Raw genomic sequence first — 50,996 nt, forward strand, 5'->3', positions numbered from 1 at the left:
GATTTCGGTCAATCCAAAGCATACACGATAAAGCAGTAAGTAGAACTCGTGAGGGTCTACATTATCTCGGTGTGAGTCTATTTAATCACATTTTGAGTGGCAGGAAAAGATGAGCGATACAGTCATTGTTTTGCAGGACGAATGTATCCTTACTGCGAGCGGAAAAGCGGGGAAGCTGCCGAAAATCGACAGGGTGAGCCGTATCCCGATCGAGCCGTTTGGCGATACATTTGAACAGTGGAAAGCTGCATTAAAAGAATATAATGAGGAATACCTGCCTAAATCTTTAAAGATTGTGTTGCCGGCATCTTATTCTTCCGCACGTATCACTCAGGTGCCTTATGCGGTGGGACGTCAGCTTTCGAAGATGGCGAAAAATGTCGTGGATGAGCACAAAGGCGAGGATATTGCGGACTACAGCGTGGTTCAGAGCGACAAAAAGCAGGGGGTCTGCCTGTGCTGCGGAAGTGCACAGAATGATGTCATTAAGCAGATTCTGGATTTCTGTACAGAGTTGAAGATCACGGTAAAAGAAATATCGATTCCGATGGAGGGCTATTTAAAGCTTCTGTCGCAGAGCAGGGTTTATAAGAATAAAACAGCGATTTTTCTACTGTTTGAGGAGAACAGTGTTATCAGTGTTCTTTATAAAGAAGGTATGTGTCTTTACACGACAAGGAGCCGTATCTTCAGCGAACCGGGAACCTTAAATTTCGGTACTGAGATCGTGAGAAGCATTTCCGGTATGATGCAGTTCTATGCGACCACGAAATCAGAGACTCCGATCACCGATGTCTATTATACCGGCTGTCTGGAGGACGATTTCGAAGTCAGCATTGAGGGTATCAAAAATATGAACCTGAATGTCCGGAAAATGAAGATCGACATTCCATTTCAGGCAAAAGGCGATCCGCAGTTCTGGCTGTCCTGCATCGGCGGTATGATCGTCGATAAAAAGAAAAAAGAGATCAACCTGCTTCCGGCATGGAAAGAGGCCAATAAAGAAGAAGTCATAAAGAATGTGGATATTTTAAGTCATATCCTGGTTCCGCTGGCAACGCTCGGTGTCTGTATGGTGCTGTTTGCGGCGGTAACCGTCTGGAATCTGCATACGCAAGGGCAGATCAACGATGTTAATGACTGGATCAACGATGAGCAGGTGCAGGCGGCTTATCAGGAGGCGAATGCTATTCAGCAGAAGAGCGACAAGCTGGCGGAGGCACAGGATCAGGTGAGGCAGATGACGGCAAACCTCGATACTTACCCAGATCTGACAAAAAAAATGATCTCGACGATCGAGAATGCCAGTGGTCGTGATATGGAAGTGCATATCAAGACGATGGATGCCGATACCGGAAAGCTGACGTTTGATGCGGTCAGTCAGAAAGTTATTGATATACCGACTTATGTGCAGAAACTTCAGAAAACAGGATTATTTGCATCGTTGGATTACAACGGTTACACCTACCAGAGTCAAGAAAAAACATATTCTCTGGCACTGTCCTGCATTTTGAAATCCGATGAGGCAGAGACAGAAATCGAGACGGGAGGTGCGGAAAATTGAAATTAGAGCTGGAGTTAAAGCCGGGCGACATCGTTCTTTTAAAGGTGCTGGCGTGCGTTCTGATCATTTTCTTCACATTTCGTTTTCTGATCCTTCCGGGGGTCGGGAAACACCAGGATCTCGATCTGGAGAAAACACAGGTGGAAGAGCAGCAGATGGAGATGCAGCAGATGATCGATTCCAGACCATTTATCGAGGAAAAGATCGTCAAACAGCAGTCGGAGCTGAAAGAGCTTTCCAAAGGCTATTACGACCTGATGGAAAATCAGCAGGTGGATGAGCTGGTCACAGGGATTATTTTAAAGCATAATCTGTTTCCGGTGAATTTAAGCATTTCCGAGACAACACCGGGCATCCCGATGTCTTATATTCTGGCTTCCGCCAAGGCATCTGAGACGCATGTGCTCACCGCCGAAGAGGAATTAAACGGTGAGACTGAGGTAGAAACGGACGGGGACGGCACCGATTCAGGTTTTTACGCTGCACCACAGTTTGACTATACAAACACTACCATGGTTTCGGTCACGGTCCAGGGAAGTGAGAGCGAGATCAAATCCTTTCTCGATGATCTGGCGAGAAATTATCCGGGGATTCAGGCACGTTCCTTTGAACTGAGCAATACGATCTATGTGAGTGAGAATTTAAAAAGCGTGCAGAGCATGAACTGCCGGTGTGATCTTGCCGTATATACCTGCGGAGAAATCGGAGGTGAATCGCTGATTGAAGACGAATCTTAGAATCGGTGAAATTCTTACTGAGAAGGGCTATGTCACAGAAAAGCAGATCAGTCAGGCATTAGCATATCAGAAAGAACATAGAGACAAACGAGTGGGACAGATCCTGATGGAGCTTGGATTTGTCACCGAGACGCAGGTACTGGAGGCACTGGCGAGCAGACTTCAGCTGCGGATCGTAGATGTGGCACAGCTGGTCATAAACATAGAAGCCGTTGCCATGATCGATAAAGGACTGGCAGAAAAGAACCTGATCCTGCCGGTCCATGTCAAAGACCACAATATGCAGATCGTGACGAACGACCCGCTGAATTATTTCGCACTGGAGGAAGTAAGACAGCAGAGTGGATGTCAGTTGGAAATCCTGCTGAGTGAGGAAGCACCGCTGAAACAGGCGATTTCCTATTATTTTGCCGAGGTCAGTGCCCGAAGAGCTGCCAAACAGGCAAACGTTGGATTCTCCACATCGAGTGCGATGGCTGAACTGGAGATCGAAAATCTGGACAACAGTGACGATGAGGCACCGATCATCAGGCTGTTGAACAGTCTGATCGAGCGTGCCATCAAGACGGGGGCGAGCGACGTTCATATTGAGCCGTTTGAAAAAGAGACCCGTGTGCGTATGCGTATCGACGGCGTGATCATGGAGTATGTAAATATCCAGCGAAACATCCATGCACCGCTGATCGCACGTATCAAGATCCTGTCAAACCTGGATATCGCCGAGAGGAGACTGCCGCAGGACGGACATTTCCGAGTGTCGCTGGACGATGGCCAGGTCAACATTCGAGTTTCTGTTCTGCCGACTGTGTTCGGTGAAAAAGCCGTTATGCGAATCATGGCTTTCAACGGCAAACTGGAGCATGCGGACCATTTCGGTATGGATGAATACAGCTATAAACAGTTTGCACCGCTTCTGAATTATCCGAACGGGATCATTTATATCACAGGGCCGACCGGAAGCGGAAAATCTACGACACTGTACATGATCCTGGAATACCTGACCGGAAGAAACATTAATATTTCCACAATCGAAGACCCGGTGGAGAAGAACCTTCCGGGTATCAACCAGACACAGGTAAACCCGGTCGCAGGTCTGACGTTTGATGTGGGACTGAGGGCACTGATGCGACAGGACCCGGACGTTATCATGGTAGGTGAGACGCGAGACGGTGAGACAGCCGGAACTTCAGTCCGTGCGGCGATCACCGGTCATGTGGTATTAAGTACCTTACATACAAACGATGCCGTATCCAGTATCGTGCGACTCGAAGATATGGGTGTGGAGACCTATCTGGTGGCGAACTCCCTCGTCGGTCTGGTGGCACAGCGACTGCTGCGAAAAGTCTGCCCGAACTGTGCAAAAGAAGTGGAAACAACCGAGCAGGAGCGGCTTTTTCTGGGTGAAGACGTCAAGATCGTGCGAAAAGGCATGGGATGCTCCCACTGCAACAACACCGGCTACAAAGGCCGTATTGCCGTGCATGAGATCCTGGCGATCGACAACACCGTCCGCCGCATGATCGTCAATCACAATTCCGTGGAAGAGATCTCAGCCTATGCAAGAGAACATCAGCATATGCGAACCCTGAAAGAGAGCGGACTGATCCTGGTAAAAGAAGGAACGACAACACCGGAAGAACTGATGAAGATCAGTTATGAATAAAGACAAAAAGGAAGATACGATATGGCAGCAATAGAATTTAACAATCAGAAAATGGATGCGATCATCCGGGAAGCGAGAGCCTGCGGAGCGTCCGACATCCACATTTCCGAAGGGATGCAAACCAGATATCGCGTGCATGGCAGACTGGTGCAGGCACAGACACAGTACAGTGCAGACGAAACCGCAGAACTTCTGCAATCCATGATGAACGAAAAACAGAAAAAACATTTCGCAAACGGAAACGATGCCGACTTTGCGATCCGCACATCGGACGGATGCCGCCAGCGTGTCAATGTATTTCGCCAGCAGAAAAAAACAGCAGCCACGATCCGACTCCTAAATTCCACGATCCCGACGCTAGAAGAACTGAAAATGCCGACCATTTTATATAAAATGGCAATGGAGCCGCGTGGACTGATCCTCGTTACCGGACCGACCGGAAGCGGAAAATCAACCACCCTTGCAGCTATGATCGAGCATATGAACCAGAACAGCGACCGCCATATCATCACCATCGAAGATCCGATCGAGTACGTGTATGAGAGTAAACAGTCCCTGATCCATCAAAGAGAAGTTGGCGAAGATATTACCGATTTTGCGTCTGCGATCCGCAGTGCCCTGCGAGAAGACCCGGATGTCATATTAGTAGGAGAGATGCGAGATTACGAGACAATTTCCACAGCACTGCTCGCTGCCGAGACCGGACATCTCGTACTTTCCACACTGCATACGACCGGAGCGGCACAGACCGTAGAGCGTATCGTAGATGCCTGCCCGACCGGGGGACAGAACCAGGTGCGTGCCCAGCTCGCCGGAACATTAAAAGGAATCGTCAGCCAGTGCCTGATCCCATGCGGCGGTGGAACAGCCCGCGTGGCAGCGACCGAACTTCTTGTCGGTACGGATGCCATCCTCAACCTCGTCTGCGAAGGAAAGGCACACCAGATCCCGGCAATGATGCAGACTGGAAGCAGCAGCGATATGCATACCCTGAATATGGATCTGTCCAGACTCGTGCGGCAGGGATTTATCACAAGAGACGATGCGATCGCTTATACCAACAATAAAGCGGAAGTGGGGCAGTATTTATAAAAAGATGACAACGAACCTCGCAGCAAGAATGCCGGAGGCATTCTTGAATATATTGATTTACTCACGTAACTCTTTGCGTATGCTTATTATCATAACGAGAAAGCACAGGCTGCCTCCGATAATATTTGAGATTGGTTCTGCAAGGAATACGCCGTCTGTTCCCATATGAAATGCATACGGGAGCAGATAAGTTATAGGAATAACGATGATTACTTTACGGAGTAGGGAGAAGAAGATCGCCTGTTTCTTTTTGTTTAAGGATTTAAATATAGTCTGTCCGATGTATTGCAGAAGCATGAAAATAAACGCTCCGAAATACAGTTTCATGGCAGGGACGGCATCTGCCAGCAGACTCTTATCAGAACTGAAAATGCTGATCAGAAATTCCGGTGCAAGAATGATCGCAAGCCATGCCAGCAGTGTATAAATGAGTGCCATGATTCCCATGGTAACAGCTGCCTGTTTTACACGTTTGTAACGATGAGCACCATAATTGTAGCTGATAATAGGAGAAGAACCTTCCGTGATTGCATAGATTGGTGTCTCAACCACCTGACGCACGCTGGAGATGATTGTCATGACAGAAATATAGAGCGTTCCGCCGGTGACAGAAAGTACGTGATTGCAGCAGATTGTTACCAGGCTGTTTGTCAGCTGCATGATAAATCCGGCAGTTCCGAGGCTGATGATATTTTTCGCATATTTTGAAGAGGCACGGATTTCTTCTCTGTGCAGCAGACGAACCTTGTATTCTGCCTTGCAAAGCAGAAAATGAAGTACGAAAGCAGCCGACAAAATCTGTGAGATGACGGTTGCGATTGCAGCACCCCGGATTCCCATGCCGAACGCAAAAATAAAGATCGGATCAAGGATCAGGTTGGCAACAGCACCGATCACCACCGAGATCATACCGGTGGTCGCATATCCCTGGGCGTTGATAAAAGGATTCATGCCGGTCGCGACCATGGACGGAAACGTTCCAAGCAGATAGATCATCAGATAAGGACAGGCATAGTCAAAATTCTCACGGCCGGCACCAAACAGCGTGAGAATGGGTTTTGCAAAGATCAAACCGGTCAGCATCAGAAGGATTGAGCAGAGCGTCAGCATGGAAAATGAAGTATGCATGATCTGACAGGCATTTTCGTGATCACCCTTTCCACGCTCGATCGAAAAGAGCGGTGCACCGCCGCTTCCGAACAGGTTGCTGAAAGCAGTGATGATCACAATGATCGGAAAACAGAGTCCGACCGCTCCAAGAGCCGTTGTGCCGATATCCGGGATACGTGCAATATAGATGCGATCCACGATATTATAAAGCAGACTCAGAATCTGAGCGACCAGCATGGGCAGAGCCGCTTTTAAGATATTGTCGGTGATTTTTCCATTTTCAAAATCAATTTGTTTCAAAGTAAACCGTCCTTTCTTCGTTGGTGTTTCTGGTAGTTAAGTATAACATGAATCAGGCGAAATGGAAATGCCAGGTGTTTTGCTAAAATGATTTCTGACAAAGAATATTAGTACATGTGCAAATAAACGAATTTCCCGAAAGGCACTTAAGCGAAAGTTTTTTCTTTCCAGTGGGGAAAACATAAATAGTTTCTTATTATTTGTGTTGACTTTAATTATGCTTTTGAAATGTATTGAAATAATGAGAGTTGTATGTTAATATAATTTCAAAGCATATTTCTTAACATTCTTGGCATCCTGCCATCTATATTTTCTAAATTCACATTTCAGAAATTCATGCTTTTCAATCAAACAAATCAATTTAAAAAGCAGGAATTTCAAACTGTGAAAAAGAAAGAACAAACAGACAGTATGGTTATCACACTTTTGTACACTCCTGCATAAGGAGGTACAGCCTATGGCTCAAAAAGAACGAGCAACTGTAAATCGTAATTATAAAGATACGGTATTTCGCATGTTGTTTTCTGACCGGAGAAATTTATTGTCACTTTATAATGCAATCAGTGGTGCTCATTACGATGATCCGGAAAAACTGGAGATTGTCACACTGGAAAATGCTATTTATATGGGAATGAAAAATGATCTTGCTTTTATCATTGACACAGAGTTATTTCTATATGAACACCAGTCAACTTACAATCCTAATATGCCATTGCGTGATTTATTCTATATTTCGAGTGAATATCAGAAACTGGTGGATAAGAAATCCCTTTATTCTTCCGTATTACAGAAAATACCTGCACCACAATTTATCGTATTTTACAATGGAACAGAAAAGAAAAAAGACAGCTGGGTAAACCATTTGTCGGAGGCTTTCGAAAATCTGTCAGGCAATCCAAAACTGGAACTGGAAGTGCTGACCATAAACATTAATGAGGGACATAATCCCGAACTCATGGAACAATGCCAGATCTTGAGAGAATATGCACAGTATGTAGATTGTGTTCGAAGATATGCAAAGGAATTTGAATTAATAGACGCCATAGAGCAAGCTGTGGATGAATGTATTCAGAGGAATATCCTTTCGGAATTTCTTCGAAAAAATAAAGCGGAGGTAATTGCGATGAGTATTTTTGAATATGACAAAGAAGAGGAAGAACGGAAACTGCGAAAAGCTGAGTACGAGGCCGGTGTTGAATCTGGCATTGCGGAAGGCAAACGACTTGCACAAAAAGAGGGTACGATTGCCCTTAGCAGACTTGGATTGCCTGTTGAACAAATTGCAATGGCACTGCAAGTAGATGTAGAACTTGCAAAACAATGGATTGGTGATAAATAGCAAATAAAAAGTGACCGAGCTCTTTAGAGCGAGAGATGCTTCTTGTCCGAGGATTAATCTGACGAGAACAGTAGCGACCACCGTTCCGATACCTACGGAATCGAGCTGACCGGAGAAACGCCGAGGTTCAATTTTACGGACATCGAAACACCAAGTGTCATAATAAAAAGCCCGGCGATGGCATGGCTGTCAACAAACGAAAAGTCAATGAGAAAATTTCTTGTTAAGCACATTTGCACTTGATGAAAATGAGAAAATATGTTACTTTATTCAAACGTAAGTTTAAGTAAACTAACAAAAGATAGCCATGGAGGAAAAAAGAGGATGAAGCGATGGAAAAAGAATTTGCTGGTATTGGCTCTGCTGAGTTTTGCGGTAATTTTTGCTAACGTTACACCAAAGTATCATACCGTTTCAGCAGCGTCCAAAACCACGCTCAATTACAAAAAGAAAACACTGAGCAAAGGCCAGACCTTAAAGCTTAAGGTAAAAGGCACAAAGAAAAAAGTGAAATGGAGCAGCTCGAAAAAGAAAGTTGCATCCGTTACTTCAAAAGGAAAGGTTACAGCAAAGAAAAAAGGAAATGCTGTGATCACTGCAAAAGTTGGCAGCAAAAAATATCGCTGCAAGATTAAAGTAGTTCTGCCAAAGAAGCCGGCAGTCGATAATAATAAAACACCGGAAACACCGGCAACATCAATTACACCGGAAACACCGGCAACGCCAAGTACACCGGAAACGGAAACAGAAGCTCCGAAAACAGTTCTGGTAAAGGAAGCTCAGACAAAAGTTCTTGATCTTGGATATGCACAGTATCTGGTGGTAGCTTTTGAAGAAGGTTACGATGTGGAAAACTGCAGCGTTGCGGTAGATGGTGTGGATATCACAGGGGCTATGACCAAAGTTACCGATGACGGAAGCATTGTGAAATGGGAGCTGACAGGTTTAAATCCTGCAAAACTGGTTGTTACCAAAAAAGATGACCAGAAAACACAGGATGTTGTGCTCAGTGACAATGAAAATCCGAACAAACCGGTTGTAAAAGCACAGGAACCGATGTATTTCCTGACACATGCAGCCATCCCGACCTGGGATTATCATCTGACCAACTACGATGAAGAAGGAAATGCAAGGGTTACTCCGAAAAAGACAACCTTTGACCTGAAGGAAACTGCAAAAGAAGATGTGAAATATTATGCACCGGATGCAGAATTGAGCAAAAACGAAGATGCTGACAATCTGTACGGTGTGAGCGGAAACGTAGAAATCCTGTTCAACTACACAACACAGGAAGAAAAAGACTGGTTTGATACGATCGCAGACGAAGGTGCACTGGCACTGCTGTCAAACGATGAGAGCCTGAGCACGCTGAACGACCAGCTCGCTTATGCAAAAGATACCACCGAACATGGTGGGAATGTAGTCGGAAGGATTACCATTCCGCTGGGACAGAGCAATTTCTATTCCAATGGACGTTACAAAGTACGCATCCGTTCCAATGGAAACAGAACCCTGATCGCATCCATCCATGTGGTAAATGCACAGACTCCGTCCATGAAGATTTCTGAGACAGGTGCGATCAAATCCGGACAGAATGTTCATTTCCAGGTAGAAAACATGGTATACGGCATCACCGTTCCGGTTGAGATGGTAACACTGAAAACTCCGTCAGGAGAAGTAAAAACACTGGAAAAAATCACAGACTGGTATCTGATCGGAAATACCTTTGTACTGTATAACGATGTAAATGCAGAAGGTGGAAGAAACAACATCGAACAGCCGGGTGTGTATACACTGACGGTATACTCAAATGGCTTTAAGACCATGAGAAAATCTTTCACTGTTGCAGGCAAAACAACAAAAGCTGCAAAAACAGCAAAGACTTATGATGTTGTGACAAGAGCGACTTCAGGCGGAAACTCCGGAAGCAGCAGCGACGGTGAAAGCGGAAACTCTGTTATGCCGGCAAATCTGGCATTTTCTGAGGATCTGATCTCCAATGCAAAGATCCTGACGGCACTGGATGTGAAGAATGCTTCGGCAGAAGCAGTTGCAGAGCGCTGGGATAATCAGATCACAGCATGCGATGCCGTTTATGGCGAAGACGGAGTTGTATTCTACGATTATACAAGCTACTATGATGCTGTTCAGGAAGCAAAATTAAAAGGACAGTATCTCTCTTTTGAAGATTATGTTGCAGATGAAAATGCAGTTACTACAGAAAACCGTCCATACGCAGTTAAGGTGGTTCTGGAAGATGGTCTGCTTGGAGAAACACAGTACAACGGATCTTACAAAGGAAAAGAAGCACCGGTCCTGACACTGGATGCGGATGCAGAATTTGTTGCAGAAGGCAAAGATCTTGTACTGACAGGCCAGGATGCAAGAACAGCAGAATACTTTGAGAAAATTACCGGAATTTATGTGAATCAGAGCCGGAAAGAACTGACAGAAGATCAGTACAGCGTAGAGGACGGCAAACTGGTGATCAAAGATTCTGTTCTGACACTGGGAACAAATACCGTAGAGATCAAAGCAGAAGGATTCAAAAACAATACACTTTCGGTTGAGTATAAAAAAGTTCTGGAAGAGAATTTAAGTCTTGTTTCTGACAAAGAACAGTACAACAGAGGCGAGAATGTGGTTCTGACCGTAAATGGTTCCGAAGGCGATTTCCTGAAGAACTTAAATGCAGTCAAAGTAGATGGAAAAAACATTTATGCAAAAGGTGTTGCAGGATCTGATTATTACTATGAAGCAGCAGAAGATCTGAAATCCATCACCATTTACGATAACGGAAACCTGTTCAACCAGAACAAAGCATATACCCTGACTCTGGAAGCAGAATATTATGAAGCTCTGGAAACAGAGATCACCGTACAGGGTGAAGAAAAAGATGTTCCGGTATCAGAGCCTATGATCAGCAAAGACGAAGACGGACAGACTTATCTGGTATCCTTTGGAACACCGACAAACTTTGTAGGCTGGAAAAATAAAGTAACCTCGATCACTGTAAATGGAACAGCCTATACAGAAGCAGGCTGGTTTGGCATGTCAGAGAATCAGTTTAAATGGGAAACAGACGGATACGGAAATCAGGTCCTGAAACTGAAAGTGGACAGCGAATTTGATGAAAATGCCGACAATACCTTTACGATCAAAGCAGAAGGCTATAAAGATCTGGCACTGCCGCTGGTTGTAAATGTGATCAAAAAACTTACACCGCCACAGGCGGTTTCCTGCCAGAAAACTATCTTCTCAGATTACTATATCGTTTCCTTTGGTTATGGTTCTGAAATCGAACAGTGGCAGAATCAGATCACAGGCATAAAAGTAAACGGAACAGAGTATAGCCTGGTAACTTCTTCCTTCAGCGTAGGTGATACGACAACCTACTGTCTGCTGAAAAACGATGGTCAGATTTATGTTGGAACAAATGCAGTTGCAGATGGAGAAAATACCATTGAGATTTCCGCAGAAGGATATGAAGACTGTACCGTCACCTTTACTAAATAAGAAGTTGTCGGTGACTTCCTGGCAGGTGTAAGAAATTGAAATACTGAGCATTTTATCAGGAGGCTGTCAGCGAAAAAACAGCAGAGCATGTGCAAATGAACGAATTCCCAAATTGTCACTGGACAGTTTGGGAATTTTGTGGTTAAAAAAATCCTTCCTGATATAATAAAAGCAACTCAGAAAATGGGAAGAAAAATCAGGAAAACAGAAAATATGTCAGGAGGGATTTGTTATGAAAAAACAAAAAGGCGGTTTTCAAAAAATAATCGGTGTTTCAATGGTATGCTGTATGTTGACCAATCTGGCAGTGCCGGTTTCTTTTGCGGAAGAAACAAAAAAAGAACCAACGTATGTGCGGATGGATCATCCACTGAAGGAAGAAAATAACTGGGATATTTCAGATGAGCTGATCATGCCGGGCGAAGCATTTTACACCGTTCCGAAATTTGAAGTAACGTATGACCATGGTTATTACGGACAGACAGTCACGAACCTGTGCCTGAAACATGTTTCCCTGATACTTGGGGAAGAACCAAGATTTTATGACGGTAAACTGGTACGGAGCAAAGTGGATCTTGCCGGACTGACGGCGGATCGGACAAACACGTATAATGTCTGGACAACACAGACGGAGCTCTGGAAGAAGAGTCTGGAAAGTGCAGAGATGGGTGAAGATACACAGAAGCAGCTTAAAGCGTTTCAGGAAGGCGAGAGCACAGAGAATGCGGGTTACACAAACAATACAAACACCCCAATTGTTTTGGAACAAGTGCGTACAGGAGCTACCGAACATGAAGGAACCATTTATGGTGGTGAATATAGCAGTACACCGATGATTGTCGGGTATACCACGCATAATTCAAACTGTACGATCCAATTCTATGAACCGTATTATACTATATCCTACAAAGAACTTTCAGAAGAAGAACAGGAAGGCATGCCGGATCGTTATTATGTGCAGAGGGAAAAACAGGAACTGATTTTAAAAACACCGGTTCGTGCAGGGTGTCATCTGACTGGCTGGAGCGGTATGGCTTTTGTGGATGAAAAAGTGGAAGAGGGAAGAACCATATTTTCCTTTGACTGGGAACACAATATGATTCATGCAAATTTAGGTGATCAGACAGTGACACCGAGATATGACAGCGGAAAAACAATTACATTTAACGCAAATGGCGGAAGTATTGAGGGAAAAGAGTCTGTCATTTATGAATTGCATATGGACAGTGAAAACTTTTTTGATATTGCAGATCACATTCCGCAGCAGGAGGGGTATCAGTTTGTCGGATGGTGTCTGAAACCGGATGACTTAAATGGCAGTCTGGTCAAAAATACGGAAAACTATGACTGGGTTCCAAAGTACCGGGATGATATCCAGGTTTATGCAAAATGGAAAGAAAAACCGAAGGAAACAGAAACGGAAAAAGAAACAAAAACAGAAGAGGAAACAAAAACAGAAGAGGAAACAAAAACAGAAGAGGAAACAGAGAACAGAGAACAGATACCGGATGTAAATTCGAAGGATGGTCAGAAACTTTCCGGTATTTCCATCAAAAAACTGACAGCCGGAAAGAAAAAATTTACAGTAAAATGGAAAAAAGCAAAGAAATCGGAGTCTGTTTCCGGTTATCAGATCCAGTATTCAACGGATAAAAAGTTTAAAAAGAATGTCAGAACAAAGAAGTGTGGAAAGAAAAAGAATTCGCTTACGGTGTCAAAACTGAAAGCAAAAAAGAAGTACTATGTGAGAATGCGGAAATTTTGGAATGTAAAAAAGGATGGAAAGAAAAGCAGGATTTACGGTTCCTTTAGCAAAGTAAAAAAAGTAAAAGTCAGGTAGAACAAAAATTCCCGCCATCCGGTCAGGATGGGCGGGAATTTTTATATCTGAAAAAAACTGAAATTAGGAATTGACCGCAGAAATATATCTTTGTAAAATAAGAAAGAAACATGGAATATATGTAAAAATTAAGGAGGCTGTTTATTTTATGAAAGCGACAAATGAGAAAAAGGCAGAAGGTTATTCTTCTCCGTACAATTTTGAGGGAAGAATTCCTCTTTCTCAGGCGATCCCGCTGGGGCTTCAGCATGTCATGGCAATGTTTATCGGAAACCTGACACCGCTGATCATCGTGATGGGAGTCTGTGGACTGACCGCAGATGCAGGATTTGGCGAACTTCGTACGGCATTGCTTCAGAATGCAATGATCATCGCCGGAGTTGTTACACTGGTTCAGATGTTTTCCATCGGTCCGGTCGGAGGAAAAGTGCCGATCGTTATGGGAACGTCATCCGGATTTCTCGGAGTTCTGAACAATACCGTGGCAGCATGCGGCGGCGGTATTCTTGCTTATGGTGCGATTATGGGAGCCTGTATTGTCGGCGGTATTTTCGAGAGTGTTCTCGGAGCATTTTTGAAACCGCTTCGTAAATTTTTCCCGCCGATCGTTACCGGATCGGTTGTTATTGCAATCGGATTATCACTGCTTGGTGTTGGTATCAACTATTTCTGCGGAGGAAGCGGCAAAGCGGACTATGGTTCACTTCCGAATCTGTTTCTGGGATTTGTAGTACTGGTTGTGATCGTACTGCTGAAACATTTCGCACCGCAGAAAAGTATCCTTTCTTCGTCTGCGATCCTGTTTGGTATTCTGGCAGGATATGTTGTGGCGATCATTATGACACTTACGCTTCCGCACACCGGTATCGATGCAGATGGTGTTCAGTATACTTACTCCTGGGTTGTTGATTTTGCCCAGGTAAAAAATGCAGCGTGGATCGCTGTGCCGAGTTTTATTGGTTTTGGTGCTTTATCTGATGTAAAGATCACATTCCAGGCAAGTGCGATCATCCCGATCGGCATTATGTTTATCGTAACGGCGATTGAGACAGTCGGTGATATTTCGGCCTGTATTGAGGGCGGTATGGATCGTGAAGCAACCGATTCCGAGCTGTCCGGCGGTGTGATCTGTGACGGACTCGGATCCGCTTTTGCAGCACTGTTCGGTGTACTGCCGAATACTTCATTCTCGCAGAATGTGGGACTGGTTTCTCTGACAAAAGTTGTCAACCGTTTTGCAATCTCCATGGGAGCGATTTTCCTGATCCTGTGTGGATTCTGCCCGAAGATCGGTGCACTGATGTCCATCATGCCGCAGTCGGTTCTCGGAGGGGCAGCCGTTATGATGTTCGCATCGATTCTGATTTCCGGTATCCAGCTGATCACAAAGCATCCGATCGGCAGCCGTGAGATTACGATCATTTCCGTAGCGATCGGTCTTGGATATGGTCTTGGAGCAACCACAGGGGCAACCGCTCATCTGCCGTATTATGTACAGCTGATCTTTGGCGGTTCCGGAATCGTACCATGTTCTCTGGCAGCGATCATTTTAAATATCGTTCTGCCGAAAGAATCCAAACCGGTTCGTGAAATGTGGGAACTGGAAGATAAATAAATGAAAAAAATCATATCAGTCATAGGAGCGGGCGGAAAGACGACCCTGATCCATCGACTGGCAGAAGAATATCAAAGGAAAGGAAATGCTGTGCTGGTGACGACGACAACGCATATGTTCGCAGAGCCGGGCACAGACCTCTCCGGCGATGCTTTTTCTATACGGGAGAAATTACAGAGAGATCACTATTGTATGGCGGGCATACAATGCTCCGAAAATCCGCAGAAAATGCAGGCACTTCCGGAGCATACATTAAGAGAATTGCTGCATTATGCGGATATTGCTCTGATAGAAGCGGACGGAGCGAAACACCATTCTCTGAAATATCCTTCCGGGGCAGAACCGGTGATTTTTTCGGGAACGACGGATCTTTATCTCGTGCTTGGAATGTGGGATATTGGGAAACCCTGTAAGAAGGTAATCTTTCGCTTTGATGAGATGCAGAAAGAAGAGCTTATCCGGGATGATATGGAGCTGCCAAAAAGAAAGATTCTGCCGGAAGAAGCAGTGACAGAAGAGCATATCCGCAGAATCTTAAGGGCGTATCGGTACAGGCTGAAAGAAATCGGGTATAATGAGAAAATAACTTGTCTGTTTTCAAAGCAAGATGGGGAAAACATTCGATTCTGTCAGGCAGATACCGATATAGCCTCCGGCGGATTGCAGAGGTGCACAGAAGAATATGTCATGCGATGCATGACGTGCACCTCGCAGCAAGAATGCCAAAGGCATTCTTGAAACCGGGTTTTTCGAAAGTTTGAGCGGAACAAATGGAGGATTAAAATGAAACGTAATAGTTTGATCATCTGCCGCGGCGGAGGGGATCTGGCGACAGGGATCGTACACCGTCTGCACCGGGCGGGATTTCGTGTGCTGGTGCTGGAAACGGATCATCCGGCGGCGATCCGCCGTCAGGTTTCGTTCTGTGAGGCGGTCTACGAAGGAAAAGCGACCGTGGAAGGCGTGACGGCACAGAGGATTGATTCTGTATCTGAAATGGAAGAAGTTTTTGCCAGAGGATGTGTACCGCTTTTCGTTGATTCCAAAGGAGCGTCGATCGCAGAGCTGCATCCGGATGTCGTGGTGGATGCGATCATTGCCAAGAAAAACCTTGGAACAACAAAAGAGATGGCTCCGCTTGTGATCGGAGTCGGGCCTGGATTTACGGCCGGGGTCGATGTGGATCTTGTGATCGAATCGATGCGTGGACATAATCTGGCAAGAATTTTAGAAGAAGGATCGGCACTTCCGAATACCGGGATTCCGGGCAATATCGGTGGATTTACAAAAGAACGCGTGATCCATGCACCGACAGAAGGATTTATCAAAAATATCCACCAGATCGGTGATGTAGTGGAAGCGGGCACAGAGATTGCCAGAATTTATGAAAACATGGATGAATCCGGAAATTTTAGCGGTGCATCGGTAGCAGTTCCGGCAACAATCACCGGCATTATCCGAGGTCTGATCCGAGAAGGCTATCATTTCCCGAAAGGATTTAAGATCGCAGATATTGATCCAAGAGAAGGTGAATTGAAAAACTGTTTTACGATTTCAGATAAAGCCAGAAGTATCGGCGGCAGCGTGCTGGAAGCGGTTTGTCATCATGTAAATACGTGCAGCTAAAATCGAGTCAGACACAGGTGAAACAATCTGACAGATGGTTTAAAATGAGGATAATGCGGATAAAATAGTCGAAACAGATTAACAGGACGGATAGAAACAGTATGAATGAAAAGAAACTGACACATTTCAATGAAAGCGGCGAGGCACATATGGTGGATGTCCATGAAAAGGCAGATACATACCGTGTGGCGAAAGCGGAGGGCACCATTTTTGTAAATGAGGATGCTTTTGCGGCAATTTCGCAGGGAACGGCAAAAAAGGGAGATGTACTTGGAATTGCCCGCATCGCCGGGATCATGGGGGCAAAAAACAATGCATCCTTGATTCCGCTGTGTCATCCGATCGCAATGACAAAATGTGATGTGGATTTTGAATTAAACGAAGAAAAAAAGAGCATAAAAGCTGTCTGCACAACGGCCTGCTTCGGAAAGACCGGTGTGGAGATGGAAGCATTGAGCGGAGTGAGCATTGCACTGCTGACCATCTACGATATGTGCAAAGCACTGGATCGAGCCATGGAGATCACGGATATTCATCTGCTGGAAAAGGCTGGCGGAAAGAGCGGATATTATAAGAAATCATGCCGTTAAACGTTGAGATTGGGAGCAAACGGACGAAAAGAGCGTGTCCAATATGCTAAAATAAGGGGGGAATCCATATGTATCAAGTGGGAATCGTCACATTGAGTGACAAAGGAGCAAAAGGTGAACGGCAGGATTTGAGCGGTCCGAAGATTCAGGAATTACTGCCAAAAGATAAGTATGAAGTAATTTCATATACGATGCTTCCGGATGACCGGGAAAAGATCCGCAGGGAGCTGATCCGCCTCTCTGATGAGGTGAAATGTGATCTGATTCTGACAACAGGCGGAACCGGATTTTCACCGCGCGATATTACGCCGGAAGCTACGATGGATGTGGCAGAGCGTAATGCACCTGGGATCGCAGAAGGACTGCGTGCCTGCAGCATGCAGTTTACAAAAAGAGCAATGCTCGGAAGAGGCGTTTCTGTGATACGAAAAGGAACGCTGATCATCAATCTTCCGGGAAGTGTCAAGGCAGTAACGGAAAGTATGGAGTTTCTGATCGGAAATATTGAGCATGGACTGGATATTCTGATGCAGACGGACAGTGAATGTGGAAGAGCCTGAAAGACAGGGCAGAAGGAGTGAAAGAAATGAAACGGATGAAAACAACGGAGGCGGTCGGACAGGTACTTTGCCATGACATTACGCAGATCATACCGGGTGTGACAAAGGATGCCGTTTTCCGTAAGGGGCATATCATCCGGGAAGAAGATATACCGGTGCTGCTCAGCGTTGGAAAGGACTCTGTCTATATCTGGGAAAACGATGAGACGATGATGCATGAAAATGATGCGGCAGAAGTGCTTTATCGTATGACGGCAAATGAGCATATGCATCCTTCGGATGTAAAAGAAGGCAAGATCGAAGCGATCGCTGATACGGAAGGTCTGCTGAAAGTAGATCGTGAGAAACTGAAGAAAGTAAATGCATTCGGAGAGATGATGATCGCAACCAGACACGGCAATACCGTAGTGAAAAAGGGAGATAAACTTGCCGGAACACGTATCATTCCGCTGGTGATTAAAAAGGATAAAATGCAGGAAGCAGAAAAGATCTGTGACGGAACACCAATCCTGAAAATCCTGCCGTTTACCGTAAAAAAAGCAGCGATTATCACAACGGGAAATGAAGTTTATCACGGCAGGATCAAAGATGCCTTTACGCCGGTCATTGAGCAGAAAATCGCAGAATTCGGGGCAGAAATGATGTTCCATGAGATTTTTGATGACAATGACAGAAAAATCACAGACGGCTGTTTGCGTGCCATAGAAGCAGGGGCGGATATTGTATTCTGCACCGGAGGCATGAGTGTGGATCCGGACGATAAAACGCCGCTTGCCATCAAAAATACCGGGGCGGAAATGATCTCTTACGGCTCCCCGGTTCTGCCGGGAGCGATGTTTTTATTGTCCTATTACCGGAAAGGTGACAAAGTGATCCCGATCTGCGGACTTCCGGGCTGTGCCATGTACAACAGGCGGACCATTTTTGATCTGGTTCTGCCGCGGCTGATGGCAGCAGATCCGGTCACGGCAGATGAGCTGGCTTCGCTTGGCGAAGGCGGACTTTGCCTGAACTGCAAAGTGTGTACATTTCCGAACTGCGGTTTTGGAAAGGGCTGGTAGAAGATGCTGGATCAGTTCGGGAGAAAGATAGAATATATGCGGATTTCTCTCACAAACAACTGCAATCTTCGGTGCAGCTACTGTATGCCGGAGAAGCGGATTTCCGATGTACATTTCTTTCCGATGAATCAGGTTCTAAGATGCGTGGAAAGCGCCGTTTCTCTTGGCATCACGCATTTTCGGCTGACCGGTGGAGAACCCTTATGTTATCCGAAAATCGAAGAACTGCTCTGTAAAATCAAACAGATCAAAGGAGTAGATTCGGTGCATCTGACCACGAACGGCGTGCTTTTAAAAGAAAAGGCGGCACAGCTGAAACAGGCAGGCATCGACAGCATCAATGTCAGCCTGGATACGTCGGATGAAAAAGAATACCGGGTTCTGACCGGGGGCGGAAAGCTCTCAAATGTGCTTGATGGGATCAGAAAGGCAGCAGAACTTGAAATTCCGGTAAAGATCAATGCTGTGCTGCGAGAACAGACCGATGTCTGTGCACTGGCAGCGTTTGCAGAACAAAACCACGTCACACTCCGGTTTATCGAGATGATGCCGGTTGGTTTTGGAAAGATTCTGCCGGTCGATCCAAAAAGCAAAGTACTGGAAACTTTGCAGGAGCGATATGGCAGGTATGAGAGGATCATGCAAAGAAAAAGAAAAGCAGATTCTCAGGAAAAATATGGATATGGTCCGGCGGTATACTATCGCTTTTCGGATCTGGATATTTCCATCGGTCTGATTCAGGCGATCCATGGAAAATTCTGCGACCGATGCAACCGCGTCCGCATCACTTCCGAGGCAAAATTAAAGCCTTGTCTGGCTTCTGCAAAAGTGATCGATCTGCGTCCGGCACTGGAAGATACAGAAAATCCAGACAAGCTGGCAGAGCTGATGCGGCAGGCGATTTTCCAGAAGCCGAAATCGCATCATTTTGAGGAGCAGAATTCGAAAAAAAGTTCAGAAACCATGAATCAGATTGGCGGATAAGATTAAAGGAGAAATAGATGGGAAAACTGATCGCGATCAATATCAGTGAAAAACGCGGGACAGAAAAAAAAGAAATACAGGAAGCGAAGCTGGTTACAGATTTCGGGATTGCCGGAGATGCCCATGCAGGTAAATGGCACAGGCAGGTCAGTCTTTTATCTTTTGAAAAAATCGAAGATTTCAAGGCCAGAGGAGCCAGAATCGAAAACGGAGCCTTCGGGGAGAATCTGATCGTCTCCGGATTTGACTTTAAAACGCTGCCGCTCGGAACGAGGTTTCAGATTGGAGATGCACTGCTTGAGATGACGCAGATCGGAAAACAGTGCCATTCTCACTGTGCCATTTATCAGCGGATGGGCGAGTGCATCATGCCGAAAGAAGGCGTGTTTGCCGTTGTCTTAAAAGGCGGCACGATCAAAAAAGGTGATGAGGTGACGATGATAGCGGCAAATTTTTATGCGACCGTCCGGGATCGGAATAAGGCAGCGGACACATTGACAGCGACCGTCATTACCGGAAAAAACAGGGGCGAAAAGCTCTGCATGATGGATGGAAAAATCCGTGCGGTACGAAGTTCCAGTGCCGGAATGTATCATGGCCTGCACAAACACGATATGAATGAAGCGGCAAAAGAATCAATATCCGGATCGGATTTTTTTAATGAAAAACATGCCGAAGAAATCTGGAAGGCACATCTTGCAGACAAACACCGGATCACGATCGAAGAGCAGGAGATTTTCCTTCATTCCATCGGAAACAGGGCAAGACTTGTGATCTGCGGCGGCGGACACGTATCAACTGCCCTGGTGAGGATGGCAAAACTGCTGGATTTTGAAATCTGGGTTCTGGAAGACCGCCCGTTTTTTGCAGAACATGCAAAACAGGAGGGAGCAGATCACATTCTTTGTGGAGATTATGTGGAAAGTCTTGCAAAAATCCCGAAAGATGTGGATAATTATTATGTCTGCATGACGAGAGGACATCGTTTTGATCTGGAATGCTTAAAAGAGATTTATAAAAGAACGTTTGCCTATGCAGGCATGATGGGATCCAGAAAGCGAAGTGTACTGGTGCGAAAAGATCTGGAAGAAGCAGGCTATACAAAAGAACAGGTACAAAAGCTGCATTCTCCGATCGGTCTGGCAATCGGAGCACAGACTCCGGCAGAGATCGCACTTTCCGTGATCAGCGAGATCGTGCAGTGCAAAAATGAACGTGCAAAAGCGGCAGAAACAGACGAGGCAATTCTGGAAGAACTGACAGAGCCGCAGAGACTTTCAAAATTTGCAGTAAATGATGAAAATGAGATGGAATACCGCATGCTTTGTACGATCATCGAAAAAAGGGGCAGTGCACCCAGAAGTATCGGAACCCAGATGCTGGTCACATCGGACAACCGTATTATCGGAACCATCGGCGGAGGCTGTGCAGAAGCTGAAGTGATCACCAGATGTCGCGGATATTTTGCGGAAATGCGAAAAGGCATACATGGGATCTGCGAGATTGTCAAAATCCAGATGAGCACCGATAACGTCGAAGAAGAAGGCATGGTGTGCGGCGGCAGGATTGAAGTGCTGCTGGAGGAGACATGACAGGGCATGCAGCACTATGGTATGCAGGAACTGATCGTAAATGTACAGAATCTTTGTATAAACTTATAGTGGAAATGGATTATAAAAATAAAGAGCATTTAAAAAGTGCATCATGAAAGGAAAAAGCAAATGAAAAAAACGATCGCAGTAACTTTCGCAATCGTATCACTGGCAACCGCAGGAGTTCTTCTTGCAGGATGTGGAAGCAAGGAAAAGAAAACAGAAGTTACCGTTTTTGCAGCAAAGAGTCTGAACGGTGTTATGGATGAGCTGTGCGAAAAGTACAACAGTGAGCATCCGAATGTAACTTTCCAGACAAACTATGACAGTTCCGGAACGTTGATGACACAGATCAAGGAAGGTGCAAAATGCAACATTTTCTTTTCTGCCGGTGTTTCTCAGATGGATGAGCTGCAGGCAGGTTTTGACGGTGGTGATATCGTGGAGGGAAGCCGGCGGGATCTTCTGAACAATCAGGTATGCCTTGTTACATGGAAAGGCAGCGATACCAAAGTAACAGATTTTTCCAATCTTTCTCTTGCAAAGAACATGGCACTGGCAGATCAGACCGTTCCGGTTGGACAGTATACCAGAAAAGCACTGATCAATGCGGGCATGGCAGGCTCAGAGTACACAGAAGTCGATCAGTTGACAGATGATGTGATATCAAAGGCACTGGGCGGCCTGGAAATCAATAACTGTGCAAACGTAGGAGCCGTTGCATCCGCGGTTGCAGAAGGAGCAAATGAAGTCGGAACGGTTTATTATTCTGATACGTTCGGATATGAAGATCAGCTGGATATTATCGAGCAGCTGCCGAATTCCCTGACCGGTGATGTGATCTATCCGGTAGCAGCAGTAGAAAGTGATAATATTTCCAATGAAGAACTGGAAGCTTCCGAGGATTTCCTTACTTACCTGCAAAGTGAAGAAGCAGTGAAATTGTTTGAAAAATATCATTTTACTGTACAGTAGGAGATATCTATGAATTTGCAGAATCTGGATTTTACACCGCTTTGGATTACAATGAAAACCGGAGTGGCTGCAACGTTTGTTTCCTTTTTCCTTGGGATTTTTGCGGCCAGATTTGTGATGGGCCGGAAGGGAAAAGCAAGAGCGTTCTGGGATGGTTTTCTGACAATGCCGCTGGTACTTCCGCCGACTGTGGCAGGATACATTCTGCTTCGTACATTCAGTACAAAAAGACCGTTTGGCCGTTTTCTGGCGAACAGTCTTGGCATTCAGGCAGTACATACCTGGCTTGGCTGTGTGCTGGCGGCAACGGTCATCGCTTTTCCGCTGATGTACCGCAATGCGAGAGCGGCCTTTGAACAGGTCGATGAGAATGTGATCTATGCGGCACAGACGCTTGGATTGAGCGAGCGGACGATCTTCTGGAAGATTCGCATACCGATGGCAAAACCGGGCATTTTATCCGGTACAGTCTTGGCATTTGCAAGGGCGATCGGTGAGTATGGAGCGACTTCCATGCTCGCCGGAAATATCGCCGGCAGGACTTCGACGATCTCGCAGCAGATCGCCATGGTGCTCCAGAACGGAGATTTTGCACTTGCCGGTTTCTGGTGTCTGGTGATTTTTGTGATTTCGTTTGTGTGTCTTGTTGCACTGAATCTGTTTGGAGAGAAGAAAAGTAAAGGGAAAAAGCATGTCTTTCATCGTAAAAATAAAAAAACAACTGGCTCTTTATGAGCTGTTGGTTGATCTGGAAACGGAAGCCGGGATTCTGGCGGTGATCGGAGGCTCAGGTTCCGGAAAAAGCATGACGCTCAAATGCATTGCCGGGATCGAGACGCCGGACAGCGGATTTATCTCGCTGAATGGCAGGGTTCTGTATGATTCTTCAAAAAAGATCAATCTTCCGCCGCAGAAACGGAACGTCGGCTATCTTTTTCAGGAGTACGCCCTGTTTCCGACTATGACGGCAGCTGAAAATATCAGCATTGTGATGAAACAAAAGAATCCGGTTCAGGTGCAGAAATGGCTGGAAGAATACGGTCTTGGAGATTATGCGGACAGTTATCCTGATCATCTTTCCGGCGGACAGAAACAGCGACTTGCCATGATCCGCATGCTGGCGGCTGAGCCGCAGTGCATTCTGCTTGATGAGCCGTTTTCCGCACTGGATGAGCATATCAAGCGGAAAATGGAGCGGGAAGTGATGGAGATGCTGCATGATTTTGACAAACCGATCCTTTTTGTTTCGCATAATCAGGAGGAGGTTTATCGCCTGGCAGACCGGATTGGCAGCATGGAAAACGGCAGATTCAGTCCGATCCGTGAAAAGAGGGCGTTTTTTGCAGAGCCTCAGACAGTCGGGCAGGCAAAACTGGTAGGCTGCAATAATATTTCAGAGATCGACTGGATCAGCGAAGATCGGGTGTATGCAAAAAACTGGAATCTTTCGCTGAGAGTCCCGTTTACTGAGCTGGAAGAGCAGAAAAAATATCGTGCGATCGCCATTTATCCGGGAGATATCACTCTTTATTCAGAAGATGCCATACTGGAAGAAAAACAAGTCAGGAATAAAATTTCAGTAAAATCCTGCAGCACCGAAGAAGAACTGCACAGCTGGGCGGTAAGCTGTCAGATAGATGGAACCGATGCGGAACTTATGATGCTTTTATCGAAAGAAAAAATGCCGTCGGTACCGGAAAAAATTACAGAAATCTTTGTGGATGGCGGAAAAATCCATCTGCTGCAGTAAAGATGATGCAATATGTTTTAAAGAAAGTGTGAGGATGACAGCATGATTTATCTGGACAACGCAGCGACAACGCTTCAAAAACCGCAGGCAGTTTATGATGCAGTTTATGATGCCATGAAAACTTTGGGAAATTCCGGGCGGGGATTTTCTGGTGCGGCACTTGGAGCGTCGAGAATGATCTATGAGGCGAGACGGACGCTCTGCGATTTTTTCGGAGGCAGTGATCCATCGAGGCTGGTTTTTACGTCCAATGCAACGGAAGCTTTGAATATGGCAATCCAGGGGATGTTTCTTCCGGGAGATCATGTGATCACGACGCAGCTGGAGCATAATTCGGTGCTGCGTCCGCTCTATGCCATGCAGAAAAAGGGTGTTGAACTTACGATTGCGGCGAGTGGACAGAACGGAACGGCAGATTTTGATGCGATCGAAGCAGCCATCCGGGCAAACACGAAAGCGATCGTCTGCACCCATGCATCGAATCTGACCGGAAACCTGACGGACATGCCGAGGATGGGAGAGCTTGCAAGGCGGCATGGGCTGTTTCTGATCGTCGATGCTTCGCAGACTGCAGGTGTGATTCCGATTGATGTAAAACAGATGCATATCAATGTGCTCTGTTTTACCGGGCACAAAAGCCTGTTTGGACCGCAGGGAACCGGCGGACTTTACATAGGTGAGGGTGCAGAGATAAAGCCTTTAAAAAGCGGCGGGACCGGCGTGCACAGTTTCCTGAAAACACAGCCGGAAGAACTCCCGGAGCATCTCGAAGCCGGAACGTTGAATGGCCACGGGATTGCAGGACTTCTTGCAGGTGTACAGGAAATCCAGAAGATCACAGCAGAAGAGATATGGAAAAAAGAGCGAAATCTGATGGAGTGTTTTGTTGCGAAAATCAAGCAGATTCCCAATGTGAAGATATATGGCGATTTTTCGGATAAAAACAGATGCCCGATCGTTTCTCTGAATATTGCAGGCGTGGATTCTTCGCAGGTCAGTGAATGGCTCTTGGAAGAGTATGAGATTGCAGTGCGTTCGGGAGCACACTGTGCACCGCTGATGCATCAGTATTTTGGAACGCAGAAGCAGGGCATGGTGCGTTTCAGCTTTTCGTATTATAATACAGAAAAAGAGGCACTGACGGCCGCAGAAGCGATCCGTGAGATCGCAGAAGAAGTGGAGGCGTGAAATGACAGAAGAGATTGTATTTTGTAAGGGTGGCGGATGTACGGCAAAATTAGGACCGGATCTTTTAAGTCACGTGCTTGGCAAAATCCCAAGAGGGGAAAAAGATCCGGATCTTCTGATCGGATATGACAGTCGGGATGATGCGGCTGTTTATCAGATCACGGAAGATACCGCCATTGTCCAGACGCTGGATTTTTTTCCGCCGATGCTGGAAGATCCGTATTTGTTTGGGCAGATTGCAGCGGCAAATGCTTTAAGTGACATTTATGCGATGGGCGGAACGGTAAAGACAGCATTGAATATCCTCTGTTTTCCAGAAAAAATGGATTTAAATATTCTTGGAAAGATTATGCAGGGCGGGGCAGAAAAAGTGATCGAGGCGGGCGGAACGCTGGCAGGAGGTCATTCCATTGCCGATGCCGATGTCAAATACGGACTGTCTGTGATGGGTATTGTAAATCCAAAACAGATCTATGCAAATGACAAAGGCAGACCGTCGGATGTACTGATCTTTACCAAGAAGCTCGGAGTCGGGCTGGTGTGCAATGCAAACCGTGTCGGACAGGCACCAAAAGGAGCCATGGAAGAAGCGATTGCTTCAATGACCATGCTCAATAAAAAAGCCGCAGAGATCAGCCATCGTTACGAGATACATGCCTGCACCGATGTGACCGGTTTTGGATTTTTGGGGCACTTAAGTGAAATGATAAACAGCAGCATTTCGGCAGAAATCGACAGCATTTCCATCCCGGTCATCAAAGGAGCAATGCACTGTGCAGAAGAATTTCTGCTGACGGCCGCGGCACAGAGAAACCGCAATCATGTCGCAGAACGTGTGACATTTTCAAAATATATTCCATTTGCGATGGAAGAACTGCTCTTTGATCCGCAGACCTCCGGAGGACTGTTATTTGCCGTGCAGAAAGAAGACGCAGCGGCATTTGAGAAAGAATTAAGAGAAGCCGGAATGCCGGCAGCGATCGTCGGAAGGTTTACGGAGAAAAAAGAAAAAGATATCTATGTGAATTGAGGAGGATGTAATATGATCACAGTAAATGCAATGGGCGATGCATGTCCGATCCCGGTTGTTAAGACAAAAAATGCGATTGCATCTTTAAAAGGTGCCGATGTGGTGGAGACACTGGTTGACAATGAAATCGCAGTTGAAAATCTGAAAAAGATGGCAGACCAGAAAGGTTATAAGACCACAAGTGAAAAGCTTGAAGAAGGAAAATATCGTGTGTGCATCATCGTGGAAAACGTGGTGGATAACGTTGAAAAAAAAGACGGAGACGGTGGAAAATTCTGTGACTGTACGCCGGAAAAAGAGAGCAATAAGGTGGTTGTGATCCGCTCTTCCGTGATGGGAGAGGGTGATCCGGAGCTTGGAAAAGTGCTGTTAAAAGGCTTTATTTATGCGATTTCGCAGCAGAAAGATCTGCCGAAAACCATGCTTTTTTATAATGGCGGTGCATTTATCACCTGTGAAGGTTCCCAGTCGCTGGAGGATCTGAAAGCACTGGAAGAACAGGGCGTGAAAATTTTAACATGCGGGACTTGTTTAAATCACTATGGTCTGACGGACCGGCTTGCAGTCGGAGAAGTGACGAACATGTATGAGATCGCGGAAAAGATGACGCAGGCTTCCCTGATTGTAAGTCCGTAATATGAGAAAAAAAACAAAGCAGCTGGTGATCACGTTTTCCACCACGACAGCGGCGATGGCGATGGAAAAGAGGGCACAGGAAATGGGGATTTTTGGGCGGCTGATCCCGCTTCCATCCGAGATTTCAGCAGGGTGCGGACTTTCCTGGAAAACGAAACTGGAAGAAAAAGAAAAAATGCTTGTGTTTCTGGAAGAAGAAAAGCTGAAGTGGGAAGCAATGTATGAGTTAGAGTTGTATTAGATATGAGATAAATTGATATTCGGGATGGGATTTGATTTAAAGCCTGATGCAGCCACCGGCGGATTGCATCGGTGTACAGTAAGAATGTCAGAGATAATTTTTGAATAGGGAAAGGACAGTATGGGATATTTTAATCAATACGTAAGGGCAGAAAGTCTGGAAGAGGCCTATGGGCTTTACCAGAAAAAAAATAATTTTGTTCTCGGCGGTATGCTCTGGCTGAAGATGCGGAAGCGGCCGTTTGGAACAGCGATCGATCTGTCAGATCTTGGTCTGGATCAGATCGAAGAAGATGAAAAAGAATTTCGCATCGGAGCGTATGTTTCGCTTCGGGAACTGGAGACAAACGAGGCGTTAAATACTTACACGAAAGGTGCGTTTGCCGAGTCGGTGAAACATATCGTCGGTGTACAGTTTCGAAATGTGGCTACGGTCGGCGGCAGTCTCTGGGGACGTTACGGATTTTCGGATGTGATGACGATCTTCCGTGCCATGGGTGCAAAGGTGCAGCTGCATCATGCAGGCATCTTGGATCTGGATGAGTTTGTAAAAATGCCAAGAAAGACAAGGGATATTCTTGTTTCCGTGATCGTACCGAAAAAGGTAAAAGCAGTCGTGTATTTAAGTCAGAGAAACCAGTCCACAGATTTTCCGGTGCTGACCTGTGCGGTGGCAAAACGGGAAGAAGGATATGTCGCAGCAGTCGGAGCTACACCGCATCTTGCGGAAAACGTCTGGGATAAAGAAGGCATTTTAACAGAAATAAACGAGGAAAGTATCGAAAAATTTGCCGCCAAGGTTGCAGAGCAGATCCGTTTCGGCAGTAATATGAGAGCCGGAGCTGCATATCGTCGAATCGTCTGTCAGGTGCTTGTAAAACGTGCACTGCATACGATTGTGGCAGAAAACAATGGAGAGGAGGAAAAGTGCTGATGGAAGTGACCATTACATTAAATGGAAAAAAGATCACAGATTCGGTGGATGCCGATATGGTGCTCCTTGATTTTTGCAGAAAACATAAATGTTTTTCCGTCAAAAGAGGATGTGAGACCGGAAACTGCGGGCTTTGCAGCGTTTTACTGGATGGAAAACCAGTGCTTTCCTGCAGCGTTCCAATCGGACGTGCATCAGGAAGAAAAGTAGATACCTTAGAAGGCCTCCAGGAAGAAGCAAAGAAATTTAGCGATTTTTTTGCAGCACAGGGTGCCGACCAGTGCGGATTCTGCAATCCGGGTTATATTGTTAATATCGTGGCACTGCTCCGGGAAAATCCAGATCCGACAGACGAAGAGATTCTTGAATATTTATCAGGCAATCTCTGCCGCTGTACCGGATATCAGAGCCAGCTGCGTTCGCTCCGCAACTATCTGAACAGCAAAAAAGAAGCGGCACCGCTTGATCTGGAGGCAGAAGTTTATGGTGCGGATATCGGAAGGGAGTGGAAGCATGAGTGAATTTAAGCGAGATCGAAAAGATTATCATATGGTCGGAAAATGTGTTCCGAAAAAAGATTCAAACCAGCTTCTGCTTGGAAAACCGGTCTTTATGGATGATATTGTGCCGCAGGACTGTCTGGTCGTAAAACTGCTCCGAAGTCCGCATGCCCATGCTCTGGTAGAAGAGGTCAAAACAGTGGCAGCCGCCAAAGTTCCGGGTATCGAAGCCATCTATACCTGGAAAGATGTGCCGAAAGAACGCTTCTGTATTGCCGGACAGACTTATCCGGAGCCATCTCCGTATGACCGTCTGATCCTCGATCAGAGGGTTCGCTGTGTGGGTGATCCGGTGGCGATCGTTGCCGGTGAAAATGAAAAAGCAGTCGATAAAGCACTGCGTCTGATCAAGGTGAAATATCAGGTTTTGGAGCCGGTCCTTGATTTCAGAAAAGCCCTTGATAGCGAAGTTCTGGTACATCCGGAGGAGAACTGGAAATCCTATGGAAATACCGGTGATGTGAAACGCAACCTTCTGCATCACGAGGAAGATACCCACGGTGATGTAGAGCAGATTTTAAGCGAATGCGATGAAGTGATCGAGCACAGCTGGAGGATCAAGGCGGCACAGCAGGGCTATATGGAAACCATCCGTGCTTACTGCGAGATCGACCGTTACGGACGTCTCCACTGCATCAGTTCCACACAGATCGTCTTTCATGTAAGACGTATCATTGCCAACGCACTTGGAATCCCAAAATCGATGGTGCGTGCGGAAAAACCGCGTATCGGCGGAGGATTCGGAGCAAAACAGACAGCAGTCTGCGAAGTTTATCCGGCATTTGTGACCTGGATGACAAAGAAACCGTGTAAACTGATCTACAGCCGAAAAGAATGTCAGACGATCGCTTCACCAAGGCACGAAATGGAAGTGACGGTTCGCTTAGGTGCGATGAAGGACGGACATATCCGGGCTATCGACCTTTATACCTTATCCAATACCGGTGCCTACGGAGAACATGGAACTACGACCGTAGGACTTTCCGGACATAAAGCACTTCCGCTTTATACCGGAGGCTGTGAGGCAACCAGATTTTCCTGCGACGTAGTCTATACGAATGTTCAGGCAGCCGGAGCCTACCGCGGCTACGGTGCGACGCAGGGTATTTTTGCACTGGAATCCGCAGTCAATGAGCTGGCGGAGAAACTGCATATGGACCCAGTGGAGATCCGTATGAAAAATATTGTCCGCGAAGGCATGTTTATGCCGGCTTACTTCGGTGAGACGGCAAATGCCTGTGCACTGGACCGCTGTATCGAACACTGTGCCGACAACTTCCACTGGAAAGAAAAATATCCGGTGCGTGACATGGGCAATGGAAAAGTGCGTGCAGCAGGCATGGCACTGGCAATGCAGGGTTCCTGTATTTCCAATGTCGATGTCGGTTCCTGTACCTTAAAACTTGGTGACGGCGGAACGTATAACATGATGATCGGAGCGGCCGACATGGGAACGGGATGCGATACAATCCTTGCACAGATGGCAGCGGAAGTGCTAGACTGTGATGTAGATCAGATTTCCGTTTTCGGGGCAGATACGGATGCCTCTCCGTACGACTCCGGATCATATGCATCTTCCACCACTTATGTGACAGGAATGGCAACGCAGAATGCGGCACTGCAGCTGCGGGAAAATATCAAAAAGATCGGTGCCGGCATGCTTGAGTGTGAACCGGAAGAAGTCGATTTTGACGGTGAGAAAGTTTACCTGACCGACGGCGAAAAGTCCGTCAGTCTTGTGGATATTGCCACAAAATCGCAGGTCAACAATACGATTCCTGTGGATGTGACAGCCACGTATTCTTCCCCGGTATCCCCGCCTCCTTACATGGTCGGAATGGTTGAGATCGAGCTGGACAAAGAAACCGGAAGCATTGAGATCCTGGATTATCAGGCCGTGATCGACTGTGGTATCCCGGTCAATCCAAACCTTGCCAGAGTGCAGGCGGAAGGCGGTATCGGCCAGGGAATCGGCATGGCACTCTATGAAAATGTGACTTACAACGCACAGGGAAAAATCGCAGAGAACAGCTTTATGCAGTACAAGATCCCGACCCGTCTGGATATGGGCAGGATCAATGTAGAATTTGAAACCAGCTACGAGCCAAGCGGTCCGTTTGGTGTCAAATCCATCGGTGAGATCGTGATCAACACCCCGGCACCGGCACTCGCCCATGCGATTTACCGTGCGACCGGAGTATGGCACCGAACTGTACCGTTCACTCCGGAAAAGATTCTGATGAGCATGCTCGATCCACAGTGGAAAGAAATCGACCGTCGCGTCAAAGAATCATGATACACATTATTTATATGGCGGCTGGAAACAGCCGCCGTTTTGGAAATGAAAACAAACTGCTCCAGAACTGGAAGGGAAAACCACTGTATCTTCATACATTTGAAAAACTGCTTCGGATCAGAGAAAAAGAGCCGGAAAAGATTTCCTTAACGGTAGTCACGCAGTATCCGGAAATTTGTCGGGAAGTACAAAATCAGCCCGGCGTGAATGCAGTATTCTGCAAAGAGAGCAGACTTGGTGTTTCCTATACGATAAAGGCAGGGATCCGTGCAGTTGGGGAAATATATGACTCTGTAAAGAAGAAAATTTGCCTGGTGCAGGAAGCACATGATTTTGTGAGAAAAGAGCATTGCTTTGTAAAGAATGAGAGTTCTTTTGAAAGAAAGACAGAGCATGTAAGAACGTGGGATTATCTGATGTTCGCAGTTGCCGATCAGCCGAACTTAAGCGAGCAGAGCATCGAAGCAATGATTGGGGCAGCAGGCCAGCGATTCAGACAGGGATATACTTCGCAGCCGCCGACGTTCTCTCTGTGTTGTGGGGAAAGAGTCGGCAATCCCTGTATGTTCCGGGCAGATCTGATCCCGGAACTGATGCAGCTGGAAGGCGATAAGGGCGGAAGGTCTGTTCTGAAAAAGCATGAGTGCTGTTACGTGGAGATAGAAAATGAAGAAGAATTTTCTGATATTGATACAGAAGAACAGATAAAGAAAAATTCAACTGTCAGTTGAAAATAGGGTCAGAACGAAACGAAAGCAGAGACACAGCGGCGGAATTCATATCCGTCCTGTGCTCTGCTTTCTGACTTTACAAACGCTTCAGGAAACCAGGCCATAAAACAAGTTTATAACATCGAAGCTCTCAGTTCTTCCGGTGTTTTCTGGGACAGCATAGCCGGTGCGATATCAAATACGCTTCTCGCTCCGGATTCGCCCTTTTTGGACAGACGATATGCAGCACGTGCATAAGCAACCAGAACACTTCCAGTAAATTCCGGATTCGAATCCAGCTTCAGAGAATATTCAATCACATGCTTGTTGCCCTCACATCCGGTTTCACCGGTGCGGATCACAAAACCGCCGTGCGGCATCTTGCTGTGATGAGCCTTTAATTCTTCTTCTGAAATGAAGTTTACGGTTGTATCGTATTCATCGAAATAGTTCGGCATTGTCTTGATCGCTTTTTCGATGGCAGCTTTATCTGCACCTTCTTCCGCAACGACATAACATTCTCTTAAATGTTTCTCTCTGGTAGTCAGTGTCGGTTCGCTTCCGCTTCTTACCTGTTCCATGGCAGATTCGATCGGAACGGTGTACTGGATCGCATTTTTAACGCCTTCGATACGGCGGATCGCGTCAGAATGTCCCTGGCTTACGCCCTTGCCCCAGAATGTATAAGTGCTTCCCTGAACCAGGATGGATTCTGCATACAGACGGTTCAAAGAGAACATACCCGGATCCCAGCCGACAGAGATAATGCCGATGTTTCCGCCTTCCTTTGCAGCCTTATCTACGCTTGCAAAATATTCCGGGATTCTTGCGTGTGTATCGAAACTGTCGATCGTGTTGAAAGAAGCAGCAACTTTTGGTCCGATGACCGGCAGATCGGTAGCAGAACCGCCGCAGAGGATCATAACATCGATCTCATTTTTCATAGCTTCCATATCATCGAAATGCTTTACAACAGCACCTTCAGTCTGAATAGAAACACCGGCAGGATCTCTTCTTGTGAAAACTGCTTTCAGTTCCATATCATCATTGCGTTTGATGGACTGCTCAACGCCGCGTCCAATGTTGCCATAGCCAACAATACCAATTCGGATTTTTTCCATTTTCTTACATCTCCTGTTAAAAATTTTCTGTTATCCATCATAGGATTCCAGCTTTGGGAACCCTGTGAACTGTTCTAAATTATAGCATAGATTTTTGCTCAGGCAATCATTTTCTTTTGAGAAAATATGATGTATACTGAAAAGTAGGATAAATTTGCAACGATTTTTGGAGAAAAGACAGAAGAAGTGGAGGAGAAGCCCTGGCATATCTTTTAAACGAAAAGCTGTCAGCATTGGGGTATAAAGTATTTTATGATATAGAATCACTCTCATCCGGAAAATTTAATGCAAAACTTCTGGAAGTGATCGATGAGTGTAATGATGTTCTGGTGATTTTACCGCCAAATTCTCTGGAGCGGTGCGTCAATGAAGATGACTGGCTGCGTCTGGAAGTAGCTTATGCGATCAGACAGGGAAAAAATATTATTCCGATCATGATGAAAGGATTCGAGTGGGGCAAAAATATACCGGAAGATATAAAAGAATTAAAAAATTATAATGGCGTGATCGTGACCTTTGACTTCTTTGAGGGCGTTTTAGCGAGAATTATAAAATATCTGACAAATTCATCAAAAGAAAAAATGATCACGGAGAAAAAGAGCCACATTTTATTCTGGGCGGATTTTGATGATGCGATCATTGAAAAAATCGTGAACAAACTGAAACTGGATGATTATTTTATTGAGATCATGAGTGAACCGGTGGAAATTCTTTCGAAAAATTTGCAGGAAATTTATGCGATCATTTTGATCGTCACCGATTGTACCAAGTTTTCTTCCAATATTTATGCGGCGAAGCGAATCAATGAAACGCTGGTGAGGTATGTGCGAAAAGGAGGAAAACTGATCGGTGCACACGATGTCATCTACAGAAGGACCAAGAATGAGTTGCTGCAAAACATGTTTGGATGTAAGATCGTTAATTTTGAGCAGACAGAAACGGTACATTACCATAAGACGGAGGAATGCCTGGAAGAAGACAGATTCAGCAATCTGCCGGAAGATTTTGTGCTTCATGACGCAGAAATATGCTGGGGAAAAGTTGCAGAAGATGTTGATGTGTATTTTGAAACAGAGTCGGGGATCCCACTTGTATTTTCCAGAGAATACGGAAATGGTCTGTGTATCTTTTTGAATTCCGGTGATTTTAAAGAAAGACCGCCGCGGTCTATTTTGATAACGAATCGGAAGCACCGGAGAATTCCATCCCGGCATTTCAAAGAGCGGTACAGCAGGGCTATGGCATTGAACTGGATGTACAGCTGACAACAGACAACCGACTGGTTGTTTTTCATGATGAAACACTGCAGAGAATGTGTGGGTTTGACAAAAAGCTTACGGAATGTTCTTATGATGAGTTGAAACATTACCGGCTTGCAAAATCAGACGAAAAAATTCCGCTGTTTGATGAGGTTCTCAAAGTGATAGATGGAAAAGTTCCGCTGATCGTTGAGGTGAAATCAGAAGGAGACTGGAAAAAAACAACGCAGCTTATGGCAGAAAGAATGGATTCTTATCGAGGATGTTACTGTATGGAATCGTTCCATCCGTTTGCAGTGAAATGGTTCAAAGATCACAGACCGGAGATCATTCGCGGACAGCTTTCCACAAATTATTTTAAAGACAAGATTAACAGAAAATGGTATGAAAAATTTTTACTGTCAAATCTCATGCTGAATTTTCTTACAAAACCGGATTTCATTGCGTATAACCATTTATGGAAAAAGGATTTTTCCTATACTCTGTGCAGAAAACTTTTCAAACCGGAGAATGTTGCATGGACCATAAAAAACCAGAAGGAACTGGAAGAAGCAGAAAAAACATTTGATGTGATCATTTTTGACAGCTTTATCCCTAAAAAGAGATCATAAATAAAGGAAGTGTTTGAGCATGGCAGAAAAATATGATGAAAAAGAAATAAGAGAAGATTACCGGAAACTGACAAAACTGCTGATCGAAAAAAAGATGACGATCACCACGATGGAATCGGCAACATCCGGGCAGATTGCATCCCTGATCACGGATACGGAAGGCTCATCGGCGGTGCTCAAAGGTGCCTTTGTCACTTACTGCAACGAAGCGAAGATCATGCAGGGCGTTCCGGCAGAAATCATTGACAAATACACCGTTTATTCCACACAGACCGCAGAAGCGATGGCGAAGGGGTTCGTATGAGACAGCAGACAAATAAAACAGAAAATGGTAGGGCAAATCCGGAAACAATAAACTGGGATCCGCAGATTTATAATTATGCAGAAAGAACAGGAAATCTGAAAGCGGAGGCCGTCGGTGTGGTCAGCGGAGAAAAACATTTCCCGGTGTTTGAAGGACGGATGGTCTTTAAACCGCTCACAAAATCAAAGCCGCTCTCTACGCCGTTGTTTGCCTATGCAGAAGTATTCTGGTCCTGGGTGATCGATGCCTATTTTATTCCGGCACCGCAGTATCAGCTTGCCCTTTGCAGAGGATATGAGGCAGAGTGCGGCAAATATTATGATTACGGGACCGTATCTCCGATGATCTACGAAGAAGGAGAGCATCTTTTAAATCTGCTTGAATTTTTCCGGGCGTATCCGGATGACAAAGTTCAGATCGATGATTACTTAAATTACTGTCAGATGTTTTATGATTACACCGAAATTCTGGAAGCAGATTATTTTCAGAAAAACCGGGAGATCGCAGAAAATCTGGCAATGCAGATCCTGATCTCCGTCCTGAAAGGCGATCAGAATTATCATTATGAAAATATTGCATTTGTGTGCAATGCATCCGGACAGATCCTGAGGCTTGCACCGATGATCGACCACGAATTTTCCACCTATTTTATGTTTCCGGACAATATACAAAGACACACCTACTGGTTGGATGAACTGAAAAGATCCATCGAAGGAAAGTCCGTCCGGCCGGAAGAGTACAAAGATTTCCCAAATGAAAAAGAACGCAGGCTGATGGAAAAGAGTGCAACCTGCCTGTACCGAAATCTCATTTACATCAAAGAGCATTATCCGGAAGTCACAGCCACCTTTCTGGAAAACGTAAGCAGACTGAAACGCGATCTTTTGCAGAAACGAGAAAGCTTTTTTATTCAGAAAGCCAAAGATTATCCGGATTATGCCAACTCCGATGCCTACCTGATCGGAAAATCCAGATACAAAGACCACGACGAAGAAAAAGCAGCCGCTTACGAAAAACAGTATGGCAGAGAAGGAAAAGAAATATCCTTTGATCTTATGAACTGCCTGATCAATTATGAAGTGCAGGAGATCATAGAACAGATGGAGAGGATATTGAGATAAAGCGATTAAGAGAAAATAAGAAGGAAAAGAGAATATGGCATACGGAAAAGCAATCAAGATCCCAAGAACAGAAGTACACAACTGCGACCGGGAAGATATGAAAGGGGCAGGTGTTTATTTTCTGTTCTGCCAGGAAGAGGACGGAGATGCCTCCGTATACATCGGTGAGGCAGAAAATGTACTGGAAAGACTGAACCAGCATCTGAGAGATTATCAGACAGGGAAAGAAAAATATTACTGGAATACAGCGGTGATCTTTGTCGGAAGAGATTTGAACAAAGCACTGATCCGTTATCTGGAAAATCGCCTGGTAGAAATCGCACGTGACAGTAAAAGTTATGTGGTCCTTACCAAAAATACCTATAAGAATACTGTGATGAAAGAATCACAGGTCGCAGTGATGGAAGAATTTATCGAAAACGTAAAAATCCTGATCAGCACGCTTGGCTATAAAGTGCTGCTTCCGGCACCACAGGCAACAGACGATACCATTTATTTGTACTGCAAAGGATCCGGTGCAAATGCAAAAGGTTTTGTCAGTGCCGGAGGATTTACCGTGCTGAAGGATTCGATTGTTTCGGATCATATCGTTCCATCGTTGGAGACAAGAGGAAAAACATACTACAATCTGAGAAATAAGCTGGAAGCAGACGGTGTGATTTCAGAGAGAAAATTTGTCCGAAATTACGAGTTCAGTGCTCCGTCAGCCGCATCCGCAGTGATCCTCGGACATACCTCAAACGGAAATATGGACTGGAAAACAGCAGGCGGAGTGAGACTGAAAGATCTGTAAAGAGAATCCGTACAGTAAAGAAAAATAACAGAAAACGATCCGGAGACAGAAGAAAATAAAGTTACAGAAATCTGGATAAAAGAAGCGATTGGAAAGTTGAAAAAAATTACAGAAGAGAAAGAGAGCGTGAGATAAATGAAAGTTTTAGTAATTCCGGATGTGCATCTGAAACCACAGATGTTCCGGCAGGCAGCAGATTTGATGGATACAGGGAAAGCAGATCGTGCGGTATGTTTGATGGATATTCTGGATGACTGGGACAGAGAATATGACATTGCACTTTATGAAGAGACCTACGACGAAGCGATAAGGTTTGCTTTGGAATTTCTGGATACAGCATGGTGTTATGGCAATCATGACCTCAGTTACTTCTGGCATTGTCTGGAGAGTGGCTACAGTTCCATGGCATCCGCAACAGTACAGAGAAAGCTGCTGGAACTTCGCAGGACCGTTCCGGAAGATCATCCGATCCAATTTGTTCAGAAGATCGACAATGTACTGTTTTCCCATGGCGGCGTGCTGAATTATTTTGTTGAGGAATATGTCCCAAAATCCAAATACCACGATGTGGATGCGGTTGTGGAAGAAATCAATAAATTGGGACGAATAGAGATGTGGAACGATATGTCGCCTATCTGGCTGCGTCCGCAGCGACCAGGCATACGTTTGTATAAACCGCGGAAACTGCTTCAGGTAGTAGGCCATACGCCGATGAATGAAATAACAAGAGAAAAAAATCTGATCAGTACAGATGTATTTTCCACCTACCGGGACGGCAGACCGATCGGAACACAGGAGTTTTTATTGCTGGATACCGTGACCTGGGAGTATGTGGGGGTAAAATAGAAATATGGAATGAGTTGACTGACAAATGAAAAACCTTATATTTGTTTCTTGACTCAGAAAATTAGATGAGGGTAGAAATGACTGATGACTGATGAAACATTAAAATATTATGACCAGAATGCAGATGCCTTTGTACAGGGTACGATTTCAGTGATATACAGGAACGTTTTCAGTGTGCATTGCATGGAAACAGCGTATTGGATTTTGGCTGCGGATCAGGAAGGGATACAAAAAAATTTGAAGATCTGAATTTACAGAAAAAATTTCACACCGTCGAAAAGTGACTTCATGATGATTGCTATATATACCGAAATGGAATATATATGCGGCGGATGCAATTTGTGGAGAAGAATATTTTTACAAGAAAATCAAACTTTTTATGACAAAACAGAATCGGAAAATGGATAGGAAGCCCCGAGATGATGTCAAATATCTGAAAAATCAATCTTTTAAGATATAACAAAAAGGAATATGTGTTTCGTTGACAAAATATAAAAAAGGTGTGAATATAAAACTATATGTTCATATAGTCGGCGTTTAAGCCGCAGAAAATAAGTTCGAATATACATTCGATGAAAAGGGAATCCGGTGAGAGTCCGGAACGATCCCGTCACTGTGATAGCTGGTTCAGAGCGGATACCACTGGAAATTTTTGGGAAGGTGCTTTGGGTGTGAATGCTGAAGTCAGGAGACCTGCTTATTTTTTGTCACAGAGAATTCTTGCGGAAGACGAGAAATTCTTACCTGAAAAATTCCATGTTATATTTATGGGAATAGTATACCTGCTGAGGGGTGAGAATAAAGTCGGATGTATATCCGGCTTTTTTTGCACGGAATTTTATCTTAGTCGGAGCAGATGAAAGGAGAAAGGATAAAAAATTATGAGAAACAAAAAGAAATGTATCAGTTTAACTCTTGCAGCAGTACTTTTACTGACGGGCTGCGGCGGTGGAACTTCCAATAACAACAGCAGCGATACTTCTGCCGCAAACAGCAGCAGCGACACTTCCGCGGCAAGCACCGGAGATAAGAAAGTACTTACTTTCGGATGTCAGATGTATACCGATGGTATTGTAAATACCGTTACGGATGAGAATGGCGGATGGAACGCTATGCGTTACGGTATCACCGAGGGTCTGTTCAAATTCAACGACAGCATGGAAGTTGAGCCATGGCTGGCAGAGAGTTATACGGTAAATGACGAGCATACCGAGTGGGTCATCACTCTGAAAGACGGTATCAAATTCTCTGATGGCTGCGATCTGACTCCGACAAAAGTAAAAGAGTATTTTGAGTATCTGAAAGAGATGGGACCGAGTGGTTCTGCAAAACCTCAGAAATATCTGGAGTTTGAGGCAACGGTAACTGCTGATGATGAGGCAAACACTCTGACCATCCAGACCACTCAGCCGTATGCAAACCTTCCGGGACAGCTGGCACATCCGACCATGGGAATTGTTGATGTGGCAGATACCGAAAACTTTGATAATGGTACGATCGGAACAGGTCCGTACATGATCGATACCTTTAATGGCGTAGGTGTTGGATACGATCTGGTGGCGAACCCGAACTACCGTGAGGAAGTTCCGTATGATGAAGTAAAACTGATGTACATGGGTGATGCTTCTGCCAAGACCATGGCTCTGCAGAGCGGACAGGTTGATCTGGTAGAGAACATCACCAACGTATCGGATATTCAGGATTTCAAAGACAACCCTGATTTCACCGTAGACATCGCTTCCGGTGTTCGCTGTGGTTTCAGCTGGATGAATTTTGACGGTGTTCTTGGCAATAAGACTCTGCGTCAGGCAATCCTGATGGCGATTGATTATGACACCATCTGTCATTCCAAGACGATCGGAGATCTGTATACGCCGGGATTCTCCGTACTGCCGTCTACGTTAAATTATGGATACGACAAACTGAACAACCCATATACCTATGATCCGGAAGGTGCGAAAAAGCTCCTTGACGATGCCGGTATCGTAGATACGGACGGAGACGGAATCCGTGAGATCGACGGAGAAAACATCAACCTGCACTACGTTTCTTATGAGAACCGTCTGCTGAATGATTTCTCCAATGCACATATCCAGTATCTGGCAGAGATCGGTATCGGATGCACCGCAGATTACGGCAGTTCCGATGACCAGTGGAGCAAACTTGCTGCCGGAGACTATGATTTCAACAATAATAACTGGATCACCGTAGGTACCGGAGACCCATATGCATACATGGCAAACTGGGCAACGGACACTACTTACTGCGGATATTCCAATCCGGAATATGATAAGCTGTTTGAACAGCTGAAGAGCGAGATGGATGAGGACAAGCGTGCAGATCTGATTTTCCAGATGCAGCAGATCCTGGTAGATGATGCAGCTGTTCTGATCGACGGTTACTACAACTCTTCCATGATCTACTCTAAAAATGTGGGAAATGCACATATCCATACTGCAGACTATTACTGGCTGACCACCGAGATTACCCCGGCTCAGTAAGTTTAAGAACTGATTACCCCCATCCGTGCCCCTTACGGCGGCAGTGTGGGGGTATTTCCGCACGTAGGGGTTCATGCGTTTGGCTTGAATTTTAACAGAAAGGAGCTATTGTTTTGAATAAGAAACAGATTCTTCGCCGAATCTTTCAGATTGTGATCGTGCTGATCGGTATCAGTTTCGTGACGTTTTTGCTGACCTACCTGTCTCCGGGAGATCCGGTTCGTAACATGTTTTCCGCTACCGGTGTCATGCCGACAGAAGAGCTGGTACAGCAGACCAGAGACGAGATGGGTCTGAATGATCCGTTTTTCACCCAGTATTTCCGCTGGCTGTTTAACTGTCTGCATGGCAATTTTGGAAAATCCTACAGCTTGAACAAACCGGTTGTAGAGCTGCTGGCAGCCCGTGTAATTCCGACGCTGAAACTGACACTGATGTCATTGATCCTGATGTTGGTTATATCCGTGCCGCTTGGCGTTGCTTCTGCATTGCATAAAGATGGAATTATCGATTATATTTGCCGTGCGGTAACCTTCGTTGGATGTGCCATGCCAAACTTCTGGGTAGGTCTTCTTCTGATGCTGCTTTTGTGTGTAAAGATTCAGATTTTCCCGGTTATCGCTTCCGGCGGTGACTTCAAGAGTCTGTTTTTGCCGGCACTGACGCTGGCCATTGCAATGGCATCCAAATATACAAGACAGGTCCGGACAGCAGTTCTGGAGGAACTGAGTCAGGACTATGTCATCGGTGCAGAAGCCAGAGGTGTAAAACGTTCTACCATCATCTGGAAAAATGTATTTCCGAATGCATTGCTTCCGCTGATTACGATGCTTGGTCTGTCCATCGGAAGTCTTCTTGGCGGTACCAGTGTTGTAGAGGTAATTTTCTCTTATCCTGGACTTGGAAATCTGGCCGTTACTGCCATTACTTCCAGTGATTATAACCTGATTCAGGGTTATGTGCTCTGGATGGCGTTGATTTATATGGTCATTAACCTGATTGTGGATGCATCCTATGTTTATATTGATCCGCGGATGAGATTGAAGAGGTGAGAACATGAAAAAGACGTTAAAATTTATGAAAGAACATAAGCAGTTTACCTTTTTTGGGATTCTTGCCGTTCTGATCATCCTGGCAGCTGTTTTTGCACCGGTACTGACAGGAGGCGTTGATCCGCTGAAAGGATCTCTTACAGAAGCACTGGAAGCACCGAGTAAAGAGCATATTTTCGGAACGGACAAAATGGGCCGTGATATTTATGCACGTGTTATTTACGGAGCACGTGCTTCCCTGACTTCTACGTTTGGCGTGGTTATCCTGATCTTCCTGGTAGGAAGTGTAGTAGGTGTTATTGCCGGGTATTTTGGCGGTAAGATTGATGCGATTCTCATGCGTATTGCAGATATGATGCTGGCATTCCCGGGATTGGTTCTTGCTCTGGCCGTTGCAGGTATCATGGGTGCAAGTATCCGAAATGCCATTATTGCGATCGTGGCCGTTAACTGGACAAAATATGCCCGTCTGGCACGAAGTCTGGTCATGAAGATCCGTGACCGTGACTATGTGGCAGCGGCAGTTGTGACAGGTTCGAAAACACCGTATATGCTGCTTCGTTATATGCTTCCGAACGCACTGCCGACGCTGATCATTACAGCGGCTACGGATGTTGGTGGTATGATGCTGGAGATCGCAGCTCTGTCTTTCCTCGGATTTGGTGCAAAGCCGCCGACACCGGAATGGGGCTATATGCTGAATGAAGGACGTGCCTGCATGCAGTCTGCACCGTGGATGATGCTCTATCCGGGACTTGCTATTTTCCTGGTCGTTGTTGTATTTAATATGCTGGGAGATTCCATCCGGGATATCCTGGATCCGAGAGATGAGTAAGGAGGCAGGAAGATGCTGAAAATTGATAATATTACAATCGCTTATAAAGACGTTCCTACCGTTGTGGATTTCAGTCTCGATATGGCCGGGGGTCAGATCGTCAGTCTGGTAGGAGAGAGCGGAAGCGGCAAGACTACTGTGATCCGTGCGGTTCTCGGACTTCTTGCCGGAGGCGGTAAAGTAACCAGAGGAGATATCCTTTTTAATGGGAAATCTCTCCTTAAGAATACACAGGAGCAGTGGAGGAATCTGCGAGGCAGTGAAATCTCCATGATTTTTCAGGACAGTGGTGCCATGATGAACCCGACCAGGAAAATCGGTGCGGTCTTTACTGAATATCTTCAGACTCACGAGAAGATTTCGAAAAAGGATGCATGGGCAAAAGGAGAGGAAATGCTTGAAAAGATGCGTCTTCCAAGTCCGGATAATATTATGAGATCCTATCCGTTCCAGTTATCCGGCGGTATGCGTCAGCGTGTAGGTATTGCTATGGGAATGACCTATCAGCCGAAGCTTCTGCTGGCGGATGAGCCGACGAGTGCACTTGATGTAACGACTCAGGCACAGATCGTACGTCAGATGATGGAACTGAGGGATGATTACGGAACCGGTATTATTGTTGTTACCCACAACCTGGGTGTGGCAGCTTATATGTCTGACTACATCGTGGTTATGAAAGACGGTCATATTGAAGATCAGGGTGACCGCGACCATATCCTGCATCACTCGGAAAATGATTATACCCGCAGACTGTTAAGTGCGGTACCTTCTATGGGAGGGGAATCTTATGTTTGAACATGATGAAGTTGTTCTGGAAGCGAAGCATGTTACCCGCCGTTTCCCGGCGTCCGGCGGACGTACTTTGGTTGCCAATGATGATATTAATCTGAAATTTTACAAAGGAAAGACACTGGGACTGGTAGGTGAATCCGGCTGCGGTAAATCTACGTTTATGCGATTTCTGGTATCACTGGATACTCCTTCCGAGGGAGAGATCCTTTACCGCGGCAAGGATATTACCAAACTGAAGGGGGAAGAACTGCGTCAGAACCGTCAGAATATCCAGATGGTATTTCAGGATCCGACCTCTTCTTTCAACCCGAAAATGAAGATCCGTGATATTGTATGCGAACCTCTTATGAACTTTAACCGTATCAGGAAGAGTGAGAAGGATGCAGCCTGCCGCCGTCTTCTGGAAATGGTAGAGCTGCCGGGAGATTTTGCAGACCGTTATCCGCACAATATGTCCGGCGGACAGCGTCAGCGTGTAGCCATCGCCCGTGCTCTGGCTCTGGAACCGGAGATTCTGATTCTTGATGAGGCAACTTCTGCACTGGATGTATCTGTACAGCAGACGATCATTGAACTGATCGTAAAACTTCAGAAAGAAAAAAATATTACCATCGGTTTTATCTGCCATGATATTTCACTGATCCAGTCCTGTGCACATGAAGTGGCAGTTATGTATCTGGGAAATGTAGTGGAAGTGCTCCCTGCAAAAAATCTGTCAGAACATGCCGTACATCCGTATACGAGAGCACTGATCGGCTCCATTTTTGATATCGGCATGGATTTTGGCAAACCGATTGAAGAGATCAAGGGCGAGGCACCAAGCCCGCTGGATGTGCCGGCAGGCTGCCCGTTTCGGGGACGTTGTCCGAAAGCAACCGAAAAATGTGCGGCGGAAAAACCGAAACTCCATCAGATCGGAGCAGATCACGAAGTGGCCTGTCATCTGTTTGATAAGGAGGATAAATAACGGTGAAAAAAATGAAAAAAATTGCAACATTATTGCCGGCACTGATTATAGTGTTAGCAATAGCTTCCTGCGGACACAAAAATGAGCAGCAACCTATTCACAAGATCGGTGTTATCGTTTATGATCTGAAGGATGAACAGGTACAGGCCTTCCGTCAGTATATGGAAGGTTATCTTGGGAAAAATTTTTCAGATGTGGACTTCCTGTATTCTGCGGGGATAACTACAGAAGAAGAGGAGATGGAGTTCCTGAAGGATGCCATTGAGGAAGGTGTGGAAGGAATTATCGCATTTAACAGCTTTGATCTGGAAAAGGAAGTAGAACTTTGTGCATCCGGCGGAGTGTATTATCTCCGTCCGTCCAGTACCACAGATCCGGAAGATTTTGACAAGGTTGCTGACAATCCATATTTCCTGGGATATTTCGGACCGGGGAACGAGATGGAGTATCAGGCAGGATATGATATGGCCGCTTATTTTGCGGAAGAGAAAATTTCTGACAGCTACTTTATCTTAAGCGGAGGGGCAGGCAGCAATGTCATGCACGAACAGCGTACAGAAGGTATGCTTGATGCCCTGCAGAAAGCATACGGCGTACAGTTTGACCAGAGCAGCACAGAGCTTGCGTCTGCTTCCGAACCGGTCAGCATGGAGGCCGGAGCTTTGAAAGTAACGGTATTTCCGGGTTACATCGGCGTGACGGATGTGGGAGAGAAGGCAGTTGCAGCGTTTGAAAAAGACCCGGCAGGTGTGGTCATGAGTACGATTCCGGTGCAGACCATTGCAGACTCTCTGAAAGATGCCAGTCTTGGAACGATTGACTGTTATACGCAGGCCAATGGAAGACTCTTTAAAAACGGCAATCTGAAGTATCTGTGCGGTAAATATGAGTCTATCATCGGACCGGCATTTGCAGCCATGTACAATGCAGTGACAGGATACAGTGAGGATTTCCGGGAGGATGGAAAGGCTTTTACGATTCAGCAGGGATTCTGGGTTTCTACCAGTTATCAGGATTTTCAGAAAAAATATGAACTGTCTTCCGGCATTACCTTAAATGCTTACAGCTATGAAGACCTTCTGGAAGTGTGCAAAGCACATAATTCGAATGCAACTTTAGATGATTTGAAAAAACTTGCAGGTGCGTGGGATTTTGATTCTGCGGTACAGAGAAGGAAATAGATATGAAGGAACATACACTCACGAAAGGCAGCGTTGGAAAAGGTATTTTGCTGTTCGTACTGCCTATTATTGTGGGCAGTCTGATCCAGCAGCTTTATGTGACCATTGATGCAGTGGTGGTTGGACAGTTTACAGGAAAACTGGGACTGGCAGCGATCGATTCCGTGCATACGCTATTTAAATTTCCATTGAATTTCATGAATGGTCTGGCTTCCGGTGCGACAATCATCATTTCCGGACATTGCGGTTCCAAAGATGAGAAGCAGATGCACTGCTCCATCCGTACGGCCTGCACGGTGGCAGTGATCCTTGGTGTGATCTGCTCTGTTGGCGGCGTTCTTCTGACTCCGTGGATGTTAAACGTTATGTCCGTGCCGGAGACGGTTTATGGCAGAGCTTTTGCGTATACCTGCATTTATTTTGGCGGTATCTGGTCCATGGTACTTTATAATATGGCAGCCGGAATCCTGCGTGCATACGGAGATTCCAAACGTCCGCTGTATGTGTTGATCTGCTGTGCGGTTATCAACATTGTGGGAGATCTTCTGCTGGTGGGTGTGCTGCATCTGGGAGTGGCCGGTGCAGCTCTGGCAACGGTATTCTCACAGATTGTCAGCGTGGTACTTACGTTTTATATGCTCCGGAAAACGCTTCATATCAGCAAAGAAGAAAAGCCACTCTGGTGGCCGCATTTCTGTGCAGAGCATATGAGCCAGATGATCAGACTGGGATTTCCGCTGGCACTGCAGTCTATGCTGTTTCCGATTGCGAACAGTATTGTGCAGGCCGGTGTCAACACGATGGGTACAGATCAGATTGCAGCCTGGGGAATTTGTGATAAAATGAATATGTTGATCTGGCTTATATCTGATTCCATGGGCCCGGCACTGACCACCTTTGTGGCACAGAACCTGGGAGCCAGAAATCCGGAGCGGATCCGAAAAGGAGTCAGGGCAGGAACAGCCATGTCTGCCGGTGCCGTAATACTGATCAGTGTGGGACTGTTTTTCTTTGCACAGATGCTGACACCTTTGTTTGTATCTTCTCAGGATGCAGCATCCCTTTCAGAACTGGTTGGAACTTACAGCCGGATGATGGCACCGTTCTTCTGTTTCTATGCCCTTGCAGAAGCATTTTCCGGTGCCTGCTGCGGCACGGGAGATACGATACGGCCTATGATCACCACGCTGCTGGCCATCTGCCTGCTGCGAGTGCTTGGTATCCTGCTGGTACTTCCGGTCTATGGAACGATGGAATGTATTGTTATGATTTATATTGCTTCATGGATTGCGGCAGGAGTTTCTTTTCTGCTGCTCTGGCACCGGGATGCGGCACATATTTCGAGATAACAGAATGACGGAAAGGTGGGGAAATTATGGATCTGAAACAGCTGCAGTATTTTGTGGTCAGTGTGGAGAGCGGAAGTTTTAAGAAAGCAGCAGAGATGCTGTATACCACACAGCCGCATATCAGTAAATCCATCAAAAATCTGGAAACAGAACTGAACGTGCAGCTTCTGGAACGAAAAGCACGTGGTGTGGAAGTGACAGAGTCCGGTAAAAAGATTTATGAATATGCCTGCAATATGCTGGTGGATGCGTCCAGAATTCATGCAGCAGTGGAAGAAGACGAGAAAGTGCTGCGTGTGATTTCTGCCGCAGGTGACCGGTTTGCAACACTTTTTGGTGCCTACTGTGAAGGCAGAGCAGAGAAAAATCTGAAAGTCTGGTATCGGGACAGTACAGTGGAAGAAATTTTCCCGTCGCTGCATCATCGTACGTTCGACATAGGATTTTTCTATGCAGATCAGAGACAGATGATCGCCTATCTTCAGATGATCAAACGAAAACATTTGGAATTCACAGCTCTTGGCCAGACGGAACCCATTCTCTATGTAGGACCACAAAATCCGCTTTACGGTGCAGAAAGTGTGGCTGAGCGGGAGTTGAAATCTCTGAAATATGTGCAGATCCAGGACTTTTACAACAGACCTGAGATGCATCTGATGGAAGGCGGAATGGATTATCTTGATTATCAGAACCAGAGGCAGGTGATGGTGACCAATAACCGCAGTCTTCTGACACAGATCATTTTGACGACATCCCTTGCCAATATCAGCAGTGCACGCTTCCCGGATATTCTGACCGGATCGAAAGATATCCATGCAATCCCTATCCGAGGCATGAAAAACAGAATGACGTTTGCTTATGTAAAACGACTTCATGGCGATCTGCCGGAAGAAGCAAAACAGTTTGTGGAGTATGTGAAAGCACATATTATTTAGAAGGAAGAAGCTATCATACGGTAGCTTCTTTTTTGATGTGATGGGATCATAAAATTGGCAAGGTGAGAGGTGCTGTCTGGTTGTTCGGTTATTCTAAATGTGATTGATTTAAGGAATAGAAAAGCGGCATGTAAAGGAAATGACGAACAAACGTTTACTTTTGCTGATGCGTATGGTAAAATAAAAAAACATAGAAAAAGATACGTTTCATATACAAAAGATGGAGAGGATAATAGAGTGCTGAAAATAGGAAGAGTTTACAGAATGCCAAGGCCGCCGCAGCAGGACTCGCCACAAGTTGATGGGCTTGATAATTTTTATTATGAATCGAGAACACCGGGGATTGGATTTCAGTTTCAAAAGGGGATTCACAATGTTCAGAGTATTACGGGTCCGAATGGTGAGTCTCGCTGCCCGCTGATTATTATCTCCAGTACGCCAAGAAAGGCGGAAAGTGAAGAAACACCATGGTATGATCGCTATGACTCTGAGCATGGATATGTAAAATATTATGGTGATAATAAACCAAATAAAGGACGACCAGAAAATGCACCAGGGAATAAAATAATACATGATAAAGTATATACGACGTATACTGTATTTGATGCAGCTGGAAATAGATATGTACAGATAGATACATATGGAAAAATTGATCGTGAAAATCCAGAAAAGATAAGTCAATCGATTCAGTTTGATAAACAGACAGCAGAATTTTTTGTAGATCTGCTGAAAAAAGAATTTGATATTTGATGAGCAGCAGATATTCGGATTATTGGGGATTCTTCAAGAGAAGGGAAATAGATACAGATTGCAAAGGATAGAAGAAAGGATTTCATGGAAAGGGTGATGAAGGATGATAACACAGAAGGAAATGGCTGAATTATAAAAGAAAGCTAATGATTCGAAAATCTGCCAGATTATTTGGCGGTTACATTTCATAGGTATGTGGTGAAATAATCAAAAAAACAATCACAAAATTTTGCGATTGTTTTTTTGACTGTTTCTGGGTATAATATAATCAAAAAATTGAAAAGGATGTGCTCAATATGCGTGAAACAAGAATAGTAGAATTCAAGGAAACGATTACGAATACTTTTTTAAAAACAGTCAGTGCCTTTTCAAATTACGATGGCGGAACAATCTTTTTTGGAATTGATGATAATGGAGATATCAAAGGATTGCTGGATGTGAAGCAGGCCTGCCTTGACATTGAAAATAAAATCAATGACAGTATTTCACCTCAACCAAACTATATGCTTGAAATCCAGAACAATGATCAGATAATAAAACTGACGATAAAAAGTGGACTCCAGAAACCGTATTTATATAAATCGAAAGCATACAAACGAAATGATACTGCAACGATAGAGGTAGATACACTGGAATTTTCAAGGCTTATTTTAGAGGGAAAAAATATCAGATTTGAGGAATTAACGTGTAAAGATCAAGCATTGTCCTTTGAAGTTTTGCATTGCAAATTAAAAGAAATGATTCAGCTTGAAACTTTTAATCAGGATACATTAAAAACATTGAATTTATATGACAACATAAATGGTTATAATAATACAGCAGGTCTTTTGGCAGATAAAAATCATTTTCCGGGAATTGATATTGTTAAATTTGGAGAAAGTATCAGTATCATTCAGAGAAGAATAACATTTGAAAACATCTCCGTATTAGAAGTATACAAAAAGGCAATCTCTGTATTCCGGGAGTATTATCAGTACGAAGTGATACAAAGTGCTGATAGGAAGAAAGTGGAAAAAATACCGGAAGCTGCATTCAGAGAAGCGATTGCAAATGCGTTGATTCACAGGGCATGGGACGTGGCATCGCAGATCAGAGTTTCTATGTTTGATGACAGAATTGAAATCGTATCTCCAGGAGGACTTCCATCAGGAATAACAGAGGAGGAATATTTGTCTGGGAAACTTTCAATTTTGAGAAACAGAAATCTTGCAAACGTATTTTACAGATTGGGTTTTGTAGAAATATTCGGAACAGGAATTATAAGAATAAAACAACTTTATGAAAAAGCTTTGGTCAAACCAGGTTTTGAAGTATCTGAGAACGCAATAAAGATTGTGCTTCCTATATTTGAAGATAATGTTGATTTAACTGAAGACGAAAAAATTGTTTACCAAATTTTAAGTGAGACTATGTTAAAACCAATAAGCGAAATTGCACCATATGTACCGTTTGGCAAATCAAAGACAACACAGTTGCTGAAAAATATGATAAAAAGAGGTTTAGTAGTTGTTGAAGGGAAAGGAAGAGGTACTAAATATATAATTAAATAAAAAATCTATTTATTGCTCCTTTATTATGATATCGAGGATTGAAAGAATGGAATAATGAAAAAGGGTATCTGACTGATACTTGCTTGACAGCACAAGATAGATATAAAGCATACCTGGATTATTTTAGAATTGCATATTAAGAGAAAAAATAATGATAAGAATTATGCGAAAGCGAGGCGATGAGTATGTTAATGAATACGGCTGAGTATCTTTCCATTATCGAAAATATCAAGAGCGAAATTACTGCGGCACAATACCGTGCAGCTGTTCATGTAAATGCAGACATGCTGCTTCTTTATTATGATATTGGTTGCGTAATCAATGAACATAAATCATGGGGAAACAAGTTTATTGATAACCTTGCAGCAGATATTCGGATCGCTTTTCCAGAAAGCAAAGGTTATTCTGTTCGTAATTTGAAGTATATGGCAAAATTCGCTGAGACTTATTCAGACCGAGAATTTGTGCAACAGGTTGTTGCACAAATTCCGTGGGGTCACAAATTTTGAGCACCGTTTACCGTCTCAGCAAAGTGAACTTGCGGTGCAGACCATGAAAGACCCATATGTCTTTGATTTTATTCCTTTCCGGGAAGATATGCTTGAACGGGATATTGAGCAGGCACTGGTTCGGGATGTCACAAAGCTTCTTCTGGAGCTTGGAACGGGATTTGCATTTTTGGGTAATCAGTATCACCTGAATGTAGGCGGGGATGATTTTTACATTGATTTGTTATTCTATAACTTGAATCTTCGCTGTTATGTGGTTATTGAATTGAAAACCGGTGACTTCAAGCCGGAATATGCCGGTCAGCTAAATTTTTATCTGTCAGCGGTGGATGGCATTTTGAAAAAAGAGCAGGACAATCCGTCCATTGGCTTGCTTCTGTGCAAAAGCAAGAATAATGTGGTTGCAGAATATTCGCTCAAGGATATTTCAAAGCCGATTGGTGTGAGTGAATATAAAATAACCAGCAGTCTGCCGGATGATCTGGAAAAGCAACTGCCATCTGTTGAGGATATTCAGAAACGGATTAAGTAAATCTGATTTCAAAATTGAAAATAAGGATGCCGAGAGTTTAGTTTGGCGGATAATGAATTTTTACCAACGTATCTTGGGTATTTCTTTGTTTCGTTATAGAGACAGTAGACTTTGATTCATTATCAAGAGCTGATTTCTCAAAAATTGATTTTTTGTTTGCAATAAATGAATCAACGATATATTTTCAAAATGTGAGTAAATAAAAATTGGTTTCAAAGAAAAAGATCGGAAGGTTTGGTGAGGGCTTTCAGTATCAGAGTAATTGTGAGGAAAATATCCGCCGTTATATTGAACATCAGAGCAAGTTGTATTAATTTAAAGCGGACTGTAAATACCGATCCGTGTTACTGTCTGAGGGGAGGAAGAGGGATGCTGCTGTCACACAGAACATCTGTAAAAATCGGGCCGGAATATTCCAATATCATAGGGCATATGTGTTATGCAGCTTCCAAACTCTGGAATATCTGCAACTATGAACGG

General features: G+C 45.0%; 45 protein-coding genes, 2 pseudogenes and 1 riboswitch. Of the genes and pseudogenes, 44 read left to right on the plus strand and 3 right to left on the minus strand.

Annotated features, from left to right (window positions below; all coding sequences use genetic code 11):
- Window positions 1–109: 109 nt before the first annotated feature.
- Genes LKD42_RS06855 through LKD42_RS06870 form a run of 4 tightly spaced genes read left to right on the plus strand, consistent with a single transcriptional unit; the run spans window position 110 to window position 5,056 of the window.
- The gene (locus LKD42_RS06855) at window positions 110–1,564 is read left to right on the plus strand and encodes a hypothetical protein (RefSeq protein WP_248835223.1); all 1,455 of its coding nucleotides are present in this window, start codon (window positions 110–112) and stop codon (window positions 1,562–1,564) included.
- On the plus strand, window positions 1,561–2,301 hold the full coding sequence (locus tag LKD42_RS06860; RefSeq protein ID WP_248835224.1) for a hypothetical protein: 741 nt from the start codon (window positions 1,561–1,563) through the stop codon (window positions 2,299–2,301). The genes LKD42_RS06855 and LKD42_RS06860 overlap by 4 nt, the downstream gene beginning before the upstream one ends.
- Window positions 2,285–3,964: a GspE/PulE family protein gene (locus LKD42_RS06865; RefSeq protein ID WP_248835225.1), complete on the plus strand. Its 1,680-nt coding sequence runs from the start codon at window positions 2,285–2,287 to the stop codon at window positions 3,962–3,964. Before LKD42_RS06860 ends, LKD42_RS06865 begins: the two co-directional genes overlap by 17 nt.
- A 21-nt stretch (window positions 3,965–3,985) precedes the next feature.
- A complete protein-coding gene (locus LKD42_RS06870) occupies window positions 3,986–5,056 on the plus strand; it encodes a type IV pilus twitching motility protein PilT (RefSeq protein WP_283094973.1) in 1,071 nt (356 codons plus the stop codon).
- A 57-nt stretch (window positions 5,057–5,113) separates the two neighbouring features.
- On the opposite strand, the gene LKD42_RS06875 is transcribed toward LKD42_RS06870, so the two are convergent.
- On the minus strand, window positions 5,114–6,466 hold the full coding sequence (locus LKD42_RS06875) for an MATE family efflux transporter (RefSeq protein WP_248835226.1): 1,353 nt from the start codon (window positions 6,464–6,466) through the stop codon (window positions 5,114–5,116).
- 457 nt (window positions 6,467–6,923) lie between these two features.
- Between LKD42_RS06875 and LKD42_RS06880 the strand changes: the two genes are divergently transcribed.
- Window positions 6,924–7,805: an RpnC/YadD family protein gene (locus tag LKD42_RS06880; RefSeq protein WP_248835227.1), complete on the plus strand. Its 882-nt coding sequence runs from the start codon at window positions 6,924–6,926 to the stop codon at window positions 7,803–7,805.
- A 92-nt stretch (window positions 7,806–7,897) separates the two neighbouring features.
- Here LKD42_RS06880 and LKD42_RS06885 read toward each other — a convergent pair whose 3' ends face one another.
- On the minus strand, window positions 7,898–8,038 hold the full coding sequence (locus LKD42_RS06885; RefSeq protein WP_248835228.1) for a DUF6198 family protein: 141 nt from the start codon (window positions 8,036–8,038) through the stop codon (window positions 7,898–7,900).
- A gap of 91 nt (window positions 8,039–8,129) precedes the next feature.
- Here LKD42_RS06885 and LKD42_RS06890 point away from each other — a divergent pair, with 91 nt between their 5' ends.
- The 21 genes from LKD42_RS06890 to LKD42_RS06990 all read left to right on the plus strand — a co-directional run bounded on the left by LKD42_RS06890 (window position 8,130) and on the right by LKD42_RS06990 (window position 31,529).
- The gene (locus LKD42_RS06890; protein ID WP_248835229.1) at window positions 8,130–11,321 is read left to right on the plus strand and encodes a hemoblobin-interacting domain-containing protein; all 3,192 of its coding nucleotides are present in this window, start codon (window positions 8,130–8,132) and stop codon (window positions 11,319–11,321) included.
- A gap of 232 nt (window positions 11,322–11,553) precedes the next feature.
- A complete protein-coding gene (locus LKD42_RS06895) occupies window positions 11,554–13,161 on the plus strand; it encodes an InlB B-repeat-containing protein (RefSeq protein WP_248835230.1) in 1,608 nt (535 codons plus the stop codon).
- Between the two features lie 148 nt (window positions 13,162–13,309).
- Complete coding sequence (locus tag LKD42_RS06900; protein WP_248835231.1) at window positions 13,310–14,776, plus strand: uracil-xanthine permease family protein; 1,467 nt, start codon at window positions 13,310–13,312, stop codon at window positions 14,774–14,776.
- Entirely contained in the window at window positions 14,777–15,514 is a 738-nt protein-coding gene (yqeC, locus tag LKD42_RS06905) for a selenium cofactor biosynthesis protein YqeC (RefSeq protein ID WP_248835232.1), read from the plus strand. It begins immediately after the preceding gene.
- A gap of 45 nt (window positions 15,515–15,559) precedes the next feature.
- Window positions 15,560–16,402, plus strand: coding sequence for a selenium-dependent molybdenum cofactor biosynthesis protein YqeB (gene yqeB, locus LKD42_RS06910; protein WP_248835233.1), 843 nt, complete (start codon window positions 15,560–15,562; stop codon window positions 16,400–16,402).
- 101 nt (window positions 16,403–16,503) lie between these two features.
- Entirely contained in the window at window positions 16,504–16,992 is a 489-nt protein-coding gene (gene moaC / locus LKD42_RS06915) for a cyclic pyranopterin monophosphate synthase MoaC (RefSeq protein WP_248835234.1), read from the plus strand.
- Window positions 16,993–17,060: 68 nt separating this feature from the next.
- Complete coding sequence (locus LKD42_RS06920) at window positions 17,061–17,552, plus strand: MogA/MoaB family molybdenum cofactor biosynthesis protein (protein ID WP_022119067.1); 492 nt, start codon at window positions 17,061–17,063, stop codon at window positions 17,550–17,552.
- 26 nt (window positions 17,553–17,578) lie between these two features.
- Entirely contained in the window at window positions 17,579–18,613 is a 1,035-nt protein-coding gene (locus tag LKD42_RS06925) for a molybdopterin-binding protein (RefSeq protein WP_022119068.1), read from the plus strand.
- 3 nt (window positions 18,614–18,616) lie between these two features.
- Window positions 18,617–19,597: a GTP 3',8-cyclase MoaA gene (gene moaA, locus LKD42_RS06930; protein ID WP_283094974.1), complete on the plus strand. Its 981-nt coding sequence runs from the start codon at window positions 18,617–18,619 to the stop codon at window positions 19,595–19,597.
- Window positions 19,598–19,614: 17 nt separating this feature from the next.
- Complete coding sequence (locus LKD42_RS06935; protein WP_248835236.1) at window positions 19,615–21,189, plus strand: XdhC family protein; 1,575 nt, start codon at window positions 19,615–19,617, stop codon at window positions 21,187–21,189.
- A gap of 129 nt (window positions 21,190–21,318) precedes the next feature.
- Window positions 21,319–22,164, plus strand: coding sequence for a molybdate ABC transporter substrate-binding protein (modA, locus tag LKD42_RS06940; RefSeq protein ID WP_248835237.1), 846 nt, complete (start codon window positions 21,319–21,321; stop codon window positions 22,162–22,164).
- 9 nt (window positions 22,165–22,173) lie between these two features.
- Window positions 22,174–22,899, plus strand: a complete 726-nt coding sequence (gene modB / locus LKD42_RS06945) for a molybdate ABC transporter permease subunit (protein WP_248835238.1) — start codon at window positions 22,174–22,176, stop codon at window positions 22,897–22,899.
- Entirely contained in the window at window positions 22,856–23,914 is a 1,059-nt protein-coding gene (locus LKD42_RS06950) for a sulfate/molybdate ABC transporter ATP-binding protein (protein WP_248835239.1), read from the plus strand. The genes modB and LKD42_RS06950 overlap by 44 nt, the downstream gene beginning before the upstream one ends.
- 42 nt (window positions 23,915–23,956) lie before the next feature.
- Window positions 23,957–25,102, plus strand: coding sequence for an aminotransferase class V-fold PLP-dependent enzyme (locus tag LKD42_RS06955; RefSeq protein WP_248835240.1), 1,146 nt, complete (start codon window positions 23,957–23,959; stop codon window positions 25,100–25,102).
- Window position 25,103: 1 nt separating this feature from the next.
- Window positions 25,104–26,132 carry a selenide, water dikinase SelD gene (gene selD, locus LKD42_RS06960; RefSeq protein ID WP_248835241.1) on the plus strand — a complete coding sequence of 343 codons (1,029 nt, stop codon included), beginning with the start codon at window positions 25,104–25,106 and terminating at the stop codon, window positions 26,130–26,132.
- Window positions 26,133–26,144: 12 nt separating this feature from the next.
- The gene (yedF, locus tag LKD42_RS06965; RefSeq protein WP_022119077.1) at window positions 26,145–26,768 is read left to right on the plus strand and encodes a sulfurtransferase-like selenium metabolism protein YedF; all 624 of its coding nucleotides are present in this window, start codon (window positions 26,145–26,147) and stop codon (window positions 26,766–26,768) included.
- A gap of 1 nt (window position 26,769) precedes the next feature.
- Window positions 26,770–27,009 carry a putative Se/S carrier protein gene (locus LKD42_RS06970; protein WP_248835242.1) on the plus strand — a complete coding sequence of 80 codons (240 nt, stop codon included), beginning with the start codon at window positions 26,770–26,772 and terminating at the stop codon, window positions 27,007–27,009.
- 120 nt (window positions 27,010–27,129) lie between these two features.
- Window positions 27,130–27,942, plus strand: coding sequence for an FAD binding domain-containing protein (locus LKD42_RS06975; RefSeq protein WP_022119079.1), 813 nt, complete (start codon window positions 27,130–27,132; stop codon window positions 27,940–27,942).
- Window positions 27,942–28,463 carry a (2Fe-2S)-binding protein gene (locus LKD42_RS06980; protein ID WP_022119080.1) on the plus strand — a complete coding sequence of 174 codons (522 nt, stop codon included), beginning with the start codon at window positions 27,942–27,944 and terminating at the stop codon, window positions 28,461–28,463. The genes LKD42_RS06975 and LKD42_RS06980 overlap by 1 nt, the downstream gene beginning before the upstream one ends.
- On the plus strand, window positions 28,456–30,798 hold the full coding sequence (locus tag LKD42_RS06985; protein WP_248835243.1) for a xanthine dehydrogenase family protein molybdopterin-binding subunit: 2,343 nt from the start codon (window positions 28,456–28,458) through the stop codon (window positions 30,796–30,798). Before LKD42_RS06980 ends, LKD42_RS06985 begins: the two co-directional genes overlap by 8 nt.
- Entirely contained in the window at window positions 30,795–31,529 is a 735-nt protein-coding gene (locus tag LKD42_RS06990) for a nucleotidyltransferase family protein (protein ID WP_248835244.1), read from the plus strand. The genes LKD42_RS06985 and LKD42_RS06990 overlap by 4 nt, the downstream gene beginning before the upstream one ends.
- Window positions 31,530–31,642: 113 nt before the next feature.
- Here LKD42_RS06990 and LKD42_RS06995 read toward each other — a convergent pair whose 3' ends face one another.
- Window positions 31,643–32,629, minus strand: coding sequence for a diaminopimelate dehydrogenase (locus tag LKD42_RS06995; protein WP_147632421.1), 987 nt, complete (start codon window positions 32,627–32,629; stop codon window positions 31,643–31,645).
- Between the two features lie 200 nt (window positions 32,630–32,829).
- Here LKD42_RS06995 and LKD42_RS07000 point away from each other — a divergent pair, with 200 nt between their 5' ends.
- From LKD42_RS07000 to LKD42_RS15365, 18 genes and pseudogenes are all read left to right on the plus strand, one after another.
- Window positions 32,830–33,894 (plus strand): toll/interleukin-1 receptor domain-containing protein, encoded by a 1,065-nt coding sequence (locus LKD42_RS07000; protein WP_283094975.1) that lies wholly within the window; start codon window positions 32,830–32,832, stop codon window positions 33,892–33,894.
- A complete protein-coding gene (locus LKD42_RS07005) occupies window positions 33,873–34,499 on the plus strand; it encodes a glycerophosphodiester phosphodiesterase family protein (RefSeq protein WP_248835252.1) in 627 nt (208 codons plus the stop codon). Before LKD42_RS07000 ends, LKD42_RS07005 begins: the two co-directional genes overlap by 22 nt.
- Window positions 34,500–34,518: 19 nt before the next feature.
- Complete coding sequence (locus tag LKD42_RS07010; RefSeq protein ID WP_248835246.1) at window positions 34,519–34,803, plus strand: CinA family protein; 285 nt, start codon at window positions 34,519–34,521, stop codon at window positions 34,801–34,803.
- Window positions 34,800–35,924 carry a hypothetical protein gene (locus LKD42_RS07015; protein WP_248835247.1) on the plus strand — a complete coding sequence of 375 codons (1,125 nt, stop codon included), beginning with the start codon at window positions 34,800–34,802 and terminating at the stop codon, window positions 35,922–35,924. Before LKD42_RS07010 ends, LKD42_RS07015 begins: the two co-directional genes overlap by 4 nt.
- A 34-nt stretch (window positions 35,925–35,958) precedes the next feature.
- Window positions 35,959–36,717 (plus strand): GIY-YIG nuclease family protein, encoded by a 759-nt coding sequence (locus LKD42_RS07020; RefSeq protein ID WP_147632425.1) that lies wholly within the window; start codon window positions 35,959–35,961, stop codon window positions 36,715–36,717.
- 135 nt (window positions 36,718–36,852) lie between these two features.
- Window positions 36,853–37,563 (plus strand): metallophosphoesterase, encoded by a 711-nt coding sequence (locus LKD42_RS07025; RefSeq protein ID WP_248835248.1) that lies wholly within the window; start codon window positions 36,853–36,855, stop codon window positions 37,561–37,563.
- A gap of 536 nt (window positions 37,564–38,099) precedes the next feature.
- Window positions 38,100–38,278, plus strand: a riboswitch (cobalamin riboswitch).
- 166 nt (window positions 38,279–38,444) lie between these two features.
- Entirely contained in the window at window positions 38,445–40,064 is a 1,620-nt protein-coding gene (locus tag LKD42_RS07030) for an ABC transporter substrate-binding protein (RefSeq protein WP_173898787.1), read from the plus strand.
- Between the two features lie 113 nt (window positions 40,065–40,177).
- Window positions 40,178–41,116 carry a nickel ABC transporter permease gene (nikB, locus tag LKD42_RS07035; RefSeq protein WP_147632428.1) on the plus strand — a complete coding sequence of 313 codons (939 nt, stop codon included), beginning with the start codon at window positions 40,178–40,180 and terminating at the stop codon, window positions 41,114–41,116.
- Between the two features lie 4 nt (window positions 41,117–41,120).
- Window positions 41,121–41,951: a nickel transporter permease gene (gene nikC / locus LKD42_RS07040; protein WP_147632429.1), complete on the plus strand. Its 831-nt coding sequence runs from the start codon at window positions 41,121–41,123 to the stop codon at window positions 41,949–41,951.
- 12 nt (window positions 41,952–41,963) lie between these two features.
- The gene (locus tag LKD42_RS07045) at window positions 41,964–42,746 is read left to right on the plus strand and encodes an ABC transporter ATP-binding protein (RefSeq protein ID WP_147632430.1); all 783 of its coding nucleotides are present in this window, start codon (window positions 41,964–41,966) and stop codon (window positions 42,744–42,746) included.
- Complete coding sequence (locus tag LKD42_RS07050) at window positions 42,739–43,710, plus strand: ABC transporter ATP-binding protein (protein WP_147632431.1); 972 nt, start codon at window positions 42,739–42,741, stop codon at window positions 43,708–43,710. The genes LKD42_RS07045 and LKD42_RS07050 overlap by 8 nt, the downstream gene beginning before the upstream one ends.
- A 2-nt stretch (window positions 43,711–43,712) precedes the next feature.
- A complete protein-coding gene (locus tag LKD42_RS07055; RefSeq protein ID WP_248835249.1) occupies window positions 43,713–44,891 on the plus strand; it encodes a type 1 periplasmic-binding domain-containing protein in 1,179 nt (392 codons plus the stop codon).
- A 2-nt stretch (window positions 44,892–44,893) separates the two neighbouring features.
- Entirely contained in the window at window positions 44,894–46,240 is a 1,347-nt protein-coding gene (locus LKD42_RS07060; protein ID WP_147632433.1) for an MATE family efflux transporter, read from the plus strand.
- Window positions 46,241–46,266: 26 nt separating this feature from the next.
- On the plus strand, window positions 46,267–47,175 hold the full coding sequence (locus LKD42_RS07065; protein ID WP_147632434.1) for a LysR family transcriptional regulator: 909 nt from the start codon (window positions 46,267–46,269) through the stop codon (window positions 47,173–47,175).
- Between the two features lie 99 nt (window positions 47,176–47,274).
- Window positions 47,275–47,925 (plus strand): hypothetical protein, encoded by a 651-nt coding sequence (locus tag LKD42_RS07070; RefSeq protein ID WP_248835250.1) that lies wholly within the window; start codon window positions 47,275–47,277, stop codon window positions 47,923–47,925.
- A gap of 296 nt (window positions 47,926–48,221) precedes the next feature.
- Window positions 48,222–49,475, plus strand: a complete 1,254-nt coding sequence (locus LKD42_RS07075; protein ID WP_147632435.1) for an RNA-binding domain-containing protein — start codon at window positions 48,222–48,224, stop codon at window positions 49,473–49,475.
- Between the two features lie 29 nt (window positions 49,476–49,504).
- Window positions 49,505–49,615, plus strand: a pseudogene (locus tag LKD42_RS15360) (cell filamentation protein Fic); the annotation flags it as partial.
- Window positions 49,616–49,666: 51 nt separating this feature from the next.
- Window positions 49,667–50,516 (plus strand): annotated as a pseudogene (locus LKD42_RS15365) (PDDEXK nuclease domain-containing protein).
- Window positions 50,517–50,996: the final 480 nt, after the last annotated feature.

It is taken from the genome of Hominisplanchenecus faecis (assembly GCF_020687205.1).
Taxonomy (GTDB): domain Bacteria; phylum Bacillota; class Clostridia; order Lachnospirales; family Lachnospiraceae; genus Hominisplanchenecus; species Hominisplanchenecus faecis.

Bases quoted from the DNA above. Each gene is read 5' to 3' on its own strand.
- LKD42_RS06980 (WP_022119080.1), top strand. From the start codon at position 27,942: ATGGAAGTGACCATTACATTAAATGGAAAAAAGATCACAGATTCGGTG.
- LKD42_RS06880 (WP_248835227.1), top strand. From the start codon at position 6,924: ATGGCTCAAAAAGAACGAGCAACTGTAAATCGTAATTATAAAGATACG.
- LKD42_RS07020 (WP_147632425.1), top strand. From the start codon at position 35,959: ATGGCATACGGAAAAGCAATCAAGATCCCAAGAACAGAAGTACACAAC.
- moaC (WP_248835234.1), top strand. From the start codon at position 16,504: ATGAATGAAAAGAAACTGACACATTTCAATGAAAGCGGCGAGGCACAT.
- LKD42_RS06895 (WP_248835230.1), top strand. From the start codon at position 11,554: ATGAAAAAACAAAAAGGCGGTTTTCAAAAAATAATCGGTGTTTCAATG.
- LKD42_RS06950 (WP_248835239.1), top strand. From the start codon at position 22,856: ATGTCTTTCATCGTAAAAATAAAAAAACAACTGGCTCTTTATGAGCTG.
- LKD42_RS07010 (WP_248835246.1), top strand. From the start codon at position 34,519: ATGGCAGAAAAATATGATGAAAAAGAAATAAGAGAAGATTACCGGAAA.
- modA (WP_248835237.1), top strand. From the start codon at position 21,319: ATGAAAAAAACGATCGCAGTAACTTTCGCAATCGTATCACTGGCAACC.
- LKD42_RS06900 (WP_248835231.1), top strand. From the start codon at position 13,310: ATGAAAGCGACAAATGAGAAAAAGGCAGAAGGTTATTCTTCTCCGTAC.
- moaA (WP_283094974.1), top strand. From the start codon at position 18,617: ATGCTGGATCAGTTCGGGAGAAAGATAGAATATATGCGGATTTCTCTC.
- LKD42_RS07030 (WP_173898787.1), top strand. From the start codon at position 38,445: ATGAGAAACAAAAAGAAATGTATCAGTTTAACTCTTGCAGCAGTACTT.
- LKD42_RS06985 (WP_248835243.1), top strand. From the start codon at position 28,456: ATGAGTGAATTTAAGCGAGATCGAAAAGATTATCATATGGTCGGAAAA.
- LKD42_RS07060 (WP_147632433.1), top strand. From the start codon at position 44,894: ATGAAGGAACATACACTCACGAAAGGCAGCGTTGGAAAAGGTATTTTG.
- yqeC (WP_248835232.1), top strand. From the start codon at position 14,777: ATGAAAAAAATCATATCAGTCATAGGAGCGGGCGGAAAGACGACCCTG.
- LKD42_RS07050 (WP_147632431.1), top strand. From the start codon at position 42,739: ATGTTTGAACATGATGAAGTTGTTCTGGAAGCGAAGCATGTTACCCGC.
- LKD42_RS06995 (WP_147632421.1), bottom strand. From the start codon at position 32,629: ATGGAAAAAATCCGAATTGGTATTGTTGGCTATGGCAACATTGGACGC.
- LKD42_RS06855 (WP_248835223.1), top strand. From the start codon at position 110: ATGAGCGATACAGTCATTGTTTTGCAGGACGAATGTATCCTTACTGCG.
- LKD42_RS07065 (WP_147632434.1), top strand. From the start codon at position 46,267: ATGGATCTGAAACAGCTGCAGTATTTTGTGGTCAGTGTGGAGAGCGGA.
- LKD42_RS06975 (WP_022119079.1), top strand. From the start codon at position 27,130: ATGGGATATTTTAATCAATACGTAAGGGCAGAAAGTCTGGAAGAGGCC.
- selD (WP_248835241.1), top strand. From the start codon at position 25,104: ATGACAGAAGAGATTGTATTTTGTAAGGGTGGCGGATGTACGGCAAAA.
- nikC (WP_147632429.1), top strand. From the start codon at position 41,121: ATGAAAAAGACGTTAAAATTTATGAAAGAACATAAGCAGTTTACCTTT.
- LKD42_RS07025 (WP_248835248.1), top strand. From the start codon at position 36,853: ATGAAAGTTTTAGTAATTCCGGATGTGCATCTGAAACCACAGATGTTC.
- LKD42_RS07075 (WP_147632435.1), top strand. From the start codon at position 48,222: ATGCGTGAAACAAGAATAGTAGAATTCAAGGAAACGATTACGAATACT.
- LKD42_RS06970 (WP_248835242.1), top strand. From the start codon at position 26,770: ATGAGAAAAAAAACAAAGCAGCTGGTGATCACGTTTTCCACCACGACA.
- LKD42_RS06870 (WP_283094973.1), top strand. From the start codon at position 3,986: ATGGCAGCAATAGAATTTAACAATCAGAAAATGGATGCGATCATCCGG.
- LKD42_RS06920 (WP_022119067.1), top strand. From the start codon at position 17,061: ATGTATCAAGTGGGAATCGTCACATTGAGTGACAAAGGAGCAAAAGGT.
- LKD42_RS06885 (WP_248835228.1), bottom strand. From the start codon at position 8,038: ATGTGCTTAACAAGAAATTTTCTCATTGACTTTTCGTTTGTTGACAGC.
- yedF (WP_022119077.1), top strand. From the start codon at position 26,145: ATGATCACAGTAAATGCAATGGGCGATGCATGTCCGATCCCGGTTGTT.
- LKD42_RS06990 (WP_248835244.1), top strand. From the start codon at position 30,795: ATGATACACATTATTTATATGGCGGCTGGAAACAGCCGCCGTTTTGGA.
- LKD42_RS07045 (WP_147632430.1), top strand. From the start codon at position 41,964: ATGCTGAAAATTGATAATATTACAATCGCTTATAAAGACGTTCCTACC.
- LKD42_RS07015 (WP_248835247.1), top strand. From the start codon at position 34,800: ATGAGACAGCAGACAAATAAAACAGAAAATGGTAGGGCAAATCCGGAA.
- LKD42_RS06890 (WP_248835229.1), top strand. From the start codon at position 8,130: ATGAAGCGATGGAAAAAGAATTTGCTGGTATTGGCTCTGCTGAGTTTT.
- LKD42_RS06955 (WP_248835240.1), top strand. From the start codon at position 23,957: ATGATTTATCTGGACAACGCAGCGACAACGCTTCAAAAACCGCAGGCA.
- modB (WP_248835238.1), top strand. From the start codon at position 22,174: ATGAATTTGCAGAATCTGGATTTTACACCGCTTTGGATTACAATGAAA.
- yqeB (WP_248835233.1), top strand. From the start codon at position 15,560: ATGAAACGTAATAGTTTGATCATCTGCCGCGGCGGAGGGGATCTGGCG.
- LKD42_RS06925 (WP_022119068.1), top strand. From the start codon at position 17,579: ATGAAACGGATGAAAACAACGGAGGCGGTCGGACAGGTACTTTGCCAT.
- LKD42_RS06935 (WP_248835236.1), top strand. From the start codon at position 19,615: ATGGGAAAACTGATCGCGATCAATATCAGTGAAAAACGCGGGACAGAA.